This is a genomic window from Candidatus Blochmannia vicinus, assembly GCF_023586525.1.
Taxonomy (GTDB): Bacteria; Pseudomonadota; Gammaproteobacteria; order Enterobacterales; family Enterobacteriaceae; genus Blochmanniella; species Blochmanniella vicinus.
The window spans coordinates 115343-173013 of sequence record NZ_CP097763.1; the positions used below are offsets into that span (position 1 = coordinate 115343).

The 57671-nt window shown below is 28.5% G+C and carries 41 protein-coding genes, 4 tRNA genes and 1 pseudogene (2 of these 46 running past the window's edge); 29 read left to right on the top strand and 17 right to left on the bottom strand.

What is annotated here, in order from left to right:
* Nucleotides 1-463: the 5' portion of a thymidine kinase gene (locus M9408_RS00510; RefSeq protein WP_250257265.1), read on the bottom strand. The gene continues 125 nt to the left of window position 1, outside the view; the window shows 463 of its 588 coding nt (coding positions 1-463); the start codon lies at nucleotides 461-463; the stop codon falls past the left edge of the window.
* A gap of 622 nt (nucleotides 464-1085) precedes the next feature.
* Between M9408_RS00510 and hns the strand changes: the two genes are divergently transcribed.
* The 8 genes from hns to minE all read left to right on the top strand — a co-directional run bounded on the left by hns (nucleotide 1086) and on the right by minE (nucleotide 10796).
* A complete protein-coding gene (hns, locus tag M9408_RS00515) occupies nucleotides 1086-1496 on the top strand; it encodes a histone-like nucleoid-structuring protein H-NS (RefSeq protein ID WP_250257266.1) in 411 nt (136 codons plus the stop codon).
* A gap of 1828 nt (nucleotides 1497-3324) precedes the next feature.
* Nucleotides 3325-4131, top strand: a complete 807-nt coding sequence (gene xthA, locus M9408_RS00520; protein WP_250257267.1) for an exodeoxyribonuclease III — start codon at nucleotides 3325-3327, stop codon at nucleotides 4129-4131.
* Between the two features lie 180 nt (nucleotides 4132-4311).
* A complete protein-coding gene (sppA, locus tag M9408_RS00525) occupies nucleotides 4312-6168 on the top strand; it encodes a signal peptide peptidase SppA (protein ID WP_250257498.1) in 1857 nt (618 codons plus the stop codon).
* Nucleotides 6169-6510: 342 nt separating this feature from the next.
* A complete protein-coding gene (gene gap, locus M9408_RS00530) occupies nucleotides 6511-7512 on the top strand; it encodes a type I glyceraldehyde-3-phosphate dehydrogenase (protein ID WP_250257268.1) in 1002 nt (333 codons plus the stop codon).
* 494 nt (nucleotides 7513-8006) lie between these two features.
* On the top strand, nucleotides 8007-8534 hold the full coding sequence (gene dsbB, locus M9408_RS00535) for a disulfide bond formation protein DsbB (RefSeq protein WP_250257269.1): 528 nt from the start codon (nucleotides 8007-8009) through the stop codon (nucleotides 8532-8534).
* A 472-nt stretch (nucleotides 8535-9006) separates the two neighbouring features.
* Nucleotides 9007-9687, top strand: a complete 681-nt coding sequence (minC, locus tag M9408_RS00540) for a septum site-determining protein MinC (RefSeq protein ID WP_423775068.1) — start codon at nucleotides 9007-9009, stop codon at nucleotides 9685-9687.
* Nucleotides 9688-9714: 27 nt separating this feature from the next.
* Entirely contained in the window at nucleotides 9715-10527 is an 813-nt protein-coding gene (gene minD, locus M9408_RS00545; protein WP_250257270.1) for a septum site-determining protein MinD, read from the top strand.
* 5 nt (nucleotides 10528-10532) lie between these two features.
* Nucleotides 10533-10796 carry a cell division topological specificity factor MinE gene (minE, locus tag M9408_RS00550; protein ID WP_250257271.1) on the top strand — a complete coding sequence of 88 codons (264 nt, stop codon included), beginning with the start codon at nucleotides 10533-10535 and terminating at the stop codon, nucleotides 10794-10796.
* Nucleotides 10797-11145: 349 nt separating this feature from the next.
* On the opposite strand, the gene tsaB is transcribed toward minE, so the two are convergent.
* Nucleotides 11146-11847, bottom strand: a complete 702-nt coding sequence (gene tsaB, locus M9408_RS00555) for a tRNA (adenosine(37)-N6)-threonylcarbamoyltransferase complex dimerization subunit type 1 TsaB (protein ID WP_250257272.1) — start codon at nucleotides 11845-11847, stop codon at nucleotides 11146-11148.
* Between the two features lie 416 nt (nucleotides 11848-12263).
* Between tsaB and pabB the strand changes: the two genes are divergently transcribed.
* Nucleotides 12264-13655, top strand: coding sequence for an aminodeoxychorismate synthase component I (gene pabB, locus M9408_RS00560; protein WP_250257273.1), 1392 nt, complete (start codon nucleotides 12264-12266; stop codon nucleotides 13653-13655).
* Between the two features lie 54 nt (nucleotides 13656-13709).
* Here the strand turns inward: pabB and M9408_RS00565 are convergent, their stop codons facing one another.
* Complete coding sequence (locus tag M9408_RS00565; RefSeq protein ID WP_250257274.1) at nucleotides 13710-15269, bottom strand: TerC family protein; 1560 nt, start codon at nucleotides 15267-15269, stop codon at nucleotides 13710-13712.
* Between the two features lie 575 nt (nucleotides 15270-15844).
* Here M9408_RS00565 and manX point away from each other — a divergent pair.
* The 3 genes from manX to M9408_RS00580 all read left to right on the top strand — a co-directional run bounded on the left by manX (nucleotide 15845) and on the right by M9408_RS00580 (nucleotide 18605).
* Complete coding sequence (gene manX, locus M9408_RS00570; RefSeq protein WP_250257275.1) at nucleotides 15845-16819, top strand: PTS mannose transporter subunit IIAB; 975 nt, start codon at nucleotides 15845-15847, stop codon at nucleotides 16817-16819.
* Between the two features lie 89 nt (nucleotides 16820-16908).
* Nucleotides 16909-17721 (top strand): PTS mannose/fructose/sorbose transporter subunit IIC, encoded by an 813-nt coding sequence (locus tag M9408_RS00575; RefSeq protein ID WP_250257276.1) that lies wholly within the window; start codon nucleotides 16909-16911, stop codon nucleotides 17719-17721.
* Nucleotides 17722-17738: 17 nt separating this feature from the next.
* Nucleotides 17739-18605 carry a PTS mannose transporter subunit IID gene (locus M9408_RS00580; RefSeq protein WP_250257277.1) on the top strand — a complete coding sequence of 289 codons (867 nt, stop codon included), beginning with the start codon at nucleotides 17739-17741 and terminating at the stop codon, nucleotides 18603-18605.
* 332 nt (nucleotides 18606-18937) lie between these two features.
* Here the strand turns inward: M9408_RS00580 and cspE are convergent, their stop codons facing one another.
* The 3 genes from cspE to zwf all read right to left on the bottom strand — a co-directional run bounded on the left by cspE (nucleotide 18938) and on the right by zwf (nucleotide 22221).
* Nucleotides 18938-19147 carry a transcription antiterminator/RNA stability regulator CspE gene (gene cspE / locus M9408_RS00585; RefSeq protein ID WP_250235754.1) on the bottom strand — a complete coding sequence of 70 codons (210 nt, stop codon included), beginning with the start codon at nucleotides 19145-19147 and terminating at the stop codon, nucleotides 18938-18940.
* 413 nt (nucleotides 19148-19560) lie between these two features.
* Nucleotides 19561-20502, bottom strand: a complete 942-nt coding sequence (gene htpX, locus M9408_RS00590) for a protease HtpX (RefSeq protein ID WP_250257278.1) — start codon at nucleotides 20500-20502, stop codon at nucleotides 19561-19563.
* Nucleotides 20503-20736: 234 nt separating this feature from the next.
* On the bottom strand, nucleotides 20737-22221 hold the full coding sequence (gene zwf / locus M9408_RS00595) for a glucose-6-phosphate dehydrogenase (protein ID WP_250257279.1): 1485 nt from the start codon (nucleotides 22219-22221) through the stop codon (nucleotides 20737-20739).
* 604 nt (nucleotides 22222-22825) lie between these two features.
* Between zwf and pyk the strand changes: the two genes are divergently transcribed.
* A complete protein-coding gene (pyk, locus tag M9408_RS00600) occupies nucleotides 22826-24271 on the top strand; it encodes a pyruvate kinase (RefSeq protein WP_250257280.1) in 1446 nt (481 codons plus the stop codon).
* A 124-nt stretch (nucleotides 24272-24395) separates the two neighbouring features.
* Here pyk and mepM read toward each other — a convergent pair whose 3' ends face one another.
* Nucleotides 24396-25691: a murein DD-endopeptidase MepM gene (gene mepM, locus M9408_RS00605; RefSeq protein ID WP_250257281.1), complete on the bottom strand. Its 1296-nt coding sequence runs from the start codon at nucleotides 25689-25691 to the stop codon at nucleotides 24396-24398.
* Between the two features lie 351 nt (nucleotides 25692-26042).
* Nucleotides 26043-27764 (bottom strand): aspartate--tRNA ligase, encoded by a 1722-nt coding sequence (gene aspS, locus M9408_RS00610; RefSeq protein ID WP_250257282.1) that lies wholly within the window; start codon nucleotides 27762-27764, stop codon nucleotides 26043-26045.
* A gap of 571 nt (nucleotides 27765-28335) precedes the next feature.
* Here aspS and argS point away from each other — a divergent pair.
* On the top strand, nucleotides 28336-30081 hold the full coding sequence (gene argS / locus M9408_RS00615) for an arginine--tRNA ligase (RefSeq protein WP_250257283.1): 1746 nt from the start codon (nucleotides 28336-28338) through the stop codon (nucleotides 30079-30081).
* Between the two features lie 22 nt (nucleotides 30082-30103).
* Here argS and murJ read toward each other — a convergent pair whose 3' ends face one another.
* Nucleotides 30104-31660, bottom strand: a complete 1557-nt coding sequence (gene murJ / locus M9408_RS00620) for a murein biosynthesis integral membrane protein MurJ (protein WP_250257284.1) — start codon at nucleotides 31658-31660, stop codon at nucleotides 30104-30106.
* A gap of 620 nt (nucleotides 31661-32280) precedes the next feature.
* On the opposite strand from murJ, the gene mdtH reads away from it, so the two are divergent.
* Together mdtH and M9408_RS00630 are read left to right on the top strand one after the other, a co-directional pair.
* On the top strand, nucleotides 32281-33504 hold the full coding sequence (gene mdtH / locus M9408_RS00625) for a multidrug efflux MFS transporter MdtH (protein ID WP_250257285.1): 1224 nt from the start codon (nucleotides 32281-32283) through the stop codon (nucleotides 33502-33504).
* Between the two features lie 186 nt (nucleotides 33505-33690).
* Nucleotides 33691-33783: transfer RNA gene (locus tag M9408_RS00630), tRNA-Ser, on the top strand.
* Nucleotides 33784-34368: 585 nt separating this feature from the next.
* On the opposite strand, the gene M9408_RS00635 is transcribed toward M9408_RS00630, so the two are convergent.
* A tRNA-Ser gene (locus tag M9408_RS00635) sits at nucleotides 34369-34458 on the bottom strand.
* Nucleotides 34459-34705: 247 nt separating this feature from the next.
* On the opposite strand from M9408_RS00635, the gene M9408_RS00640 reads away from it, so the two are divergent.
* Nucleotides 34706-34778, top strand: a tRNA-Asn gene (locus M9408_RS00640).
* Nucleotides 34779-34798: 20 nt separating this feature from the next.
* Here M9408_RS00640 and gutQ read toward each other — a convergent pair.
* The gene (gutQ, locus tag M9408_RS00645) at nucleotides 34799-35776 is read right to left on the bottom strand and encodes an arabinose-5-phosphate isomerase GutQ (protein ID WP_250257286.1); all 978 of its coding nucleotides are present in this window, start codon (nucleotides 35774-35776) and stop codon (nucleotides 34799-34801) included.
* Nucleotides 35777-36189: 413 nt separating this feature from the next.
* Nucleotides 36190-36513 carry a PTS system regulator TmaR gene (tmaR, locus tag M9408_RS00650; RefSeq protein WP_250235774.1) on the bottom strand — a complete coding sequence of 108 codons (324 nt, stop codon included), beginning with the start codon at nucleotides 36511-36513 and terminating at the stop codon, nucleotides 36190-36192.
* Between the two features lie 453 nt (nucleotides 36514-36966).
* Between tmaR and sbcB the strand changes: the two genes are divergently transcribed.
* From sbcB to hisIE, 9 genes and pseudogenes are all read left to right on the top strand, one after another.
* A complete protein-coding gene (gene sbcB / locus M9408_RS00655; protein WP_250257500.1) occupies nucleotides 36967-38415 on the top strand; it encodes an exodeoxyribonuclease I in 1449 nt (482 codons plus the stop codon).
* Nucleotides 38416-38915: 500 nt separating this feature from the next.
* Nucleotides 38916-39815, top strand: coding sequence for an ATP phosphoribosyltransferase (hisG, locus tag M9408_RS00660; RefSeq protein WP_250235776.1), 900 nt, complete (start codon nucleotides 38916-38918; stop codon nucleotides 39813-39815).
* 4 nt (nucleotides 39816-39819) lie between these two features.
* On the top strand, nucleotides 39820-41142 hold the full coding sequence (gene hisD / locus M9408_RS00665) for a histidinol dehydrogenase (protein WP_250257287.1): 1323 nt from the start codon (nucleotides 39820-39822) through the stop codon (nucleotides 41140-41142).
* Nucleotides 41129-42202, top strand: a complete 1074-nt coding sequence (gene hisC / locus M9408_RS00670; protein WP_250257288.1) for a histidinol-phosphate transaminase — start codon at nucleotides 41129-41131, stop codon at nucleotides 42200-42202. Before hisD ends, hisC begins: the two co-directional genes overlap by 14 nt.
* 18 nt (nucleotides 42203-42220) lie before the next feature.
* A complete protein-coding gene (gene hisB / locus M9408_RS00675; RefSeq protein WP_250257289.1) occupies nucleotides 42221-43291 on the top strand; it encodes a bifunctional histidinol-phosphatase/imidazoleglycerol-phosphate dehydratase HisB in 1071 nt (356 codons plus the stop codon).
* Nucleotides 43288-43877, top strand: a pseudogene (gene hisH / locus M9408_RS00680) (imidazole glycerol phosphate synthase subunit HisH). The gene hisB and the pseudogene hisH overlap by 4 nt, the downstream one beginning before the upstream one ends.
* A 3-nt stretch (nucleotides 43878-43880) precedes the next feature.
* Nucleotides 43881-44621, top strand: a complete 741-nt coding sequence (gene hisA, locus M9408_RS00685) for a 1-(5-phosphoribosyl)-5-[(5-phosphoribosylamino)methylideneamino]imidazole-4-carboxamide isomerase (RefSeq protein WP_250257290.1) — start codon at nucleotides 43881-43883, stop codon at nucleotides 44619-44621.
* Nucleotides 44603-45379: an imidazole glycerol phosphate synthase subunit HisF gene (hisF, locus tag M9408_RS00690; RefSeq protein ID WP_250248736.1), complete on the top strand. Its 777-nt coding sequence runs from the start codon at nucleotides 44603-44605 to the stop codon at nucleotides 45377-45379. The genes hisA and hisF overlap by 19 nt, the downstream gene beginning before the upstream one ends.
* Nucleotides 45373-46026, top strand: a complete 654-nt coding sequence (hisIE, locus tag M9408_RS00695) for a bifunctional phosphoribosyl-AMP cyclohydrolase/phosphoribosyl-ATP diphosphatase HisIE (protein ID WP_250257291.1) — start codon at nucleotides 45373-45375, stop codon at nucleotides 46024-46026. The genes hisF and hisIE overlap by 7 nt, the downstream gene beginning before the upstream one ends.
* Before the next feature lie 270 nt (nucleotides 46027-46296).
* Here the strand turns inward: hisIE and gnd are convergent, their stop codons facing one another.
* Nucleotides 46297-47673, bottom strand: coding sequence for a decarboxylating NADP(+)-dependent phosphogluconate dehydrogenase (gene gnd, locus M9408_RS00700; protein WP_250257501.1), 1377 nt, complete (start codon nucleotides 47671-47673; stop codon nucleotides 46297-46299).
* A 588-nt stretch (nucleotides 47674-48261) separates the two neighbouring features.
* Here gnd and metG point away from each other — a divergent pair.
* The gene (gene metG / locus M9408_RS00705; RefSeq protein ID WP_423775076.1) at nucleotides 48262-49917 is read left to right on the top strand and encodes a methionine--tRNA ligase; all 1656 of its coding nucleotides are present in this window, start codon (nucleotides 48262-48264) and stop codon (nucleotides 49915-49917) included.
* A gap of 807 nt (nucleotides 49918-50724) precedes the next feature.
* On the opposite strand, the gene folE is transcribed toward metG, so the two are convergent.
* On the bottom strand, nucleotides 50725-51390 hold the full coding sequence (gene folE / locus M9408_RS00710) for a GTP cyclohydrolase I FolE (protein ID WP_250257292.1): 666 nt from the start codon (nucleotides 51388-51390) through the stop codon (nucleotides 50725-50727).
* 582 nt (nucleotides 51391-51972) lie between these two features.
* On the opposite strand from folE, the gene rplY reads away from it, so the two are divergent.
* Nucleotides 51973-52266 (top strand): 50S ribosomal protein L25, encoded by a 294-nt coding sequence (gene rplY / locus M9408_RS00715; protein ID WP_250257293.1) that lies wholly within the window; start codon nucleotides 51973-51975, stop codon nucleotides 52264-52266.
* A 336-nt stretch (nucleotides 52267-52602) separates the two neighbouring features.
* Nucleotides 52603-52676, top strand: a tRNA-Pro gene (locus tag M9408_RS00720).
* On the opposite strand, the gene M9408_RS00725 is transcribed toward M9408_RS00720, so the two are convergent.
* The 3 genes from M9408_RS00725 to gyrA form a co-directional block, all read right to left on the bottom strand.
* A complete protein-coding gene (locus tag M9408_RS00725; protein WP_250257294.1) occupies nucleotides 52658-53767 on the bottom strand; it encodes a D-alanine--D-alanine ligase family protein in 1110 nt (369 codons plus the stop codon). The two genes, M9408_RS00720 and M9408_RS00725, sit on opposite strands and share 19 nt — an antisense overlap.
* 121 nt (nucleotides 53768-53888) lie before the next feature.
* Nucleotides 53889-55007: a porin gene (locus M9408_RS00730; RefSeq protein ID WP_250257295.1), complete on the bottom strand. Its 1119-nt coding sequence runs from the start codon at nucleotides 55005-55007 to the stop codon at nucleotides 53889-53891.
* A 521-nt stretch (nucleotides 55008-55528) separates the two neighbouring features.
* Nucleotides 55529-57671: the 3' portion of a DNA gyrase subunit A gene (gene gyrA / locus M9408_RS00735; RefSeq protein ID WP_250248730.1), read on the bottom strand. It continues 413 nt past the right edge of the window; only the last 2143 of its 2556 coding nucleotides appear in the window; the start codon falls outside the window, past its right edge; its stop codon occupies nucleotides 55529-55531.

Consider the following 57671-nt stretch of genomic DNA (forward strand, 5'->3'; position numbering starts at 1 on the left):
CTCTATTAGCTTTACGTCCACAATAACAAATAGTTTTTAATTCAATTAATTTATCCGCCCATGCTAATAACCATAAGCTTCCTGGAAATAAATCAGCTTTGAAATCAGTACGTAGGCCATAACACAATACGGGGATATTTAACGTATCTACTATTTTCCCTAAATCAGTCACTTGATCACGATTAAGAAAATGACACTCATCTACTAATACACAATGTACTATATCATCCTGATGCATAGCTGCTATTTGATCAAAAAAATTGGTTTTAACATTAAATATTCTGGCAGATGCAGCTAATCCAACACGAGATTTAATTTCTTCATGTCTACAATTTTTATAATTCATTTCAGCAGTATATAATACAGTATGCATTCCTCGTTCTTGATAATTATAAGAAGACTGTAATAATGCAGTAGTTTTTCCGGCATTCATTGCAGAATAATAAAAATATAATTGTGCCATAAATTACAAATCCTATCTCAGTCATAGCATTTAAACACTATTCACATAACATAATTTTATTATGTTAAAAATTAAATTTATTCAACCAATTTAATCTATGAAACTTATGAAAAATAAAAATATTTTGTATATATACATCAATTTTAATGTAATAAATTTTAGATTTTATCTAAATACAAACACTTTCACGATACTATATACATACCTTAATATCATTCTATATTTTATGCACAAAACAATAATTTAAGTAAATAAATACTCTATACTTAAAAAGATTCTATGTTTCTAATAAAATAACTAACAAATTAATAAACAACTATTATTTATATTTAAAATTTGTACAAATCAAAACAATAATCCATTTAAATTAAATAATTAAATAATATTATAATTTTTTATAAAAAAATCAGTTTATTTAATTAAATTAATAAAATAATTTTCAGTAGAATATAATATGTCTCAATACTTTACTTATATTTATAACTCTATATATAATTACCTATTAATACAAAATATAATAAAAATTATTTATAAATTAAAACACCCTAGGTATTGCAGAAAATAAATTAGCGCTCTATTCTTATCAATAGATTTGTTATTTATAACATTTGAGATTAAATCAATGAACGACGCATTAAAAATTCTTAATAATATACGCACGTTACGAGCGCAAGCTAGAGAATATACTCTTGAAACATTAGAAGAAATGCTAGAAAAATTTGAAATAGTTGTTAACGAGCGCCGAGAAGAAACCAATCAAGCCCAAGCTGAAATAGAAAAACATGCTCAAAAATTACAACAATACCGCGATATGCTTATAGCTGATGGGATAGATCCTAATGAACTATTGCAAAATTTAAGTACTACTACCAAAGTATTTCATAAAAATAAACGTGCAACTCGCCCAGCAAAATACCAGTACATCAATAAATATGGCGAAATTAAAACCTGGACTGGACAAGGTCGAACACCCTCAACGATTAAGAAAGCTATCGATGAAAACCAGAAAAAACTAGAAGATTTTCTACTATAATTGACAGTATACTCTGGTTACATTTTTATTTTTATATAAAACCAAAGGGCTTTTACTCATGCTACTAAGCTCTTTGTTTATATATATTTTGAAATATTAGTAAACGCATTCTCAAAAAATCATTATTATTTTCAGTTTAATGCTTGAAATATCAGCCTAATAAACTTTTAAAACTGTCAATAATATTATTCTAATAATAATCGATATTTATTATTTAACAATTCACCTTTATATTGAACTGTTAAATATATTAACTGAAAGAATATAAATACACCTATATTTCATTTTATCGACAAATTTAGTTATCTATTTATACTTACAATATTATTTATAACTTTATAGTCTGCACTATTAAATAAATTAATATTGTAAAAATATAGATCTTAAATGAATTAACAATTCACCACATTAACGTCGGTTATGGCGTAATATTAATAATAATTTTCAAATAATACAAATACCACTACGAACATAACTACTAAAGTGAGCTATAATTATTGTTTCCTTTTATTACTTTGTGTCGGACATTAAATAATAGTAATATATGAAATGCATTAAAATCATGTTCATTAAACAACTATTTTTATTAATCACATCCCCAAAATCATAATATGTATATTACACGATTCATTCTATCCCTCACGGTAGTTTAAATAACTAAAAATATAAAACTATGATACAATTTTATAACGTACTTAAAATTAATATAGTATTATAGTTAATATACAAATAATCAATATTCAAATATATTACCATTCAAATTATTATATAAATATTATTTAAAAAATCACATATAAAAATTATTGTATTTTGAACATATTTCAAAAATTTTAAGTCTAAAATTATTACAATCATTCAAATTAATGATGTTATTTAACAAATATCTAAAATCTTTACAATAACAATTATTACTAATATGCTCTATTTTTATGGATAAAAGAATATAATAAATTCGATGTCATCATTAACTAACATCATACTAAACATATTTAAATTTTTTAAAAAAAAGTACGATACTATATTTTATAGAATCAAAAAATTTTAGTTGTTCTATAAACGATAACCAATCTTTTGCAAATCTCATTTTATATAAATCTCTGTAACACGCAACACTTACCAATATGTCTAGCGTAGATACACTAATCCTTTGATTAAGCACACACAATTTATATATAAACATAAATATCTTAGTTTGCTCTATTTAAATAATACATTTACACAATTACCTATGCTTATCGTTAATAAGACAATAAAACTTATAAATAAATCAATCTTAAATCAACACTAATTTCAGTTTTGATAACTAACTATTATCTAAAAAATTAACCATACAAATGCATAATAAGAATTATAAATTAATAACACTTAATATATAAACACTAAAAATAAGTCATCATATCTGTAGTTATCACTTTCATCAAACAATTATCTGGGCATAAATATATAAATAAAAATTAAAAATACAACCATTTATCGAAGTAAGATGAAGCAATCTTATCGCAATATGTAAATACCATTCTAAACTAAATATGCTTACCAAAATACAACAATTCTTTTCAATTGGTTTTCTCATTATTGCTTTATACAAAAACATTTATATATAATGTCCATATTTTAAAATACAAACTATTACTTTATAAGTAAAGTATTATAAACTGAAATAGATTCAAGATGAATTAATATAATGAATGATTACTTGTTATGTGCTCTATTATAAACTCATAAAATTTATTTACTGATTACGTAATTAAGTATCCACGATAACTAATAAGTAAACAATATTCTTTATTTATAATTACATATATAAATAATTTATGGATCACATGATATGAAATTTGTTTCTTTTAATGTCAACGGACTACGTGCTCGTATGCATCAGTTAACTGCAATTATCTCTCAGTTGCAACCTGACGTAATCGGTTTACAAGAAACTAAAGTACATGATGATTTTTTCCCCATAAAAGAAATTTTAAAATACGGTTATCACGTATATTATTACGGACAAAAAAAATATTATGGTGTTGCGCTGCTTCTTCGTCAGATTCCACTAACTGTGATCCGGGGTTTTGCTAATGATGATCATTTATCTCAAAAACGAATAATCATAGCTGATATTATGACGTCAATAGGTGTATTAACTATTATCAATAGTTATTTTCCTCAAGGAGAAAATAAAAATCATACTGAAAAATTTGTGTATAAAAAAAATTTTTACAAAAATTTTCAAAACTATATAGAACATACGTATCACAATAATTCATTGTTACTGATTATGGGTGATATGAATATTAGCCCCACAGACTTTGATATTGGTATTGGTGAAAAAAATAAAAAAAAATGGATTTCATCAGGACGATGTTCTTTCTTACCAGAAGAAAGAACATGGATAAATAATTTAATGAACTGGGGGTTAAGAGATGTTTATAGAAATATGCACCCTCATGAAAACAAACGTTATTCCTGGTTTAGTTATAAATCTAATGGATTTAGTCGAAATAGTGGTTTACGTATCGATTTAATATTGGTAACTTGTTCTTTAGAAAATCTTTGTAAAAATAGTGATATCAGTTATAGTATTCGCAGTATGAATAAACCTTCTGATCATGCCCCAGTATGGGCAGATTTCAATATTTAACTTATGCTTATATATAATAAGATAAGAGTTACATTTAATCTTAATTATTTGTCATAAAAATAATATACTATTAATTTTTAAAAATTATGAGTATATGTATAACACCTGATATACTTCAAAAAATAATTGATAAATTATTCATTGGATCATCATATAATGTCTTTAATGATTAAAGGGTTCATGCGGAACGCATGGCAAACAATCAGTAAAATAATTAAATATAGTGTACATACACTATATTTAATACGAACAATAATAATAAATATATTTTTTATAATCCTAATGATTGTCGTTGTAGGAACATATTTAAACTTAAGAAATAATTCTACTACATCGACATCGAAGAATACTGCTTTGATGTTAGACATTTCTGGTACCGTTGTAGATAAACCTGTAACATCAGGTAACAAATTTCACAAATTCAGTAAAAATTTACTAAATACAAATCAATCAAATACTAAAGAAAACTCACTGTTTGATATTATTAACATATTACGTCAAGCCAAAAATGATCCTAACATAACCGGATTAATATTATCCTTAAAAAATTTCTCTGGAAGTAGTCAAACATCATTAGAATATATTGGAAAAGCTTTGAATGAATTTAAAAATTCTGGTAAATCAATTTATGCCATTTCTGATTATTACAACCAATCACAATATTTTTTAGCTAGCTACGCGAACAAAATTTATCTTACACCCCATGGTCTTATAGATTTACGAGGTATCTCTACTAACAGATTATTTTATAAATCACTGTTAGACAATTTAAAAATTAATACTCATGTGTTTAGAGTAGGTGCGTATAAATCTGCTGTTGAACCATTTATTCAAGACAGAATGTCTGATCATGTACGACATGAAGAAAAAAAGTTAATCAATCATTTATGGAATCAATATTTAAAAATAATATCTATTAATCGTAAAATAACAACTCAAGAAATGTTTCCAGAAACTAATAAAATGTTAGATGAATTACATCAAATACAAGGTGATACTGCGGCTTATGCGCTTAAAAATAAATGGATAGATGAAATTGCTTCTCACTACGTTATAGAAGATACAATGCAAAAAATATTTGGATCTAATAAACAAGGAACTTCACTAAATGCAATTAGCATGTATGATTATAATCTTATAGCACCAATAAAACAAAATAACCAAATAGCAATAATTTGTGTTAATGGGCCAATTGTAGATGGACCCGATATACCAGGTTCAATTGGCGGAGACACTATAGCTCATAAAATTAGAAGCGCCCGATTTAATCCTAAAGTAAAAGCAGTAATACTTCGTGTCAATAGTCCTGGAGGAAGCGTAAATGCTTCTGAATTAATTAGATCAGAATTAATAGCTATCAGAGATTCTGGTAAACCAGTGGTTGTTTCTATGGGAGAGATAGCAGCATCTGGTGGATATTGGATATCAACTCCAGCTAATGTTATTATTGCAAGCAATAGTACTATTACGGGTTCTATAGGAATATTTGGTATTATTAATACATTTGAAAAATCTCTTGATGCTATCGGTATCCATAATGATGGAGTAAATACATCCCCTATCTCAAATATTTCAATAACTACATCGCTATCTGCTGAATATATAAATATGATGCAACTTTATGTCAATAATAGCTATCGTTATTTTATTAATACCGTAGCTGAATCCCGAAAAACCATAGAAGATATTCATAAAATAGCTCAAGGACGCGTATGGCTTGGTTATGACGCGATAAAAAATGGACTAATTGATAATATAGGAGATTTAGATGATGCAATAAATAAAGCCGTTAAATTAGCTCATTTAACGGAATATCAACTTAATTGGTATGAAGATAAAATAAATTGGATGAATATTTTATTGCAACACACCAATAAAGTGATTTATGCTATAACTATGAATTTTTTAAATCACCATCTTTTATTAACTAATTTTAACAATAAATTAAAAATTAATAATATTGATGTACTAAATTTTATATGGAATGATCCCAAAAATTGTTACGCTCTTTATTTAGACCATTTAACACAATTATAATAAGATAATAAAAGATTTATTTATGAATGTATAAAAGTATTTAAATATCGCATTAATGAATGTACTTGATATTAATTTTCATAAAAAGGTAAAATTTTTATAATGTATATATCCCTATATTTACTACTATCACATAGTAATAAATCGTAACATAACTAATTAAACGCGTATATTCTATTTAGTGTTATAATATGTGCAATTAATTAATATTTGTCCATGAAATATCAAAACATACTTTATATTATAAATTATTAATTTACATATCACATATAACATATATATTATAATTAAACTTTATTAATAACGCATAACTATAATCACTTATACAGGAGTATATAATATATGGCTATTAAAATAGGTATTAATGGATTTGGGAGAATTGGTCGTGTTATCTTCAGAGCTGCACAAGAACGAAAAGACATAGTAATCGTTGCTATTAATGATTTATTAGACATTCAACATATCGCATACATGTTGAAGTATGATTCAACTCATGGACGATTTAAAGGCACGATCAGTGTACACGACGATCATTTAATTATTAACAATAAAGTTGTGCACTATACTTCAAAAAAAGATCCAAAAAATTTACATTGGAAAGATTTTGATGTCGATGTTGTCACCGAGTCTACAGGGATTTTCTTAACTCAAGAAAAGGCTCGCGGACACATATCTTCTGGAGCTCGTAAAGTAATATTAACTGCTCCAGCAAAAGATGATACCCCGATGTTTGTTATGGGAGTAAATAATCACCTTTATAACGGAGAAAAAATAGTATCTAATGCATCTTGTACTACAAATTGTTTAGCTCCATTAGCCAAAGTTATTCATGACAACTTTGGAATTATTGAAGGTATCATGACTACTGTTCATGCTGCTACTGCGACTCAAAAAACTGTTGACTCTCCAATATATAATGATTGGAGAAATGGACGTGGTGCTTATCAAAATATCATTCCGTCATCTACTGGAGCAGCACAAGCATTAGGAAAAGTTATAAAAGAATTAGATGGTAAATTAACCGGAATGTCATTCCGGGTTCCCATTCCAAATGTATCTGTTGTCGACTTTACTGTTCGCCTGGAAAAATCAACCTCTTACAAAAATATTTGTGATGTTATTAAGCATGCCTCTCATGGCGATTTAAAAGGAATTATGGGATACACTGATGAAAAAGTAGTATCTAGCGATTTTAATGGAGAAAAATTAATTTCTATATTCGATGCGCAATCCAGCATTTCTCTAAATAAAAACTTTGCTAAATTAATATCTTGGTACGATAATGAAACAGGTTATTCTGATAAAGTGATTGATTTAAGCATATATATTACAAAATATAAATAATAGTTATAAATCAAATAAATATATTAACATATTAAAAAATAATTAATGCTTGAAGATCATATAAAATAACTCTATATCACTTAAATAGGGAAGTTGTTTAAATAAATTAATAAAAACAACATCCCTATCAACATATACATCAAACTTAGATTTTTTTTTATTAATTTAGCCTTATCTACAATATAACTTAATATTTTTATATCCTTATAAAATATACTATCATTAATATTAATTAAAAAGTATCAGATTTAAAATCTGAATGTTACTACGTACAGGCAATTTAAAAATTTAATTCTAAAATTAAATTTTAATACTTGTACCATCACGTATGATTTGATAACCTTAGAAGATCTTAATATATGCAGTTTATATACACATACAAGTATAACAATAGGTTAATACACAATAAATCAATTATTATAATAAATATTTTATTTTGTTTTGAGCAATTATATGTTGAACCAAAAATTATTTTAATTTTTAGGTAATTATTTATGTTGTATTTTCTAAATTTTTGTTCTAAAAGTAGAAAATTCTGGGGTTTTCTACTTTTTACCATCATTAATTTAGAATTAGTGGCTCTATATTTACAGCACATTATTCTGATAAAACCCTGCGTACTATGTATCTATCAAAGATGTGCCCTATTCGGCATAGGGATTGCAGGGTTAACTGCAATCCCTATGCCTTCATTTACTCCTCTAAGACTATTTGCTATATCAGTTTGGGCATACAGCGCGTACAAGGGATTATTATTCGCTAAAAAATACATTGATATTCAATTACATCCTTCCCCATTTTTTACATGTGATTTATTTGTAAAATTTCCTAATTGGTTCCCTATAAATAAGTGGTGGCCCGCTATATTCAATGCTAACGGTAATTGTGCTGAACATAAATGGTATTTTTTGTCTCTAGAAATATCTCAATGGATGCTTATAATTTTTTCTAGCTATTTACTAATAGCATTACTCATGGGCATATCTCAAATCATTGATTTTCTAAAACATAACACTAAATAACAATCCAAATAAAAAATCAAACCAAATCACTATATTTTTAACAAATGATTTTCATTTGTTAAAAATATACACAATTAATTATGATTAATTCTTGTTAGTACAAATCCTATTTAGATTTATATATGCTATAATTGATACACAAAAACCGATTGACTTGAACATATATTTTGTATCACAGAATAGTATTTATAAAAATAACAGCATAACAGTCTCCGTGTTATCTAAATAAATGACATATTTTTTGAAAGTCTTCATAAAAACATAAATTATCAATGTAATAGCGTTGTATTATTATTTTTTGTTGTAACATTAAAAAAATTATAATATAGTATTCAACTAAGAAACTGTGTAACTTATTAATTTTTATTTGTCATTTAACATAATAAAAATTAATAATAAATAAACATATACTTAATATAATAATTATTTATTGCATATGATTCCATTATATATTTAAATTGTGAAAATTAGCGTGTCTATTAGTATAAAAGGGAGTAATTTCCCATTATTAGTGGTGCATGTTTATAGTACATGCTTAGAAGACATTCGTCGATCATTGCTAGAAAAAATAGAAAAATCCCCTGTTTTTTTATTAAAAAATACCCCAGTTGTTATAAACGTTGGAAATCTCAATTATTGTGATAATTGGGATGCTCTACGTCAAACAATATCAGATTCTGGACTATTTATAGTTGGAGCATGTTGTTGTCACGATAACAAATTAAAAGAGATAATCATTCGTAGTGGACTTCCTGTTTTATCACAACACATAACTATATTACATAAAGATTTTTCGGAACATTTTCAGAAAAATACTTTAACAACATCTAAAACAAAATTAATTAAAACGCCAATACGTTCTGGGCAAAAAATCTATGCTCGTAATAGAGATTTAATTATTATTGCAAATGTTAGTGCTGGTGCTGAAATTATTGCCGATGGCAATATCCATATTTATGGAACAATGCGAGGACGTATATTAGCTGGTGCATCTGGAAATAAAGAATCTCAAATTTTTTGTACTAATTTATCTTCTGAACTAGTATCTATTGGAGGGCGTTATTGGCTAAGTGATCAAATCCCAAAAGAATTTTCAGGTAAAGCAGTAAGACTTAGTTTAAAAAATGACGCTCTTATCATTCAAGATTTATAATGTATACTGAAAATAAGGAATGTGTTGATGGCACGTATCATCGTTATTACTTCAGGAAAAGGAGGAGTTGGTAAAACAACATCAAGCGCGGCACTTGCTATTGGACTAGCGCGTAAAGGAAAAAAAACAGTTGTTATTGATTTCGATATTGGTTTACGTAATCTTGATTTAGTTATGGGATGTGAACGTAGAGTAGTGTACGATTTTATTAATGTCATTCAAGACGAAGCCACATTGCATCAAGCATTAATTAAAGATAAGCGCACTGATTATTTATATATTCTACCTGCTTCACAAACACGCGATAAAAATTCCTTAACTCTCATTGGAGTAGAAAAAATATTAAATGATCTTAATAAAATGAATTTCGAATTTATAATATGTGATTCTCCTGCAGGTATTGACAGCGGAGCATTAGCAGCTCTGTATTTTGCAGACGAAGCTGTCGTCATCACCAATCCAGAAATCTCTTCAGTGCATGATTCAGATCGTGTTTTAGGTATTTTGTCTTCTAAATCTAAACATTCTATAAATAATATAGAAACCATTAAAGAATACTTATTACTAACTCGATATAATCCGATTCGCGTAAAACATGGAGATATGCTTAGTTTAGAAGACGTAATGGAAATATTAAGAATCCCTTTATTAGGTGTTATACCAGAAGATAAATCAGTACTAAAAGCATCTAATCAAGGTGAACCAATTATTTTAGATATCAGATCTCATGCAGGTCAAGCTTACTCAGATACCGTAGATCGTTTGTTGGGAAAACAATGTCCTTTTAGATTTACTGAAAACAAAAAATTCAACTTTTTAAAACGATTTTTTAAGAGATAATACTTATGGTATTAGTCAATTTCCTTTTTTTAAGAAAAAAAACACCAGCTAATATTGCCAAAAAAAGACTACAAGACGTTATCTCTGAAAATAAGATCAAAAATATAAATAACCACTCCCCATATTATCTATATAAATTAAAAAGAGATTTAACCCAAATAATATGTAAGTATATACATGATCCATACATACTTTCAGTACAACTAGAAAAAAAAGACAACACGTCTATTTTAAAATGTAAAGTAATTTTTTCTAACGAAGAAACCTAATAAATTAGGCCATATGGATTATTTAAATTAAAAATCCTAATAAATAATACTTAAAAAAATCATCCCTTTATAAAAATATTCTTATACCCCTTATTATTATTCACTAACATTCCAATAAATCACATTGGTCTCACAATGTAACTTACAGTTAAATATATGAATAGCATTCATCTTATACTTTATCATTATAAGATCAATTCTTCGATAAATTATGTTATAATATTTTCACAACCCACAATAAACCATATGCAACATTTCATACACGAAAACTATTAACAAAAATTTATATACTATAACTATATATGGGATTACCTATGCAATACCATTTAAACTAAATCTATATGGGGTTTTATGTAGAAACTATTTTATTACGCAAATAAACAGGCTGTGCCTGCTTTGGAGTTAGAAACATTTTATTTCGAAAACTCTGCGCACCTAATGGCAGCATATCCTGCGCTTCAGGTGACATGACAATCTTCTTTAAAAAAATAGTATCATTTATTTTTATGTTTTTTAACACTACATAATTATTCCAACCTGTGCCTGCAAGCACCCAACTACCTTTCAGTATTGTACTACACGTTAGATCTGTCGCAATTGTCTCTGCTGTCAGAATAGACTCCTCATTATAACATCTCCAACAATTGTTATCACTCATCCGATAATAACGAGCACAATACAATTCACCCATACGTGCGTCGATAGTAGAAATAACTTGTTTAATAGAAAAAATACGCCAAGCTCCTTGCGCTAGTACTACCAAAGAAGATACCTCCACTAATGGCAAGTCAGCTCCTAATGCCAGCCCTTGCGCAACACATATTCCAATTCGTATCCCCACAAAACTACCCGGCCCTCTATTAAATATAATACAATCAAGCGATCGTAAGGCAACACCTGCTTCTGCTAATAATTTATTAATCATAGGTAATATTTCTTCTGAATGACGTCTCGATGCTACGATTTTATGATCATATATGTGATGATCAATCATTAAAGCAACGGAACATAATTCAGTAGTAGTATCAAAAGCTAAAATTTTAATAGGCATGGCAAATAAATACAACAAAGTTATATATGTTGAAATGTCATAATAAGACTATACTATACGTATAATATTTACAACGAACATATACAATACTCATTAACCTCAAGTTAAAACAACTAAAAATTTAAAATTAAATCAAAATAACACTAATTATTATAAATAAATGAGTATTATCACACTTTAATTACTTCATAATGATAACATATATCGTATCATAATTAATAATTATCGTTTTACATTGAATCCAGAATAAAACACAATACGAAAATAATTATATCTAACACATATAAAAGAATGTATTATTATATGTTCTTTAATATTTTTAAAACACCACACAAACAATATTTATACTTTATTTTCATTCATATAACTAACATAATTGGCTCATATTTTCAAAACAAAAAGGAACGTTTATTTTAATGGGAATACATCTTATAGAATTACCTTATCACCCTAACGCTATACTAAATCTTTTTGAATCTTTATCTAATACAGCATGGTCTATGCTGTTATATTCTGGACATAATAATCAACACCCAGATGGTCGTTTTGATATATTAGTTACTGACCCAGTGTTAACATTAGTGACTAAAAATAATATCACTACAATTTCTCACAAAAAAAACAATCAAACTAGTAATGCAGATCCATTTATCTTATTAAAAGAATATACTCATATTACTAATATGGAATCATGTAATAGTTATAAACTTAAATTACCATTTCAAGGTGGATTTTTAGGCATATTTGGATATGACCTTGCAAGATGTATCGAATCATTACCAAAAATAGCTAAAAAAGATCTTCTATTTCCGGATATGGCAATAGGTTTATATCGTTGGGCGATAATCTCTGATCATAAACTTTATAAAAATTACCTTGTTACTCATGATGAACCAAACCAAATATTACCCTGGATATATCAACGGTATACATATAGCAATCACGTTGATTCCACCTCATTTCGTATTATAAAACCATGGAAAAGTAATATTAGCCAATCTGAATATTCTAAAAAATTTAATATTATAAAAAAACATATAACTATAGGTAACTGTTATCAAGTATGTCTCGCTCAACGTTTTTATACCTCATATACAGGCAACGCCTGGATAGCATTCCGTTATTTATTAAATTATAATCAAGCACCTTTTTCAGGATTTATTAGGTTACCAAATAAATTAAGTATACTTAGCTTATCCCCAGAACGTTTTTTACAATTACATAATACAAAAATTAAAACTCAACCTATTAAAGGAACATTACCCAGACTAAAAAATACACAAGATGATTATCGCCAAATCATTAAATTATCTAAATCTATAAAAAATCGATCAGAAAATTTAATGATCGTTGATTTATTAAGAAATGATATTGGAAAAGTAGCTATTCCAGGCAGCATCCGCGTTCCTAAATTATTTGATATCCAATCGTTTACAGGAATACATCATATGATCAGCACAATTACAGGAACACTTTCTAATAATTTTTCTGCTTGCGATTTATTACGCGCATGCTTTCCGGGAGGATCCATAACTGGAGCCCCAAAGGTTCAAGCAATGAAATTAATTGAACAACTCGAGCCACATCGTCGAAGTATTTGGTCTGGAAGCATGGGGTACTTAAGTTGTTGCGGAAACATGGATACCAATATTGCTATTAGAACACTATTAGCTGATAGGCGGCATCTCTTCTGTTCGGTAGGAAGTGGCATTGTTTCCGACAGTGACGAAAATATAGAATATCAAGAAATGCAAGACAAAATACACACTCTATTACCACCATTATTAAAAAAATTTTATTTAATATAATTACCACAAATACATCAACAATAGTATTATCATTAGATACATCTAATGATAATACTATTGTTGATGTATTTCATTAGAAACAGTAAGGTGTTCTATCTCCACTAATTCAATACGATACTCTATCATTTTTCGAATTATAAAACGCCACCTATTAATTTTTAATACATCACCCTCTTTTGGTATACGGTCACAATGAGATAATAATAATCCAGCTAAAGAAGCTACATGATCACATTCATGCACTAAATCATGAGCTTGTAATGCTTGTTGCAATGCATGTAGGTCCATACTACCTTTTGCTAACCAGCCTGTACCATTATTAATTCTTTCGATTTCTGGTGTTTCATCTTCGTCAGGAAATTCACCAGCTATAGCTTCTAGCACATCCAAAGGGGTTATTAGTCCTTGAATAATACCAAATTCATTAGATACAACAACCATACTCCCTTTTGCACGACGTAATTCTTTTAATAAATTTAAGACATCTAAAGTTTCTGGAACCACAATAGGCAAATTTTCTGCAGCATGCGTTTCTACTTGTTCTCCATGAGCTATCGCTGCCATCAAATCTTTAGCGCGAACAATTCCTATCAATTGATCCAATTCACCGTTACATACGGGAAACATATTATGAGGAGTATTCATTAAAATAGAATATAATTCCTGTACTGGTTTTTGAGAATCTAACCATGAAATTTCATTTCTAGGAGTCATTATACTTCGTAAAGTACGTGAAGCTAACGATAGCACTCCAGTAATCATATGTCGCTCCTCTTCAGCAAAATGTGTTTCTGATGAAGGAATAGAATAATTTTTTTCTGTAGTAGAATTCCGTTGCGCCGTATTACCCATTAACCTTATAATCACTTCTGCGGTACGTTCACGCATTGATTTAGTTGATTGACCTTTCATAGAATTGCAATGAGCAATTTGATTAAATAATTCAATTAATACTGAAAATCCAATAGCAACATACAAATAACCTTTTGGTATATAAAATCCAATTCCCTCTGCAATTAAGCTTAAACCGATAATTAACAAAAAACTCAAACATAAAACTACTACAGTCTGATGATTATTAATAAAATTAGTTAATAAGCGAGATAATAACAACATTAACGTTACTGCTATTACAACTGCCATTATCATGATGATTAAATTTTCTACTGTCCCAACAGCTGTTATTACTGCATCAAGAGAAAAAATAGCATCAAAAACTACAATTTGTATTACTACTATCCAAAAACTAGCGTACCCACGACTAGGGTTATTATGTATTTTATGTTCTAATTGTTGATGTAATTCAGTAGTTGCCTTAAATAAAAGAAAAATGCCGCCAAATAATAAAATTAAATCCCTGATAGAAAATGAAAAATCTGCAATTTTACATAATGGTTTTGTAAGAGTTGCAAACCATGAAATTAAAGACAATAATGCTATGCGCATTATTAATGCCAATGTTAAACCAATAATACATGCACGTTCACGTTGTTTTTTTGGCAGCTTATCTGCTAAAATAGTTATGAAAACTAAATTATCGATACCGAGTACAACTTCTAAAATTACTAGAGTTAATAACCCTACCCACATTGATATGTCTGTTAAAAATTCCATGATAATCTCCATTGAATGTTAGGTAAACACATCATTTAATGGCATATTTATATAAACATATTAAAATATCTGATTACATAATGAAGTTTTCAACAATAAATTAAACATGATCAAATATAAGTTTATGCAGGCAAGAAGGGTATTGATGAAAGTTAATATATATCGTCATAAGATTATGTGAACGTTACTTAAATAGAGAAATGCTATTATTATTATGATATGGTGTAAAATATATCTCTTGTATACTACTGTAAAGTATGCATTTTAACATTAAAGATAATCTATCATTATGACAGAAAAGACAGTATAATGTAATCGGTTGTCTCTTGCAGTATCTCAATGCTTACTTACATATGTATTGATTGAAATAAAATCAGAACGCTAAAATAGCATATGCATATAAATTTTTGTTTTAAAATATTGAAAAAACATTAGCCTATATATTGGGCATGACATAAAATAAATCGTAAATAATATAACAAACAACTAAAATATATGCCGTATTGTTTTAAACATTGAAATAATACACAAATAAAAAATAAATTATTAATAATTGTATTAAAGAGGAAAAGGTAGTGACTATTGCTATTATATTAGGAGCTCATGGTTCTGTATCTGAACAGTTACTTAAAACTACTGAAATGATTGTGGGAAAACAAAAAAATGTTGCATGGATTGAATTACTTCCCGAAGAAAATACTGAAATACTAATTAAAAAATACAATACATGTTTATTAAATCTTAATACTAATGAAGGTGTATTATTCTTAGTAGATACTTGGGGAGGAAGTCCTTTCAATGCTGCTCATAACATCATATTAAACAAAGAAAAATATGATATCGTTACAGGTGTAAACATCCCTATGTTAATTGAAATATTCATGGCGCGTGATGAATCCCATACTTTTCAGGAATTAGTACAAATTGCATTAAAGTCTGGTAACGAAAGTATAAAATCTGTAAAATATTGCTCTGGTACTAATCAATTAGATGGCGATCAAAATACTAATAAAAATAAAATTTTGCGTTCATTATTCAATAAAAATAACAAAAACCATATGGTCATTTGTTTAGCACGTATTGATGACAGGCTAATTCATGGGCAAGTAGTAACTCGTTGGGTTAAAGAATATAACATTACACGTATTATAGTAGTAAACGATGCAGTATCTAGAGATACGATCCGAAAAACTTTGCTGACTCAAGTAACACCTCCTGGTATAACCGCTCATGTCCTAGATATCGACAAAACCATACGTGTATATAATAATCCTAAATATGCTGGAGAAAAAGTCATCATGTTATTCACTAACCCCACAGATATTGTGCGCCTTATTGAGGGTGGTGTCCCTATTAATTCAGTAAATGTTGGAGGAATGGCTTTTTATAAAGACAAAAAACAAATAAATAATGCTATATCAGTAAATAACATAGATATTGAAGCTTTTAAAAAACTTGATCAATATGGTATTGAATTAGAAGCACGTAAAGTACCATCAGATCCATCATTAAAAATAATGAAATTAATAAAAAAAATAAATCATTCCTAATTAATTTACATATGTATATTTATTTAATAATTTTCATATGATAACTATATTAATAAAGTGTTTTATTTTTATATTTTCAGGAAAATGAAATGGAAATTAACACACTTCAAATTGTTTTATTATTTATTATATCTTGTATTATTGGAATGGACTCAATACTTGACGAATTTCAATGCCATAGACCATTAATAGCATGTACGCTAATTGGTTTAGTTTTAGGAGACATAAAAACTGGGATCATTATCGGGGGAACATTGGAAATGATAGCGCTAGGGTGGATGAACATAGGAGCCGCTGTGGCACCTGATACTGCGTTAGCTTCAATTATTTCTACCATCTTAGTAATTATAGGACAACAACCTATTGGGGCGGGAATTGCTTTGGCCATTCCATTAGCTGCTGCCGGGCAAGTATTGACCATCATTGTACGTACTGTTACTGTAGCATTTCAACATGCTGCTGATACAGCAGCAGAGCGTTGCAATATAACAATTTTAAGTTGGATTCATCTTACAGCGCTTATGTTGCAGGCTATGCGTGTTGCAATTCCAGCTACTATTGTTGGAATTTCCGTTGGAACTGAAACTGTACATCACATTCTACATTCAATTCCAGAAGTAATAACTAACGGCTTAAATATTGCTGGAGGTATTATTGTTGTAGTTGGTTATGCAATGGTTATTAACATGATGCGTACTGGATATCTAATGCCATTTTTTTTCCTAGGATTTGTTATCACAGCATTCACCGAATTTAATTTAGTCGCATTAGGTATGATTGGTGTAGTTCTAGCTATCCTATATATTCAATTATCTCCAAGATATAATCAAATTGCACGCAAAAATCTCCCTGACCCAACAACAGTTCAAGCTAAAAATAAACTTGATGACGAATTAGATTAAATTAATAGGTAACTATAATGATTAATAATCCTCAAACAATCCATACCGAAACAAAGATAATAAAATTAAGAAAAAGTGACATACGCGCTGCTTTTACTCGTTCTAATTTTTTCCAAGGATCTTGGAACTTTGAACGTATGCAAGCGCTGGGATTTTGTTTTACTATGATTCCAATAATTAAACGTCTATATCCTAAATACAGCGAAAATCAGAAAGAAGCAATTAAACGCCATTTGGAATTCTTTAATACACATCCATATGTTGCCGCTCCTATATTAGGAGTTACCATGGCCATGGAAGAACAAAAAGCTAATGGTGCTACTACCATAAATAATGCTTCTATCAATGGGTTAAAAATAGGATTAATGGGTCCTCTTGCTGGAGTGGGTGATCCAATATTTTGGGGAACTGCTAGACCAGTGTTTGCCGCCTTAGGGGCAGGAATTGCTATGAGTGGAAATCTATTAGGCCCATGTCTATTTTTTGTTCTATTTAATACAACTAGATTAGCTACTCGTTATTATGGAATGATATATGGTTATAGGAAAGGAGTAAGCATCGTTAATGATATGAAAGGAGGAGTTTTAAGAAAACTAACAGAAGGATCCTCAATTTTAGGTTTATTCGTTATGGGGGCATTAGTGAATAAATGGACACATGTAAATGTTCCATGTGTGCTTTCTAAACTTACTGACAATGATGGAAACACAGTGGTTACGACTGTTCAAAATATTTTAGATCAACTCATGCCTGGATTTATTCCTTTATTATTAACATTTGCTTGTATGTGGTTACTAAATAATAAAATAAATGCATTATGGATTATTATAGGATTTTTCGGGATTGGAATTTTTGGATACTGGGCTGGATTGTTAGGTCTTTAACCAAATATAAAAAATAAGACATAAAAACAAGAGAACCCAACTATATTATATAGTTGGGTTCTCTTGTTTTTATGTCAACAAAATAGACACAGCAATAACCACTATACACTTTTCGGATCTCTTCCAAAATTACTAAATTAACACATTAATACTATATAGACTTTTCTCTACATATGGTTTTAAACTTTAAAATCAAGTACTATGTATTTCATATCAACAGTAAATTTGTATACCATGATACTCGCTGTTTATTTTTAAATATTCTTACCGCCCACCTTTATACCCTTTAATATCCTTAAATTATATTATAACATATATTTTACACACATACCTTACACTGTCGTCACATTAACAGCTGATGGACCTTTATGTCCATCTTGAATTTCAAATTCTACATTTTGTCCTTCAGATAAAGTCTTAAATCCGTTTCCTTGAATAGCAGAAAAATGTACAAAAACATCTTTACTACCATCTGACGGTGTAATAAAACCAAAACCTTTAGACTCATTAAACCACTTTACTTGACCTTTAATTTTTGCCATCTTACTTATTTCCTTTAGAGTGTTTACATTTGCCGTAACAGCGATTAAAAGACAAACCAGAGTTATTATTCTCGTGAAACATTCAAATAAGAGGAAATTATATTATTCATACATAACAACACTTCTTTACTGAATTTATCAAAATACCACTTACATACGGAAGCATATCTCGGTTTACCTGATACTTCATCATATAATTGTATAATTATATGATATTAATCAACAATATACATAAATTCCTTCATTTTTTAAGATCATTTTATATGAAGGATAGATATATTTACAAAAAAACTTAACTTATACAAGCCTTATTTGCATAGTAACATTTATTTTTTATTTTGCAAATCATATGATGATTTCATTTATAAAAACCCATAAATCAATCATTTCATTAAATAAACAAAGAATATAATCTACTTAAAAAAATAAGACGACTTATTAAAATAAGTACCATGTTGCAATGCTTCTATCCGTTCATCTATAGATGGATGAGATGCAAATAAATCGCTTATCAAACTATTTTTTTTTACACTATTAATATACAATGTAGCGATAATTCCATTAGATGTTTTAGACTCATGACTACGCTTTAATTCTTGTAAAGCAGAAATCATATTTCTACATCCCACTAATTTAGCAGATCCAGCATCTGCATAAAATTCGCGATGACGAGAGAACCAAAATACAATCACGCTTGCAAACATTCCAAATAAAATTTCTAAACAAGTAGACACAATAACATAAGTTAAAGAGCTATTTACATCTCCATGCTGATTATTATTAGTATCAAATTGTTCATTATCTTGATCCTGCATAAATGAAGTCCAATAACAAATTAATTTAGCAAGACTACGTGATATAAAAATAACGAAAGTGTTAACCACCCCTTGAATAAGAGTCATAGTAATCATATCACCAGAAGCAATATGATTCATTTCGTGAGCAATAACGGCTTCAATTGAAGCTTGCTGCATATTTTTCAAAAGACCACTACTAATTGCTATTAATGCCGCATTTTTTCTTGAACCCGTTGCAAAAGCATTCATATCTATAGAATCATAAATAGCTAGTTGTGGCGCAACAATATCTAATTTATGAGCCTGTTTATTTATTATTTTCAATAACCAACTTTCCATATCATTAGACGCTTTATTAACAATTACACCATTAACTGCAGATAAAGCTGCAAATTTTGACAAAAATAAAGAAATAATAGCACCACCAAAACCAAATATCCCAGCCATTCTGATCAATTCAAGAGTAGTAGAAGACCAAAACCCCAATAAACTCAGTATGCTACCAAATAATATCATTACTGACAAATTGGTAATTACAAATAATATGATACGTACCATAAAAATAATTTCCCTCTTTTACAAAGAACCCAACACATTCAGGCAATACTTTACCATATATAATTACTCAATTTTAAATAATCTTTTACATAACACACATACTTGTATTTAAAAGAATCTATAATACCACTCCATTATATTATAAATATCTTTGTATAAAAAACAAAAATATAAAAAATTTATTAATTAACAATATTAAAAAATTAACAATTACTGTAATGTATTAAGAATTAACTACGTATGTAATTTATATTCATTCCAAAACCGACCATCCTTAGCTATCATAGTCATTGACTCAACAGGCCCCCAAGTACCAGCTTGGTAAAGTTTTGGTACATTATTTTCCAACTCCCAAGATTGTATGATAGAATCAACCCATTTCCAAGCTCCTTCTATTTCATCATGACGCACAAATAATACTTGAATCCCTCGCATTGTTTCTAATAATAAACGCTCATATGCATCAACTATATGTTCTGGGCAAAAAGTTTTATAAAAACTTAAATTTAATTTAGTAGCTTGTAACCGATGCTTATGGCCTAATCCGGGTATTTTATTTAAAATTTGAACATCTATCCCTTCGTTTGGTTGCAATCGAATGGTTAATTTGTTATTAGGCAAGTCTTGATATGAATCAGGAAATAAATTAATCACTGGTTTTTTAAAAAAAATTACAATTTCAGAATATTTAATTGGTAATCTCTTTCCAGTACGCAGATAAAATGGAACACCAGCCCAACGCCAGTTGTCTATATTAACACAAAGAGATACAAATGTCTCAGTATTACTACTCTTATTAGCTCCCTTTTCTTCTAAATAGCCTGGGACTGGCTTTCCATGAATAAACCCAGATGTGTACTGTCCACGAACTGTAACATTATGTACATGATTACCATCAATCTTCCGCAACGATTGAAGCACTTTAACTTTTTCATCTCGAATACAATCAGCGCTCAAATTCGATGGAGGTGACATAGCTATAATAGTCAAAATCTGTAATAAATGACTTTGTATCATATCACGCATTTGACCTATCGCATCAAAGTAACCCCAACGACCTTCAATACCTACTTCTTCTGCTACAGTAATTTGCACATGATCAATAGTATTATTGTCCCAATTTGAAGAAAATAAATAATTTGCAAAACGTAATGCCAACAAATTTAAAACTGTTTCTTTTCCTAAATAATGATCAATACGATAAATTTGTTTCTCCTCAAAATATTCTGATATCTGCGCATTAATAACACGAGCAGAATCTAAATTAGTGCCCAATGGTTTTTCTATAACTATACGATTTGATTTTTTGTTTAATCCAATACTACTTAATCCCTTACATATAATACCAAAAGTGTCAGGAGGCGTAGCCAAATAATTTATTGTTGCCATATCTACATTCTGTAATTTATCTAATAAATGAACAAATCGTTCAGTCTGATGTACATCTAAATTGCAAAAATCAAGTCGTGCTCTAAAAATACACCATAAAGATTCATCAATAGGATCCAGCATAAATTTTTTTAAAGAAGCATATACAACTTCAATATACATAACAAGACTCCATTCTGCACGACCAACTCCTATAATACGTGTATCAGGATGAATAGCGCCTATTTTTTCTAATTGATATAATGATGGAAACAATTTTCTACGCGTTAAATCACCTTTAGTCCCAAAAATAATTAAATTACATGCTTGAGTAATAGATGTTGCTTGCATATTCGTTCTCTAATATGTTAGTTTGTGATTATTATATTTAATTACAATATAAACATAAGTGACTAAGAATAAACGTAAATATATCAATTAAACATCAATCAAAACCTCACAGAAACTTGGTGTCATATATGATATCTAATATTAATTACCTTTATATTTTCACAATATCAACATAATTTTAAAATATGCAATTAAAACTACGTATTTCAAAAACTTAATATTATTTAAATAACATCACAAATAGGTTTAATGCCTACCCATGATAATCAAATTGACATATTACAAGTTTATTCATAATTGAAGAATTTATTTATCTTAAAGATAATAATAGTATCTGGTTGCAACTAAAACATTTATATGTTTATCTAACATAGTTAATTATGGGATTCTAATATTAGATTTAGTTATGCACTTACACTGTTAATATTTCCTATGAATATCAATAGATTATTTTATAAATCTTTAAAATAGGTACTATACTATGTATACAGCTACCATAATAACATATTAAAATTTAATGTAAAATAATGCAAATTATCATACATTAATAATATGATGATTATTAATGTATGATAATTTGCATTAAAATTCATAAGGAATTATTATGCCTCACCAAATGAGAAGAACTAAAATTATCGCTACTCTAGGACCCGCTACAGATAAAGATAATAACCTTGAAAAAATAATTGTTTCAGGAGCAAATATAGTACGACTTAACTTTTCTCACGGAGAAACAAAAGAGCATTTTATCCGCGCAAAAAAAGTACGTGAAATTGCTTCAAAACTAAGTAAGTACGTCGCTATTCTTGGAGATTTACAAGGTCCTAAAATCCGTATCTCAACTTTTGAAGATAATAAAATATATTTAAAATCTGGAGATAACTTTTTAATTGATACTATGCTGACAAACAACATAGGTGATCATAAATGCGTAGGTGTTGATTATGAAGAATTGGCACAAGACGTACGTTCAGGAGATTTACTTCTATTAGACGATGGGAAAATTAAATTAAAAGTAATAACAATTCATAATACCAAAATCTATACTAAAGTAATTATTGGAGGTATATTATCTAATAACAAAGGACTAAATAAATTAGGAGGCGGACTTTCAGCAAAAGTACTAACACATAAAGATAAAGTAGACATTATAACTGCAGCTCAAATTGGAGTTGACTACTTAGCAATATCATTTCCACGCAGCAGTATAGATTTAAATTTTGCGCGAAAATTAGTTGTAGATGCTGGTAGTCATGCAAAAATTGTTTCTAAAATAGAACGCGCAGAAGTGGTAGCGTCTGATGAAACAATAGATGATATTATTCATGCATCGGATGCAGTCATGGTAGCTCGAGGAGATTTAGGAGTAGAAATTGGAGAACCAGAGCTAGTCGGTGTTCAAAAAAAAATAATAAAAAGAGCATGCGCTCTTAATCGAGCAGTTATTACTGCAACCCAAATGATGGAATCTATGGTGCATAATTCTATGCCTACTCGCGCAGAAGTAATGGACGTGGCTAATGCAGTATTGGATGGTACTGATGCAGTTATGTTATCTGCTGAAACTGCTATAGGTCAATATCCATCTGAAACTGTAGCAACTGTTGCAAATATATGCCTAGGCGCGGAAAAAATTTCAAACGTAAATTTTTTAACACACACCAATCAAAAAAAAAAATTTAACAACGTCGAAGAAATTATAGCCATGTCGGCAATGTATACTGCTAATCACTTAGAAGGAGTAAGTGCTGTTATCGCTCTAACTGAATTTGAAAACACTACGTTATTAATGTCTCGTATCAACTCAAAATTACCTATTTTTGCATTGTCCCAACACAAACATACCTTAAATATAGTCACTCTTTACAAAGGAGTCATTCCTATTTATTTTAATCGAACAGGCGATAATGTGATAGATGCCAAATATGCTAGAAATTTATTACGTGATAAAGGATTTCTTATTTCTGGAGAATTAGTAGTAATGATACAAAATGACGCATACAATAAATGTGATATGATGAATATAAGCCATATCTTACAAGTAGAATAATGCTTCTTATTTCAATATCCCTGACAATTAATTTAAAATTGAATACATCACGTATTCAAGATATAATGCTTACTTATCATTAAACTCAGATTCTGGCTATTGATCACAGATCACAAAAATATATCTAATCAAAACATAGTTTTGGAATAATATCTTTTATTTGATTTAAATATATTATGCGTTCATTTCCTGATAACTTATCAATATTTAAAATCTTAGTAGTTAATGGATTCACAGGACGATGATTAATCCATATTTCAAAATGCAAATGCGGACCTGTTGATCGACCTGTATTACCAGATAATGCTATATTGTCGCCTCGTTTAACTTTTTGTCCAGGTATAACCAGTAATTTTTTCAAATGCATATATCGAGTTATACAATGGCAGCCGTGTTTAATTGCTATATAATTGCCAGCAATTTTACTATATGTACTTACAATGACTTCTCCATCTCCTACCGAAAAAACCGGAGTACCAATGGGAACAGCAAAATCAACTCCAGCATGAGGGGATACTTGTCCAGTTACAGGATTTAATCTGTTTAAATTAAAATTAGAAGATATACGAAATGGTTTTAAGGTAGGAAAACGTATAAAACTGCCTTCTAGGCTTACAGCCTCACGGTCATAAAATTTACCATTATTTGCGCGAAATATGTAATAGTTTTTACCAGACGTATACAATCTTGCTCCAAGTAATTTACTTTCAACATTATAGCTTCTATCCATCATTGTCGATATTAATACCGCAAATCTATCCCCTTGACGCAATTTTCGAAAATCTAATTGATATTGTAATGCATTACTTATATCTATAATATAATTTTCTTCTATACCTAAAGAACGAGCACTATCAATAAATGTTCCATTTAATTCACCTGTAAATAAAATTGCAGGATATAAACTATTATTTAATTGATTTAAAATTCTAATAATACCTTCTGTAAAACTAGCATGCATCCGATTATATACGCGAATTTCCTGTGGAAAAATATTCCAAACTAAACATTGTAATTTTTTTTTCGTAATCATCATCCAAGAAAGTATTTGTCCCGCTTCTAACTTCCTAAGTATTGGATATTGTTGTAATAAAAGCGAAACACCAGAAGAGTCAATACCATCACTACTATATTTCTTTAAAATTTCACTCAAAACATCACCTTGACATACTATATGATTATATACATTTATTTCTTTCGATAATTTGTTAAGATATAAGTGTTTCTTTAAAATATCAAAATAGACCATCGCACTATTGAAAAATTTTTTATTTTTTATAATTTCAGATTGATGAGACTCATCTTTCTTAAGATAAAATTCCTTATTATAATTTTTTTTACTTTTATTTAATAATGTACACGGGATAAAAAATTTCCAAATGGTCATAACTATGATAATTAATAGCAATATAGATGACATTATAAAATAACACTTATGCACATAACGATATAATAACTTAATAGAACGAACTATAATACTACACACTAATTAATTGCCTTATATTATGATTTCTAACAAATAGAATAATTCTTAAAAAACTAAAAGAAAATATAAACGAAAATAAAACTCTAATATTAACAAATACTACCTTTAAAAATCACATTGCCTAAAAATCTATCCAAAATAACATAAACACTAAATATTCTATTTATTACTTTTATATTTTAAAACATCTAAAACAGCCTTCTTAAACACTTTTTAAAATATAATTAACAAATGTACCACATAAAGTACTATGATACTAATATCACAAACACCTGATTACTTATATCAATCAGGTGCATTAACCATTAAATCTATCGCTGCTGTAGTTTTGGGAAACGCAATAACCTCTCGAATACTCTTGACTCCAGTTAATAACATAGCTAACCGATCTAAACCAAATGCTAAACCAGCATGAGGAGGCGCTCCATATTTCAAAGCATTCATTAAATGCCCAAATTTTTCTTGCTGTTCATTTCTAGTAATACCTAAAATATTGAACACTGCTTGTTGCACATCAAATGAATGAATACGAACTGATCCGCTGCCAATTTCGCACCCATTAACAACCATATCATAAGCCTCTGAAGTCACTAATAACGGATCTTTTTGTAACGTGTAAATATCACAATTTTTTGGAGAAGTAAAAATGTGATGCATAGATACAAGTTCACCGTAGCTATTTTTTTTAAACATTGGAAAGTCTATTATCCATAAAGGAGCCCAAGAATCCTTTTTAATCAAACAAAGATCATGGCCTAACTTAGATCTTAAAGGGCTTAATATTTGCGTAATAGATTTGTTTTGATCCTCACTAAATCCAAAAAATAAAATATCACCATTTTTAGTATTAGTTTTTTCTAAAATCAAATCCAATACCGAATTATTTAAAAAGTCAAGAACTGATTCATTACTTTCCTTTTTAAGGCTACCATTATTATATCGAACCTTAATCCACATTAATTCCCGCAAACCACATTTTTTAGCATAGTAAACATATTCATCAATCTGTCTTTTCGTCAGTGTACTGCCATTAGTCACTTTCATAACTACTACCTGAATATCAATATTATTTGTGCGAATAAAAGACAACCTATTTTGGCCTGACTTAAACAAATATGATATATCAATCATTTCTATTGGATTTCTTAAATCTGGAGTATCAGATCCAAAACGTTGAATTACTTCAGAATACGTTAACTGAGGAAACGTTCCTAATTCTACATTTAAAATTTCGCGCCAGATAATACGAATAAAAATCTCCATAAGTTCTCTCACTTTTTGTGCAGACATAAAAGAAGCTTCAATATCTATTTGAGTAAACTCTGGTTGACGATCCGAACGTAAATCCTCATCTCTAAAACATTTAGTAATTTGATAATACCTATCAAATCCAGCAACCATTAATAATTGCTTAAATATCTGAGGTGACTGAGGCAAGGCGTAATTTTTACCTATATGCAATCTACTAGGTACAATGTAATTACGTGAGCCTTCTGGAGTAACTTTTGTTAATATTGGTGTTTCAACATTTAAAAATCCTTCCAATTCCATAAAACGATGAACAATTGATATAATACGCGATCGAGTTTTCATTCGATGTAGCATCACTGGGCGTCTTAAATCAAGATAACGATATTTTAATCTATTTTCTTCAATATTATTATGATTAATATCTAATGGTAATGGCTCAGAAGTATTAAGAATAGTGAAAGTTTTTGCAACTATTTCAATAGCACCAGTAGATATATTGCTATTGATTTGATTTTTAGGTCGTGCGCGAACCATTCCTATTAACTGGATACAAAATTCTTGTTTCAATGTAGTTGCAGATATACGCATTTTTTTGTTATCACTAACATCGAAATATACTTGTATATGTCCTTCTCTATCACGTAAATCAATAAATATTAACCCACCAAGATTACGATATTTACTTATCCAACCACATAACGTAACTTCCAATCCCACATGAGACAAATTTAATTGACCACAATATGCAGTGCGCATATAAATCCCTCTACTCATGAATATCTAATTGCATAAAATATATTTCTATAAAATTCATACAAATAAAATCATTATCTGATATTATATTAATCATTTCCTTAAAACTAAAGAATACTCATTCTGAACTATACTTAAATTTATTAAAGTTAATTGTAACTTATGTTGAACATGTTGATGAAATAATATCCTTAATACTTAATAAAATTAAGTACATAATTTTGATTAATACAAATTATATATATTTTATTTAAAATTATATATTTTTATAAAATTATAATATAAAACAATTTAATTAAAACTAGAATAAATTCTCCATCAAAAACAAAACTTAAAATATTTAATTCTTAGCAAATAAAGCACGTTATATTGCCTATATGCACAACTATTATTTTCATTAGTTTTCAAAATAATTTTACATAACTTAATTATCATCCAACATAACGAATATATTTAATAAGTAGAACATAACCTGAAAATCATATTCGCAATTATAAAATAAATTTGTAATTTACATCATTGAAAATTAATATATTATCTAATACTATTAGATAATATATTCTTAAATGTTTATATGAATATTCAAACATTTTTACTAAAAAAAATAAATCAAGCTCTATTATTAATTACGAATAAATCTATTTTCAATCTAATACAAATACAACAATCAACAAGAAAAGAATTTGGGGACTATCAAATTAATGGATTAATCACTATCTCCAAAAAATTAAATATTCCTATTGAAGAACTTGCTAAAAAAATTATAAAATTTATCGATCTCAATGAGATTGCTCAAACAACAAAAATTGAACAACCAGGATTTATTAATATATTCTTAAATCCAAAATGGATATCCCATCAAATTAACAGCATCTTTTCAGTACCCCGTTTGGGCATCACTCCAGTTACACCAAAAACCATTGTTATTGATTACTCTAGTCCAAATATCGCAAAAGAAATGCATGTTGGACATTTACGTTCAACTGTTATAGGAGATAGTGTTGCTCGTGTTTTGTCTTTTTTAGGACATAATGTCATTAAAGCTAATCATATAGGAGATTGGGGTACTCAATTTGGTATGCTTATTGCTTATATAGAAAAAAATATTCAGTCTGAATTTATATTAAACAAATCCATACAATTATCTACATTAGAGCATTTTTATCAAGAAGCTAAAAAAATGTATGATATTGATCCCAATTTCGCTAAATTGTCTCGAAATTATGTTTTAAAATTACAAAAAGGCGATAAATATTGCTGTCGAATATGGAAACGTTTAGTAGATATCTCTGTATCAAATAATCAAAATACATATATACGATTAAACGTTAGCTTAAAAAAAAGCGATATTATGGGAGAAAGTTTTTATAATAATATGCTTCCTAAGATTGTATCAGATTTAAAAAATAAAGGATTAGCGATCACAAGTAATGGAGCTGTCGTAGTACCTCTAAAAAATTATAACAATAGAAATGGCGCTCCTTTTGGAGTAATTATTCAAAAAAAGGATGGAGCTTATTTATATAGTACCACTGATATTGCTTGCATAAAATATCGCTGTAAGATATTACATGCCGACAGAATCATTTATTATATTGATAGTCGTCAAAAACAACATATAATGCAGGCTCAGGAAATTGCTCATAAAGCAGGTTATTTAGATACATCAGTACTACTAGAACATCACATATGCGGTATGCTACTTGGAAAAGATAAAAAACCATTTAAAACACGATCTGGTAATGCGTTAAAATTAAAAACATTATTAGATGAAGCCTTAAAACGTGCTCGTTTATTGATTTTAAGCAAAAACCCTAATTTAAAAAATTCTCAAATAAATAAATTAGCACATATTATTAGTATTGGCGCTATCAAATATTCTGAATTGTCAAAAAACCGTATTATAAATTATATATTCGATTGGAATAACATGTTAAAATTTGAAGGAAATACTGCGCCTTACATACAATATGCATGTACCAGAATTTTTTCTATTTTTGAACAATCTAAACAACTTGATTTTCAACCAAAACAAAATAATATTAAACTAGAAACTGAAGAAGAAAAATTGTTAGCAATTTGTTTACTTCAATTTGAAGAAATAATTACCACAGTAGCAAGTCAAGGTGCTCCTCACATGTTATGTTCTTATTTATATAAACTATCCGTACTGTTTTCTTCTTTTTACGAACACTGTCCAATTATTAAGGCAACCAATATACATATAAAACATAGTAGATTAAAATTGGCACTGATTACTGTTCGTATCTTAAAAAAAGGATTAAATTTACTAGGAATTAAAACAGTAAAACATATGTGATATATTGCTATATATATTGTATTTAATCAAAAGAATCCTCTTCTCTGCTTAAAAAAATAAAATCTTTTAAACGAATACCTACAAACCATAACGTTATACAATAACTACTACCAGCTAATATTAAAACTACTATTATCCTAATTAATCTATAAAAAATATTCCCTTGTGTCCAATCAGATATATACATTAATAATCCTAAACATACTACACACAATATAATAAGCGCGATAACCAATTGACCACAAAAAAACCACCATCCAGATAGTAGTTGAAATAAATACTTTTTTTTAAATTTCCAATATAACAACCCTGCATTCAACCATGCCCCCAAACTAATAGAAACAGAAAAAACAATATGCTTTAATAAATTAATACACATTAAATTTATAAATTGAGTAAAAATAAGTACAACAATGATGATATGGACTGGAGTTTTAATATCATGACGTGCGTAAAAAGCAGATGTTAACACTTTAGATAAAATTAATCCAGGTAACCCTATTGCGTACGCAATTACAGAATATTGTGTCATTAATACATCAAACTCTAAAAATTTTCCATATTTAAACAATGTTATTATTAAGGGTTCAGACAAAACTCCTAAAATAACAGCGCTAGGTAAGCTTAGTATAAAACATAACCTAATACCCCAATTCATCAAACAAGAATAATCTTGATAATTTTTCTTAGAGATAAAACGTGATAAATATGGATATAAAACAGTAGTTAATGTTACTCCAAAAATTCCAATGGGCAACTCCATTAATCTATCAGCATAATATATCCAAGAAATAGAACCATCACTCAAAAAAGAAGCAAGAATAGTATTAATAACTAATGATATCTGACTACTTGAAACTGCAATTATAGCAGGGACCATTGATCTATATATTCTACATACTCTATTGTCATAAAATTGAATTTTTGGAATAACTAGCATATTAATTTTTTCTAAAAATAACGCACAATACACACACTGTAGTACTCCTCCTACAATAACTGACCAAGCCAATCCCATAATAGGAACATGAGAATATACACACTCTGCAAACAACATAAAACTGATCATACTGGCATTTAAAAAAATTGGAGTAAACGCTGGTACTAAAAAAAAATTACAAGTATTTAAAATCGCTCCCATTAATGACGTTAACGATACTAATAAAATATAAGGGAACATCACTCTAAACATTTTAATAGCCATAACAAATTTTTCTGTAGCATTGTCAAAACCCGGAGCAGTAACCGCAATAATCCAAGGCGCTATCAATAATCCAATGATAACTACAATAGCTACCATAAATATTAATGAACCAGATACTATAGAAATAAATACCCGTATTTCTTCTTCGCTATCACGAGATCGATATTCTGATAATATAGGCAGGAAAACTTGATAAAATACTCCTTCCGCAAAAATACGTCTTAATAGATTAGGTAATTTAAAAGCAATGAAAAAAGCATCTGTCATGATGCTAACACCAAAAATTCGAGCTATAATAGTATCTCTAATAAAACCCAAGATACGAGATAACATAATTATAAAACTCATTGAAGTCAGCGACTTTAACAGATTCATTATATTAAAAATTTTAAAAAATTCAGTATAAATATAGTATTATGAAAACATAACTTTTATTACAAATAACAAAATTGCGCTGAGTTACATAAAATTATAACAATCAGTTCTATAAACAATAATTTTATTTTAAAAATATTTTCTATTTTAGAATCACATATTTAAAATACTAATACAATATATATATAAACTACAATTATTATATATCTCTGTTATAATGTAGTATATATACCGATTTTCATAAAAAATAGCACTTATTAAAATAACTAATAATAACAACCATATTTCTTATGCTATATATTTTTATAAATAAAACGACCGCTTAATACATTTTCTTTAAATTGATCAAAAATCTGATAACTATGTGTAACATACATATTTACACATATTAGCAATCTTTAATAAAGATAATCGCTTTTATCGTTAAGTATTGTATTTGAAATAAAATATATAAAAATAAACATACAAAAATATTAATATTATAATATTCAAATGTTTCATAGAAAATATAAGATACATGTTAATTTACACCGTGATTAAAAATAAAAACATACAACTATTAAAAATATTTTTAATGCACTCAGTAAAAAAATGTATACAAAATACACAAACGGAGACCCATGTATACAATATCGCAAGCTAGAAGACTAGGTAAATATTTTTTAATTATAGATAATATGTTTGTAGTTATAGGTTTTTATGTTGTTTTTCCACTTATTTCAATATACTTTGTTGAACAATTAGGATGGGGAGCTTTTTTAGTAGGGTTTGCTTTAGGATTACGACAATTTATTCAACAAGGATTAGGAATTTTTAGCGGAGCTTTTGCTGATAAATTAGGTGCTAAACCTATGATCGTATCCGGATTATTTATGCGTACTTTAGGATTTATTATAATGAGTATTGCAAATACTCCTATATTATTATGTTTATCATGTGTATTATCTGCATTAGGAGGAACATTATTTGATCCGCCACGTACTGCACTAGTAATTAAATTAGTTCGACCATGGGAATTAGGGAGATTTTATTCTGTATTAATGCTAGAAGATAGTATGTGTGCTATAATAGGAATTGTTCTGGGCACATGGTTACTACAATATAACTTTAAATTAGTATGCTTTACCGGAGCAATATTATTTTTCATCGCTGGAGTTTTTAACGCCTGGCGGTTACCTGCATACAAAATTTCTAGTTCCCATGATTCATTATTAGAAGGTATAAAAAAAGTACTCAACAATCAAAGATTTATAATTTATGTCTTCACCCTAACCGGATATTATATCTTATCAGCTCAAGTAATGTTAATGTTGCCCATCCGTATTCATGAAGTATCTGGGCAGCTATCATATATAAAATGGATGTATATCATAGAAGCAATTTTATCTTTATTGTTAATTGTTCCTATAACTTGGTGGAGTGAGAAATACTTCAAATTAGAAACACGCTTGATGGTAGGGTTAATAACTATTATCATTAGTTTATTTCCTATTGGATTAGTTAAAAACCTACATACATTATTAATTTTAATTAGCATGTTTTACATAGGTTCTATTATTGCAGAGCCTGCAAGAGAAACTTTAGGAGCTTTATTGACAGATTATAAAGCACGTAGCAGTTATATAGGCTTTAGTAAACTAAGCTTAGCTTTAGGAGGTACTGTAGGTTACAGCGGTAGTGGATGGTTATATGACATTGGTAAAGAACAAAATTTTACGCAATTACCTTGGATCGTTCTGAGTATAATCGGTTTAATTACTTTACTAGGATTATATTTTCAATTTAAATACTATTCTTTTCAATCTTTACTTAATAATAAAAATAATAAGAAACGTAGACTATGACTAAAATACATAGTTATGAAATAAATACGCTTCATAATATCATTTAATTTATAATACTAAAAAATTTTTAATACTTAATTTAAAACTAAGATATTTAATTAATACTATCAAACAACAGATTGATTAAATTAATCATATTTAACCTAAAAAAGAAAATCTTATATTATTTAAGTTTTCTTGTTGAATGGTGAGGTGTCCGAGTGGTTTAAGGAGCATGCCTGGAAAGCATGTATGCATATAATTTATGTATCAAGGGTTCGAATCCCTTCCTCACCGCCATTACTGTAACGACATAAATCGACAACCCGGTTATTTAATTACAGTTTATAAAATTAAAATTCACATATACCTTAAAACTAACAAAACCCAATTTTCACCGCTTAAATAAGAATAATAACGTTATTATTTTATTTGTAATATTTGCAAAAAACACCTTCTTACATTCTATATAAGATAGCAACCAAATATTTATATAAATATATAAATCAAATTCATAACACTTACTTCATAAAACATAAAATATATGATCATCTTTTAAATTGATCATAAATAAATTATATTATTCGTTTCAATTTAGCTATATAAATTAATATCATATAAATGATATACAACATCACCAACTAAAATCAATACCCCTTATCATTCTATATCTATAGCAAAACAATTAAAAAATAATCTTAAACACACTATAACATAATCATAAATAACAATATTATGCACATTAACATTATCAAAATAAAACTCATACAAACCAATATAAATTTCATCATCAATTATTTAATCAATTGTAACTAAATATAAATCATCATACCTCTACCTAACATTAAAACATCATATAATATTAATATATATCTTCAAAGAATTCGGAGAGAAAGGGATTCGAACCCTTGAAAGATATTATTTCTTTAAAACGGTTTTCGAAACCGCTCCGTTCAACCACTCCGGCATCTCTCCCCATTGAAAATACAAAAATTTTATATTTTCATATAGAAAATAACATATGAACACACCTATTTTAATTTAAAATATAATAAATTTATTATATTTTAAATTAAAATGCCATAAAAATAATCTAACTATTAAATGAAAATAGTACGCACAATTTTCTCATCATATTTAAATACTTTGTTAATTCAACCGACTATTATTAAGTACTTGTATTATCAAACATATTAATATAATATGAATTCAGTTTATTGGTTCCTCTGTAGTTCAGTTGGTAGAACGGCGGACTGTTAATCCGTATGTCACTGGTTCGAATCCAGTCAGGGGAGTCAAAATTAAAGCTAACTAATCACTCTGTTGTAGCTTGGTGTAAATCATGTATATTAATTGAACCTACCAATTTTCCAACTTTATCCACTACTGGAGCTGCAGCTATTTTACGTCGATACAGCGCTTTTAATGCTACGCTTGCGCGCCATTCTTTTGGAATGCTGTATCCAGGTTTAGTCATGGCAATATCAATAGGGTCATCGAGAGATTTGCCTTTAACTATCCAGCGTCTTAAATCTCCGTCAGTAAACACTCCTATAACACGAATATGATTATCGCATACAGCTGTCAATCCAAGCCCAGTCCGACTTAATTCAAACATCGCATCCATTACTGTAACCCCTCCAAAAACTTTGGAAATATGTTCCCCAGTACGCATTAAATGATGTACGCAATTGAGTAATTGAGCTCCTAATCTACCTCCTGGATGAGATCTCGCAAATTGTTCTAAACTAAATCCTCTATATCTCATAAGAGCCATTGTTAATGCATCCCCCATCATTAAAGTATTAACCGCACTAGAAGTAGGAACTAACTGCATAGGACAAGCTTCTCTTTTTATCTTGATATTAAGAACACACGTAGCTCCTTTAGCTAAAGGAGAACTAATATCCCCAGTAAATGCGACCACAGGGATCCCACTTTCTACTAAGAATGGCATTAAAGTAATTATTTCACAGGCACGACCTGAATAAGAAATAAATATCACTACATCTTTCGCTCCAATCATACCTAAATCACCATGCAAAGCTTCTGCAGGATGAACAAAAAAGGCAGGAGTACCCGTGCTTGCTAAAGAAGCGGCAATTTTTTTGCCAATATGGCCTGACTTACCTATACCAGAAACCGCAACCTTTCCTGTACAATTCAATAATATGTGACAAGCAAAAACAATGCTTTCATCTAACCTATCTAACATTCTTTGAGCTTCATTAATTTCGATCTCTAAAGTTTCTTTAGCAAACTCCAATAACAATGCATCATTAACTATTACCATAATTATTAAATATGAATTACATCCTTCTTCTGATAATTTCGAAAAATCTGTTTCTATGGGTACTATACAAAAAATAAATATTCAAAACGTACTTATATTCACTTACCTAAACCCAACTCAGATACATAATAATAATTTTTATTATTAAAACAGAAAACACACAAATATTTTAACTAAATATTGAAATATAACACAATGATAACACATATTAAGATCAATGATTATCACTATAATAATGTTTATTAAATTAATAATAATATACTATCCATAACATATCTTTATATTTTTATCAGGCCACTACCCTTCCGATTACTGCATTATATTTAAAAATTTAAATATCTTACTTTTATACAGTAATTCATTATGAATGAACTGAAATTAATATTTCAACGCAAATTAACTTTCCATTAAATTTAATCAACTGTAGATTCTTTAAAATTATTTAATTTTTTTGATAATTCACGACGTTCCTTCGATAATTCAGCATTTTTTATTATATATTCATCCACTCGATCTTCATAATCATTACGCATATTAGTGATAATAACTTGTATTCCTTCTACAGATGTTTCAGTTTTGATATAATCACTTAAATTACCCAGTAATAATACTCTTTTTTGATTATCTCTAATTTTTTTTTCATTATCCAGAATCTCTCGTTGTAGTTTATTCTTACGACGAAATATGCGTACAAATTCCAATACATCATAAAACGATTTATTAACATCGTTGCTCATAAATCATCTCCTTATTTATATTTATTTTAAAAATATACACATAATAAATTTCTATAACCTAATCAAACCAAAATTAAAATTCAAATTTATAAATACCATTAGTATTATGTAATACTTAATTTTAATTAAACTAAAAAATTATAATATTACTCGATTGCACCAATCAATATTGCTCATACTGATACGATACTTCTATTTTTATAAATAATTTTATATTGAAACTACATTAATTATGATAAATTAAAAAATTAGTTATACATGTACTACGACGATTAAAATTTTTTATGTCGTGTTATAACATACAATATATTATAAATACGTCCAAATACATTATTTTTAATATCAGTAAACAATTTAAATATTATTTATACTGAAAGTGCTGGTGTAAACTATGTTAATAAGTAAAAATACTAAAACCCCTAGTTTTTTTTTTATGATTATGAAACTTTTGGAATAAACCCCTCGCTAGACAGACCAGCACAATTTGCTGGAATTCGTACTAACGATACATTAACTCCCATAGAGAAAGAAAAAGTTTTATTTTGTCGCTTATCAAACGATTATCTTCCTGATCCAAAATCGGTACTTATTACAAAAATTACTCCTCAAGATACTTTACATAATGGTTTAATAGAACCTGAATTTGCCCGTCGTATCAACCAAATATTCTGTACACCTAAAACTTGTATACTTGGATATAATAATATCCATTTTGATGATGAATTCAGTAGAAATATTTTTTATAGAAATTTTTATGATCCTTATATATGGGCTTATCAACAAGGAAACTCACGCTGGGATTTATTACATGTATTACGTGCTTATTATTCGCTATGCCCATATGGCATCATTAAATGGCCATTAAATAATCAAAATAAACCTAGCTTTCGTCTAAAAGATTTAACGCAAGCAAACGCTATACAACACTCTAACGCTCATGACGCTATGTCGGATGTATATGCTACCTTAGAGTTAACAAAATTGACGAAAAGAGCACAACCACAATTATTTCAGTTCTTATTTAATCATCGTACCAAATACCAACTGAAAAAAATTATCGATTTAGAAACCATGCGCCCTCTGATATTTATCACTAAAAAAATTAACAATAAATATCAAAATTTTTTAACCTATATAGCTCCAATTACTTGGCACCCTATAAATTCTAATATTTTAATCGCATGTGATTTAAATGAAAATATAGATACTTTATTACATTTAAATATAAACATAATATATCAAAAATTATATTCCAATCATATAACAATACACGATGTGTTAAAAACCATACCATTACAATTGATCCGATTAAATGCATGCCCCACTTTAATACCAATAAATTTTTTTAATAAAAATAATATCAACGTCAACCATTTCACACAGTTTTCTACTAATTATCAACATTGTTTAAAAAATTTGAATTTTCTCAGAATTTATGAAAATAGTGTTCACTTACGTAAAAAAATACATACACTATATACTATTATTGAATCATACCTACGTCAAAAAGCTCTATATCATAACTCTCATGTAGATTCTCAGCTATATCATGGATTCTTCAATAATTCTGATCGAAAAATAATCTTAAATATCCAAAAAACTCATCCAAAAAATTTAAAAAATTTATGTATCGACAATGTTGATAGTCGCTTAAAACTATTGTTGTACTATTATAGAGCTCGTAACTTTCCTAGCACTTTAAATCAACAGGAACAAAAAGAATGGTTAAATTATATAAAAAATAAATTATTTAATCAAAGTCAATCAAAATCTTATAACGATAACTTAAACATACTTTTATCAATTTATAGCTATGATAGACAAAAAACCAAACTTCTTCATTTATTAAAAAAATATTATCAGTATCTTTATGAAAATTGCTTTAATTTTCATAAAGAATAATAGTTTTAGTATTTTATCTATAGATAAATGAGATACGATCTAATGTAAACTACATTAACTAAAAAATTACTACATAAATATAATATTATGAAATAATACATACCCGTATCATAATTACTCATCATATATAGTCATAATTGTAATTTTAAACCTGTATATAATTATTTTTAGACTAAAACATACATAAAATGTTATAAAACATTTTATAATTTAATTAAAATATTAATTATATACGTATAAAATAAAGTAACTGAATAACATTTAGCCCTATACAAATTTAATTATATTCGTTAAAATATTAGAGTATTAAAAATTCTTAATAAGAAAATTGTGCTTCAAAATGTTAATTTATCATCATAACCCTGATTGATCCTCCAAATAAATTAACAATAGAAATAATTTGAATTCCTTATTCGTTAAAATGTCAAAATTACTTCTATTGTACAAATTTTATTAAAGCACTTAGTTATAAAAAATTATTTACGTAAGGTAAAAATATCATGTTGGATAAATCACGATTACGAATAGCGATGCAAAAATCGGGAAGATTAAGCAAAGAATCCCAACAACTGCTTGAACAATGCGGCATTAAAATTAATTTACAACAACAACGGCTACTAGCATTTGCAGAAAATATGGCCATCGATATAATGAGAGTGCGAGATGACGACATTCCTGGTTTAGTTATGGATAGCATTGTAGATTTAGGAATTATCGGAGAAAATGTATTAGAAGAAGCATTATTATCAAGACGATCACAAGGAGATCATCCTTGTTATGTTATGTTACGTCGATTAGATTTTGGAGATTGTAGACTATCTATGGCTTTACCAATAGATGAACCATGGAACGGACCAAAATGTTTACAAGGAAAAAGAATTGCAACTTCATATCCACATTTGCTAAAACAGTATTTAGATAAATTGGGTATTAATTTTAAATCTTGCTTACTAAACGGGTCGGTAGAAGTAGCGCCGCGCGTTGGATTAGCAGACGCAATTTGTGATCTTGTTTCGACTGGAGCCACATTAGAAGCTAACGGATTACATGAAGTAGAAGTGATTTATCGATCCAGAGCATGTCTTATTCAAAGATCTGGAAAATTATCAAACATAAAACAATCATTAATAAATAAATTAATGGTTCGTATCCAAGGGGTCATACAAGCTAGAGGTTCTAAATATATCATGTTGCATGCTCCTACTGAACAACTAGAAGAAATTATTAATTTACTACCTGGAGCAGAGAGTCCAACTGTATTACCATTAGCAGGAAATCAACATCGTGTAGCAATATATATGGTCAGTAATGAAACATTATTTTGGGAAACAATGGAAAATTTAAAACATCTTGGAGCCAGTTCTATTTTAGTATTACCAATAGAAAAAATGATGGAATAACATTATGAGCGCTCATAAACATCCTATATCTATTTATTGGAACTATTGTTCTAAATCTGAACAAAAAGAATTACTTATCCGCCCAATAAACAATAACTTAAAGAATATCAGTATAAATGTTAAAGACATCCTTAATCAAGTTCATAATGAAGGAGACCGCGCTTTATTTAAATTTAATTTGCATTTCGATAAAGTGAAAACTAAACAATTGAGGATTCCATCTGAAACTATTATTACCTCAGGTAATAATTTATCTAACACCATAAAAAAAGCAATACATATCGCGATAACTAATATTACAAAATTTCATCAAGCACAATATTCTTCAGAAATAAATTTAGAAACTTTCCCCGAAGTGTACTGTCGACAAATTATTCGGCCATTAAACATTGTCGGACTATATGTTCCAGGAGGAACTGCACCATTGCTGTCAACAGTGATGATGTTGGGTATTCCAGCTCGTATTGCTCAATGTAAGCGTATTATATTATGTTCTCCTCCTCCAGTTCCCGATATAATTACATATACTGCGCAGCTTTGTGGCATCAATGAGATTTATCAAATAGGAGGAAGCCAAGCTATAGCTGCTATGGGGTTTGGTACCGAATCTGTTCCAAAAGTAGATAAAATCTTTGGACCAGGTAACGCTTGGGTTACCGAAGCAAAACGGCAAATTAATTTTGCACCAAATGGAACTGCTATCGATATGTTGGCTGGGCCTTCTGAAGTATTGATTATTGCAGACAATACAGCTAATCCTATTTTTATCGCAGCAGATCTTTTATCACAAGCAGAGCATGGACCTGATTCGCATATGATATTAATCACTCCTAGTATACACATTGCAGAACAAACAAAAAAAGAACTATATAAACAATTACAAATACTGCCACGTAAAAATATAATTCAAGATTCCTTAACTAATGGCCGTATCATTATTACTAATGATTTGATGGAATGTTTTTCTATAAGTAATGATTACGCTCCAGAACACCTAATCATTCATATTTCCCATGCCCAAGATTATTTAAATCACGTTATTAATGCCGGATCAATATTTCTTGGAAATTGGTCTCCAGCAGTTGCTGGAGACTATGCAAGCGGACCTAATCATGTGTTACCTACATACGGACGTTCAATCGCTACATCTGGTTTAGGAGTTGTAGATTTTCAAAAAAGAATATCAGTACAACAATTAACTCAAAATGGATTATTAAAATTATCATCAACAATTAAAACATTAGCACAAATTGAACAATTAAAAGCTCATGAATATGCTGTAATATATCGCATTAATCATATCAAGGAACAAAATGAACATTCGTGACTTAGCTAGGAATAATGTATTAGCTCTAAAACCTTATCAATCTGCCAGAAGATTAACACATTCAGGTAACATATGGCTTAACGCCAATGAATTTCCGATCGCTCCCGACTATAAATTGCGTTATAAAAAAATTCACAGATATCCTATGTGCCAACCACAAGAAATCATCAACAAATATGCTTACTATGCCGGAGTACGATCTGATCAGATTTTAGTATCAAGAGGAGCTGATGAAAGTATTGAGTTATTAATGAAAGTATTTTGTAATCCCGGAAAAGACGTTATTGTATTTTGCCCTCCAACATATGGCATGTACAAAACCACTGCAGAAATTTTAGGAATTAATTATCGGATCATACCAAAAAATAAAAACTGGCAACTTGATTTAGTATCTATTAAATCACAATTAAATAATGTTAAATTAATTTATATTTGTAACCCAAATAATCCTACTGGTAATATTATTCATTTAAATAGTTTAAAAAAACTATTAAATATTATCCAAAATCGAGCCCTATTAATAACTGACGAAGCATATATTGACTTTTGTCCTGATGCAAGCTTAGTACGCTGGTTATCCATGTATCCACATCTAGTTATTTTAAGAACTTTATCAAAAGCTTTCGCACTGGCGGGAATACGTTGCGGTTTTACTTTAGCTAATCCAGAAATTATTAAATTATTAGAAAAAGTTATAGCGCCATATCCATTGCCTATTCCAGTAATTGATATCGCAGAGCAAGCTTTAGCTCCAATAAATATACGATATACTAAAAATAGAATAGCTATAATTAATACAAACCGAGACATATTAATTACAGGTTTAAAAAAATGCTCTTGTGTGCAAAAAGTGTTTACCAGTAGTGCGAATTATGTATTAGTGAGATTTAATCCAAAATATCAAGTTTTTAATGCACTGTTAAATCAAGGTATAGTCTTAAGAGATCAAAACGATCAGCTAGGATTAATTAATTGCTTACGAATCACTGTTGGTACATTTAATGAATGTAACCGCGTAGTTTCTATTTTAAAAAAACTACGCGTTTCATCATCTACGTAAATAAATATAGGAGCATTCATGTGTCATAAAATTTTATTTATAGATCGAGATGGAACTCTAATTAACGAGCCAAAAGATAATTTTCAAGTTGATTCTTTAGACAAATTCTCATTAGAACCACATGTTATTTCTGCCCTTATAGCTCTTAAAAATATAGGTTTTGAATTTGTTATAGTTACTAATCAAAATGGACTAGGAAGCGTTTCGTTTCCCAAAGCAAAATTTGACGAAATACATTATCTAATGATTAAAATATTTCAATCTCAAGGTATTAAGTTTAATCAAATATTAATTTGTCCTCATTTTCCTGAAGAAAAATGTAGTTGTCGCAAACCAAAAACTGCTTTAGTAAATTATTGGTTAATTGATAACAGATTAAATAAATTTAATAGTTATGTCATTGGAGATAGAGATACTGATATGATTTTAGCAACCAATATGGGTATTCAAGGAATACGGTATCATCATATTAATTTTGGTTGGAAAAAAATTAAAAACTATTTAATACAACATTACAGATCAGCACATATCCATCGTACCACTGAAGAAACTAATATAGATATAAAGATATGGTTAGATCAAAATGACAAAAGTTATATTGATACTGGAATTAATTTTTTTAATCATATGTTACAACAAATAGCTATCCATGCCGGATTACGTATGAATATTATAGCAAAAGGCGATTTATACATAGATGACCATCATACTGTTGAAGATACGGCTTTAACATTGGGAGAAGCTTTAAACGTAGCATTACACAATAAATGTGGTATTAAAAGATTTGGATTCACTTTACCTATGGATGAAAGCATTGCGCAATGTATATTAGATCTTTCTGGACGAACATACTTTCACTATCAAGCTAAATATAATTTTCAAAAAATAGGAGATCTCAGCACTGAAATGATAGAACATTTTTTCCGTTCATTATCTTCAAAAATGAGCTGTGCTTTACATTTAAAAGCAACCGGTAATAACGACCACCATAAAGCAGAAAGTTTATTTAAATCTTTTGGTCGAGCATTGCGCCAAGCTATTTATATAGATAATAATAATATACCAAGCTCTAAAGGAACATTATTATGAATATAGTTATTATAAATACCAATTGTGCTAATTTATTTTCTGTAAAAACCATGTTACATAAATTAGGGCACAATCCAATAATAAGTGATAGAGTCGATATTATATCTAAAGCAGATAAACTGTTTTTACCAGGAGTTGGTACCGCCGCAGCTGCAATGAAGCAATTAAAAAAAAAAATCTAGTTACGTTAATACAAAATTGTACTAAACCAATATTGGGTATTTGCTTAGGAATGCAGTTATTTGGTACTCATAGCGATGAAAATAATGGCATCAAAACCTTAAAAATTGTTAATGTACCCGTTAAACGTATGAAATACTATGGTTTGCCGCTGCCACATATGGGATGGAATACTATTACTGTTCCTAAAAAAAATTCTTTATTTAATGGTATAAAGAAAAACAATTATTTCTATTTTGCGCATAGTTATTTGATAGAAATATGTCATATAACCATTGCTTCAACAAATTACGGCCAACTATTTAGTTCAGTTATAGAATATAATAACTTTTTTGGTGTACAGTTCCATCCAGAAAAATCAGGAATACCTGGACAACAATTAGTAAAAAATTTTTTGGAGATTTAATTTGTGATTATTCCCGCACTAGATATTATTAACGGCAAAATAGTTAGACTGTATCAGGGATCTTATCATATGGAAACTAGTTACGGAAATCCTGTATCATTATTAAAAAAATATATACGCCAAGGAGCAAAAATGATTCATTTAGTTGATTTAACTGGCGCGCAGAATCCAGAAAATAAACAAAGTTTATTAATTAGTCAGTTAATAAAAGAATCTACTCCCTTATTAAAGATACAAATAGGAGGCGGTATACGTAACGCTACAGATATAGAATTTCTTTTAGAATCAGGGGCAACACGTGTAGTATTCGGTTCTGTAGCAATTACAAAGCCAAAAATAGTAAAAAAATGGTTTAAATATTTTGATCCCAATCATTTAGTTTTAGCAATAGATATACGCATTTCCTCTACAAAAGATCGAAACATAGCCATTCACGGTTGGCAAAAAGAAACTAATTTTAAATTAGAGCAAATAATAGAGGAATATTATCCTGTAGGATTAAAACATGTTCTTTGTACAGATATTTCTAAAGATGGAACTCTATTAGGTAGTAACATATCTTTATATCAATCCATATGTCGTTCTTGGCCAAAAATATTATTCCAATCATCTGGGGGTGTTTATAAACTAACAGAAATCTCCAAGTTACGTTGTGCCGGGGTCAAATCAATAATTATTGGTCGTGCTTTTTTAGAAAATAAATTTACTGTTTCTGAGGCAATATCATGTTGGCAAAACGAATAATTCCTTGTCTTGATGTAGCTAATAATAAAGTAATAAAAGGGGTACAATTTAAGCACCATAAAATTGTAGGGGATATTTTAGATTTAGCAAATCGTTATGAAAGAGAAGGAGCTGATGAACTGGTGTTCTATGATATTACAGCATCACCTAACAATCAAGTAGTAGATAAAAAATGGATTTCTCGAATTGCCGAAATAATAAACATTCCATTCTGTGTCGCAGGAGGAATCAGTACAGTAAAACAAGCTAAACAAATTCTTGCATCTGGAGCTGATAAGATTTCAATTAATTCTCCTGCTTTAATAAACCCAACGTTAATCCAAAGATTAGCTGATCATTTGGGTACACAATGTGTTGTAGTTAGTATAGACACTTGGCATAATCCTAAAAAAAAAATATACCAAGTACAATGCTATACTGGAGATAGTCATCGTATAAAAACTACAACATGGAAAACATTAGATTGGGTTAAAAAAGTACAAGAATATGGGGCCGGAGAAATAGTATTAAACATGATGAATCAAGACGGCATGAAAAATGGTTATGATCTAGATCAATTAAAAGACATTAGAAAACATTGCAAAGTTCCGCTTATAGCCTCTGGTGGAGCCGGCACTTATCAGCATTTTTTAGAAGCCTTTCGTGACGCTGATGTAGATGGCACATTAGCAGCTTCAGTTTTTCATAAAAAAATTATTGATATTCATAAATTAAAACAATTCTTATCTAGAGAAGGAATACAAATTAGATTATGCTAATTAAAAACAAACATCAAAAATTAAATTGGGCTAAAAATCACGGTTTAATACCTGCTATTGTACAACATGCTAGATCAGGAGAAGTGTTAATGTTAGGACATGTGAGTAAAGAATCGATGATAAAGACAGAACAAACTAAACATGTCACTTTTTTTTCGCGTAGCAAAAATAGATTATGGACTAAAGGAGAAACATCTGGAAATACATTAAAATTAATTAATTGGTATTCAGATTGTGATCATGATACGTTATTAATATTTGTTGTACCTCACGGACCTACTTGTCACAATAATACTAGTAGTTGCTTTCATCCTGGAATAGCAGATTTAAGTTTTCTCTACCAACTAGAAAAAATTATATCTGAAAAAAAAAACATACCATTCCATCCTAATGATTCATCTTATACATCTCGTTTATATGCTAGTGGCATTAAACGTATTGCTCAAAAAGTTGGGGAGGAGGGCTTAGAAACCGCACTTGCAGCACTTTCTACTGATTGTGACACGACAGAACTTATTAATGAAGCATCAGATTTGATATATCACCTATTAGTCTTGTTGCAATGCAAATCATCAACTTTTAACGCAATTATTCAAGAACTAAAAATACGACATCATAAGAATAAACAGATAGAACATAACATATAGAAACAGTACAATAAGACTACTAAGCATTAACAAGATTGGCCTTGCTATTTATTTTTATATATAAATAACCTAATAAATTTATTTACAAATGCTGTTCAATTTATTAGGTTTATATTAACATATAACTAAATCTTATTAAACTGCATAAAATACACCATCTCTACTTGCAGATAGAAAATGTAAATTTTTATAAAAATTATATCTGTACATTCTACATATTGCACCGCGTATTATCAAAATTAATTTAAATCACACAATAATATTTTATATTCATTCTAGCCAATCAGTATGAAACAGGCCTTGTTTATCAACGCATGTATAAGTATGCGCTCCGAAACAATCTCTTTGCGCTTGAATAAGATTCGCGGGTAATAAATCACTGCGATAACTATCGTAATATGCTATAGCAGCAGATAAAGCAGGCATTGGAACACCATATCGAATACCACAAACCACAACATCCCTCAACATTCTTTGGTAATTATTTGCGACAGAAACACAATATGGAGACAACATTAAATTAGTTATTTCTGGATTTTGAGAATAAATATCAATAATTTTTTGCAAAAATTTTGCTCTAATAATACACCCTGCACGAAAAATTTTAGCGATTTCTTTATAATTTAAATTCCAATGATACTTATCAGATGCAATTTTCAATTGATAGAAACCTTGCGCATACAAAATAATCTTACCAAGATACAATGCTTTTTGTGCTTTTTCTAAATATGAATATTTGCTTTCTAAGAAAACCTTCTTATTTGGTCCGATAAATATTTTTGATGCTTTAATACGTTGATTTTTCAACACAGATATATAGCGAGCAAATACTGATTCAGTTATCATACTCAATGGTATTGCTAAATCAATAGCATCCTGACCAACCCATGCTCCAGTACCTTTATTTTCCGCCACATCCAGCACAGAATCAATAATATATTTATTATTCACATCTTTTTTAACAAATATACGACTTGTTATTTCAATAAGATAACTGTTTAATTCACCTTGATTCCATTCATTAAAAATTTTTCCTAATTCTTCATGAGTTAAATGAAATATATTTTTCAAAAAAAAATATATTTCGGCAATGATCTGCATATCTCCATATTCTATACCATTATGCACCATCTTAACATAATGACCAGAACCACTCGGCCCTATATATGAAACGCAAGTTTCGTTACCAACACGAGCCGCAATTTTTTTAAAAACTGATTCAACCATTTCATATGCATCTATTTGTCCTCCAGGCATAAGAGATGGGCCTTTTAGCGCCCCTTCCTCCCCTCCAGAAATTCCAGTTCCAATAAAATATATCCCTCTTTTTGATAATTCAAAATTTCTACGCATGGTGTCTTTATAAAATGAATTACCACCATCAATTAAAATATCTCCTGGAGATATATACATTAATAATACTTTTATAACATCATCAATATATATTCCTGACGTAATCATTAAAAATATAAAACGAGGTTTCTTTAAAGAAAGCACAAATGTTTTTACTGAATAAAACGGGATAATATTTCTTTTTGGATTATTAAAAATAACTGCGTCAGTTTTATCTTTAGAACGATTATAAATAGAAACGCAATAACCTCTACTTTCAATGTTTAGTGCTAAATTTCGCCCCATAACACCCATCCCGATAATACCAACTTTTTGTTCTGTAAACACATTCGCTCCTTTATGATATAAATATGTTCTATATTGTAACAATAATAGTTTTATATTACTAATTTATAACTAGTTTATAGTATAAGATATTATACATAAATATATTAAAATATAAAAATAGAAAATTTTTAAACAAAAATTGATCGTAAATATAAATTCTCAAACAATATAAAAATTATTAGTTTTAAAGACTTGTTATTAAACATAATCTGATACAACTATATATTTTAAATTGAATACTTATACATGCAATGCGTCTTTCATATATAAACATAATAAAATTCTATTCATTATCTACGCTACATTTAAATCTAAAATATATCATAAATTTATAAAAATATATTTTTGTTAAGCAGAACATTGTTCTCTTTAAAACATCACATAAACTATTAATATAAGTTATCAAAAAAGAAATCTGATATAATTTTTTCTATTTAATATAAAATTAATTTATTGCATTATTATATTCCGTAACGTTAACTATAAAATATAAAAAATAATTTTTAATAATATTAGATATATGTTATTGTACCGTGCATTCAGACAATTTAATTTATTTTTATGACTACAAAAAAAATGCTAGTTACCTGTGCCCTACCCTACGCTAATGGTTCTCTTCATATTGGGCACATGTTAGAACATATACAAGCAGATATATGGGTTCGTTATCAACGCATGAAGGGTAATCATGTGTATTTTATTTGTGCAGACGATGCACATGGAACTGCCATTATGTTGAAATCACAAAAACTTAACATAGCACCAGAAAAAATGATTGCCCAAATGCAAAAAGAACACAAAAAAGATTGCTACGAATTTGGCATAAGTTATGATAACTATTACTCTACTCATAGTGAAGAAACTCGTGAATTACTAAATAATATCTATTTTCGATTAAAAAAAAATGGATTTATTACATCTAAATATATTTATCAATTATATGACTCTGAAAAAAACATATTTTTACCAGATCGCTTTATAAAAGGTGTATGTCCAAAATGTAAAGCATTAGAACAATACGGAGATAATTGCGAAATATGTGGCGCTATTTATACATCATTAGATCTTATAAACCCAAAATCAGTTATTTCAGGAAAATCTCCAATAATACGAAAATCTAAACATTTATTTTTCGATTTACCGGCTTTTACTGATACATTACATATATGGATACGATCTGGAAGTATACAAAAAGAAGTAGCCAATAAAATAGAAGAATGGTTTAAGTTAGGTTTAAAACAATGGGATATTTCTAGAGATGCACCATATTTTGGATTTAAAATTCCTAATACTTCAGAAAAATATTTTTATGTCTGGATGGATGCAACTATAGGATACATGGGGACTTTTAAAAACTTGTGCAAAAAAAATAAAAATATATCTTTCAAGGATTTCTGGAACCTAAACTCCAAAGCAGAATTATATCATTTTATAGGTAAAGACATTATTTATTTTCATAGCCTATTTTGGCCAGCCATTTTATCTGGTAGTCAATTCCGTAAACCAACTAATATATTTGTTCATGGACATGTTACTATGAATGGATCTAAAATATCAAAATCTAGAGGAACATGTATCGATGTCAGTACCTATTTATCATATTTAAATCCAGATTATTTAAGATATTATTATGCTACAAAGCTTTCATCTCATATTAACGATATAGATTTGAATCTATCAGATTTTACTACCAAAGTAAATGCAGATCTTATTAATAAGGTATTAAATCTAGCGTCCAGAAATTCCGGATTTATCCACCAATATTATGGTGGACAATTAGCAAATACATTAGAAAATCCAGTTCTATATGATATGTTTATTAAATATAAGCCCTCTATAGGAGAATTATTCCAAAAAAGAGAATTTAATTACGCAATGCGTAAAATAATGAAATTAGCAGATGAGGCTAATTTTTATATAGACAAATCCGCTCCATGGATCATTGCAAAAAATAAAAATCGTAAAAAAGAGGCTTTATCTATTTATTCTATGGGTATTCAGTTGTTTCGCATTATAATGATCTACTTAAAACCTGTCTTACCTACATTAGCCAAATACAGTGAAAATTTTCTCAATACCCACCTTACATGGGACAGTCTTTCTGCGCCATTATTAAATCATAGAATTAATAAATTTAAAATAATTTTTTTACGCATTAGTCCCGATCAAATTTCATCTATAGAAAATAAATCAAATAACTTAAACTCCTAATTATAAATATCTAAATAAATTCACTATAGTAAAATTATTTACAACGCAGAAATATTAAAACATATAATCAAATTATTCATATATTTACAATGCCAAAACTACATAGAAACTTAAACCTTCTTCCTAATTAACAATTCATACCCTGGTTTTAACCATATACTATGGATACAATATGATTATTATCTTTTTGAACAATCAAATATAAATGAATATACAATACACAAATATAAAAATTCAGGTTAGTAAAAATGTTTTCCTTATTAAAATACTATCACGCCATACCAATACAAAATATTAAAACGATCTATAAATATACATCATTCCTATAATATATAGTTAATATAATCCCAAATATTAAATATAATTAGAATAATAATTAATCAACAACGATTAATAAAAACGAGAATACACAATTTATTTATTAAAATTATCTCTCACATCCACACACTATCGCATCCAGTTTAATTTATACTATCTATGTAAAAAATTTTAAATACATAAAACTAATATAAATAAAAATTTTTTCATCTCTTATAATTATCCTATTTAATTTTTAATAATTACATGCACAATGTTAAAATATATATTAAGTTATAAAATAACTTAATATATAAATTTAGAAAATATATATTTTAATATATATTACTTACATGTAGTAAAAAAGATTGTATTTTTAAAAACTCAAATATCTATACAAACAGATACTGTAATATTAATTAGTGTTATAGTATCATAACCAATTATTATACCCAAAAATTTTTAACTCTTCTAAGATGTAAATACTATATATTTTATAAAAAATAAAATTTAATGATTACAGTATATAATTGCATGCAGAAATTCTTTTCGAGTATTTGAATTCGACTCAAATACACCCCCTAAAGTAGCTGTAGTTGTAGTGCTACTGATATCATGTATACCTCTAGATTTGACACAATAATGTACTGCGTCAATAAATATTGCTACATCATTAGTATTAAGTAATGTTTTTAATGCTAAAGAAATTTGTTTCGTCAGTCTCTCTTGTAATTGTGGTCTTTTAGCAAAAAATTGCACTATTCTGTTTATCTTTGATAAACCAATCACTTTTTTTTTTGGAATATAAGAAACAGTAACTTTGCCATTAAAAACAATAAAATGATGTTCACAAGTACTAGTGATATTAATCCCCCGCACTGTGATCATTTCATGGATTTGCATTGTATTTTGAATAATTGTAATTTTGGGAAAATTTGAATAATCTAAACCTGAAAAAATTTCTTCTATATACATTTTAGCTATTCGTTTAGGAGTATTTGACAAACTATCATTCTTTAAATCAAGATTAAGAAGATGTATAATAGCTTTCACATGATCTTCAATACGACTTTTACGAATTTGACTATTAATATTCGATGCAATTAGTGGGTTTTCCAACCCCTGCACTGATAAAGCATCACGTACTAGCAGCGCTTCTTGTGTCAAGATTGACATACAACTTCTCTAAAATAGATTTTTTACGAATTTTTTATAGTATAGTTCTTATGATAACATGAAAATAACTCACACAACTAAATACATATTAGTAAATACTAAAAATATTAAATTTAATTACCATAAAACTCATAATCAAATATATTAATTTTAAATTTCTTAATATTTACTTATATAAATATATTTCTTTAATAATTTCACCTATATGATAAACATCCTCTATTATATTAAAACAATAAAAATAATCTAATATAAAATTTAAATAAGATTTAATTATTAAAAATATGAACCCACATCGCACTTACTCAAGTATAATATATATCTATATTATCATCTGATTTCCGTAAATAAAATAAACAATTTTTAGTATATTTGTGATACAACATACATTAACATGTATAATACAAATAAATTATGCTACCAAGATGTTAAAATTTTGGTAATATATAAATATTAATTTTGTAATTTGTTTATGTTTGTAAATAATTCTTATAAATAATTTACATATAACATATAAAAAATTTTTATCAAACATAATATTATACTTAAAGTGTAACATTATATTTTACAGGTATGAAATCAATGTTGACAATTAAAGCTAACTTGCGTATTCATAAAAAAAAAAGCGCAACAAGACGCTTACGTAAACAAAATAAATGTCCAGCTATTATCTATAGCAAAGACAACGAACAAAGTTTATCCATTATGTTAAATCAAAACGATATTTTGCATCCTGATATTGTAGCGCAACTATATAAAAATAACCTAATTCTCTTATTTCTTGAAAATAAAAAATCTATAACAGTTAAAATACAAGAGATACAATATCATCCTTTTAAGCCTAAACCAATTCATATTGATTTCATTCGTATTTAATACTAACTAAAAAATAATACATTTATATACAACACTTAACTATCAAAATAATAATATTTAAATTTAATCATAGACTTATTTATTTATTGTAATAAAGAAATAATATAAAATGATATTAAATTAAATTTATAATTAAAAACTATATATTATACAAATTTACATTTATATTAAAAAATGAGATAAAACCACCAATGAAAATCAATATGCTATATGAAATGTAAGGTTTTAACTTTTATAAGTGAAAAATTTTAAAATTTATACATAATATATAGATTATATATTATATTTTAGAAATTAATTTTCCGATTTTTACAATTCTTTATAAAAACCAAAACACGGCATGTGGCGTAGTTTGGTAGCGCGCCGCCATGGGGTGGCGGAAGTCAGAGGTTCAAATCCTCTCATGCCGAAAATAATTTAATAAACTGCTATCTGCATGATAAAAAGAATTGTTTTTATCATGCAGATCTAAGGCTAGTTCTATCAATTTAGTAACTAATTTTTGAAAATTTAACCCGCTTATCTCCCATAATTTAGGATACATGCTGTTATAAGTAAATCCAGGCAATGTATTCACTTCATTCACAAAAATCTGATTATCTGAAGTTAAAAAAAAATCTACACGAGCCATTCCAGAGCAATTTAATACCTGAAACACACGTAAAGTAATACTACGAATTTCATCACTTATTAAATCGTTAACTAAAGCAGGTATTGAGATCTGAACATCGTGCGCTATATATTTATTATAATAAGTATAAAAATTATTATTTGATAATATAATTTCACCACACACACTAACCTCTGGATTATCATTACCCAATACTCCACATTCTAATTCTCTTCCAATAATAGCTGGTTCTATTAATATTTTGTGACTAAAATAAAAAGCTTTTACTAAAGCTTGATTAAAATATTTACGATTAGTAACTTTTGAAACTCCTATTGACGACCCTTGATTTACTGGCTTTACAAAAAAAGGTAATCTAAAAGTAGAAACAAGATCATCAAAATCTATTTTATGTCGATCGTTCACTAAAAAAGTTTTAAATGGCACAACTGATAAGCCCGAATCACGCAATAAACGCTTAGACACGTCTTTATCCATACCTATAGATGAACTTAAAATATGAGAACCAACAAATGGTATATTCATCATACATAACAAACCCTGCAAAGCACCATCTTCGCCTGATGTGCCATGAATTATAGGGAAAATAACATCAAATCTTAATAAATCATTTATGTTTCTAGTATTCGATGAAAAGCAATGAGGATAGCTTTGTAACAATATTGAGATATATGTATCGTCTTTATAACAAAATAAAGTATCAAAATTTATATTTTTTAGATACCAACATCCCTTTTTATCTATCCATAAAATCATTACTTCAAACCGACATGTATCAATAGATTGCGCAATACACATAGCTGATTTTAATGAAATCTCATGCTCTAAAGAACGCCCTCCGCAAATGATACCAACACATAATTTTGACATATATTATGTTTCCTCAACAAACATATGGTTGTTTCACCTATGTATTGCACTAAAAACAAAGGCGGATTATTATCATCATATAATCCGCCTTTGTTTTTAGTGCAATACATAGGTGAAACAACTAAAATACATAGGCTACTCCTAATGCAATAATATCATCTGGATTAATATTAGATGCATCAGTGAAACTATTTTTATTTAATAAATCAATTCTATAATCTATAGTGGTACAAATATTTTTATTAAACACATAACTAGTTCCAACTGTAATGCATTTTTTTAAAAAATTACTATAACCACTTTCTAAATCATTAGCTTTTGAATGTAAATAAGATACAGAAGGACGTAGTCCAAAATCAAATTGATACTGAGCTACTAATTCCACATTCTTTGCCTTATTAACAAACCCATAAATATTTTCTGGAGTAATGTTATCACAAAAACTTCCAAATGGGGTCATATTATAAGTCTCGCCATAAGTAGCCGCGACATACATACCTTTTCCAGCATATTTTACCCCAAAAGAGAATGCCTCTGCATTATCATTATTACCACCATTGTTATCTAAAACGATTTGTTCAGCAATGCGCTTACTATTAACATACGCCGCAGATGCAGCTAATCCATTATCCAATGCATAAGACGCAGACACTCCATATCCTTCTCCATTAGCTGTTTTTAAAGTACGACCTGTTTCTTTATTAACATCATTTTTACCTTGATATTGTAAAGCAAAATCCAACCCATTTACGAAACCAAAAAGATTTTTATTACGATATGTAACTACATTCGAACTGCGATTAGACAAAAAATTATCTATAAATAATATATCTCCACCAAATCCTGGTATTACATCCGTCCACGATCCTACGTCGTATAGCACTCCATAATTCCGTCCATAATCAATACTTCCAAAATCTCCAAATTTTATTCCAGCATAACCAAGCAACACCTTGCCGCTATTATTTACATTAATTCCTTCAATATTTTTTAAAGAAATTTCATGTTCCCACATACCAAAACCTACAATTTTATCATTAACATATGTTTTTCCAGAAAACCCATATCTTAAAAATGAATTATCCCCATTTTTTGTATGTTCTCTAGAAAAATAATGACCTCCAATAATACTACCAAATATATTTAATATATTTCCATCGTTATTATAAATTTCAGCAGCCCCAGCAGTGCTTGCCATAACCATAGTCGCAACCAGGCTAGTAAAACACCGTAATTTCATATTTATACCTCATCATGTAATAAGTAATACTACCAACAATTCAATGCTAAATCTGACATTAATTTTTTAATAATAATCAACGTACATTAAATACCCATTAATTGATATCGCATACTAAAATTACCTAACAAATAACTATTTTCCTATTTATTATAAATAATCTATCTAACAATTTCTATCACTAAATATCATATTACGTCTAATCATTATATTCAACATGAATAACAAATGATTTTATCATAATTTAAATTATATATACTTTCCCTATCTCAATTTAAATTATTACCGCTCTCAATTAACTATTTTATCCATCATCATAGATTAATTACCTAAAAGCTTTAATTTTCGTAAATCATCACTATATATCACATATTAACAGTATATCTCAAACAACGTACAATTAAACAATACACGATATAGCATTAATTTTAAAGAAATAAAATATTTTAAAATTATTTAATACACTTTACTATCAAAAAGTTAATAACTAATATCAAAACCAAATTATATATAATACTAAATCAACAAACAAATCCATTTTCACTCTCTACAGATTCCACAACACGCTGTAATCCAACTACACGCTCATCATGAGCGATACGAATTAACATCACTCCTTGAGTATTGCGTCTAATAATATTGACTTCAGAAACACGAGTACGAACCAATCTACCTGAATCAGTGATCATCACTATTTGATCAACTTGATTTACTTGTACAGCACCAACTACATTACCATTTCGCTCCGTAACTTTAATAGAAATAACACCTTGAGTAGCACGTGACTTGATTGGATATTCTGATTGATTAGTACGTTTTCCAAAACCATTTTGAGTAACAGTAAGAATAGAACTCTTATCTTTCGGTATAATTAAAGATACTACGCGATCACCTTGTAATAAATGAATACCTTTTACCCCAATTGCCGATCGTCCCACGCTACGTACTTGTGTTTCTTTAAACCGAACAACTTTTCCATAAGCAGTAAATAACATTACTTCATTACTGCCATCAGTTATGTCAGCACCAATCAATTCATCACCATCATTAAGATTTAGCGCAATAATACCAACATTACGTGGTCGACTAAATTCAGTGAGTGATGTTTTTTTTACAACTCCACTACTAGTCGCCATAAAAACTTGATATCCTGTTGTGTAATTCTGAATAGGTAAAATAGCAGTAATTCGTTCATTTACATCCAACGGTAACAGATTAATAATCGGTTTACCTCGTGATCCACGACTAGCTTCTGGCAGTCGATAAACTTTCATCCAATATATACGGCCATAATTAGAAAATAACAAAATCGTATCATGAGTATTAGCTATTAATAATCGAGTAATAAAATCCTCTTCTTTAATTCGCGTTGCCAACTTTCCCTTCCCACCTCGTTTTTGTGCTTCATAATCTGTTAATGGTTGATATTTCACATAACCTTGATACGACAACGTCACTACTACATCCTTTTGATTAATCAAATTTTCAACATTGATATTTTCGATATTACTACTAATTTCAGTACGACGAGGATCATTATATTCCTCTTTTATAGTTAGTAATTCTTGTCGGATTACAGCCATAAGACATTTTGGATCCTTTAAAATAGAAATCAAATTTTTTATCTTTTCTAACAAACTACTGTACTCGTTTAATAATTTTTCATGTTCTAAAGTAGTAAGTTTATGTAATTTTAAATCTAAAATAGCTTGAGCCTGATCCTTAGTAAGATAATACTGATTGTTACGAATAACATTATTTGCTTCTGATCGATCGAATTCAGTAAAATTAATGAAATTCGTTTGCCTCATATCAAGAATATTACCCAGCTTCCAAGATAACGACATTAAAACAGAACTAGCTTCTGTAGAACTATCAGATTTACGAACAAGATCAACAATCGAATCAATATTAAATAATGCAATAGCCAATCCCTCTATAATATGAATACGATTACGAGCTTTTTTTAACTCAAACATAACACGACGTACTACTACTGAACGACGATGGCATACAAAAGCAGATAAAACATCTTTTAATGACATAGTCTTTGGTCGACCTTGATGTAAAGCTACCATATTAATGCCAAATGTAGTTTGTAATGGAGTCAAAGAATACAAATTATTCAAAATAATCTCACTAATCGCATCACGTTTAATTTCGATAACTATTCGCATACCATCTTGATCGGACTCATCACGCAAATTATATATTCCTTCAATGCGTTTTATTTTTGCTAGTTCAGCAATTTTTTCCAATAACCGAGCCTTATTAACTTGATAAGGAATTTCATATATTACAATAGATTCACGGCCACTTTTCACATCAGTTTCAATTTCTGCTCGAGCACGAATACAAATTTTACCCCGTCCGGTACTATATGCTTCCTGTAGACCACTGCAATCATTAATAATAGCAGCAGTAGGAAAATCTGGGCCTGGAATATATTGCATTAATCCTTCAGTAGTGATATCTTCATCGTCTATGAATGCTAAACATCCATTAATGACTTCAGAAAGATTGTGTGGAGGAATATTTGTGGCCATCCCTACCGCAATCCCAGCGGACCCGTTAACTAAAAGATTCGGAATTCTAGCGGGTAGTACTCCGGGAATCTTTTCAGTGCCATCATAATTAAAGTCATAATCAACAGTTTCCTTTTCT

What these genes read in the sequence shown, in the direction of transcription:
- hns (WP_250257266.1), top strand. Translation starts at nt 1,086, where the DNA reads ATGAACGACGCATTAAAAATTCTTAATAATATACGCACGTTACGAGCG.
- xthA (WP_250257267.1), top strand. Translation starts at nt 3,325, where the DNA reads ATGAAATTTGTTTCTTTTAATGTCAACGGACTACGTGCTCGTATGCAT.
- sppA (WP_250257498.1), top strand. Translation starts at nt 4,312, where the DNA reads ATGCGGAACGCATGGCAAACAATCAGTAAAATAATTAAATATAGTGTA.
- gap (WP_250257268.1), top strand. Translation starts at nt 6,511, where the DNA reads ATGGCTATTAAAATAGGTATTAATGGATTTGGGAGAATTGGTCGTGTT.
- dsbB (WP_250257269.1), top strand. Translation starts at nt 8,007, where the DNA reads ATGTTGTATTTTCTAAATTTTTGTTCTAAAAGTAGAAAATTCTGGGGT.
- minD (WP_250257270.1), top strand. Translation starts at nt 9,715, where the DNA reads ATGGCACGTATCATCGTTATTACTTCAGGAAAAGGAGGAGTTGGTAAA.
- minE (WP_250257271.1), top strand. Translation starts at nt 10,533, where the DNA reads ATGGTATTAGTCAATTTCCTTTTTTTAAGAAAAAAAACACCAGCTAAT.
- tsaB (WP_250257272.1), bottom strand. Translation starts at nt 11,847, where the DNA reads ATGCCTATTAAAATTTTAGCTTTTGATACTACTACTGAATTATGTTCC.
- pabB (WP_250257273.1), top strand. Translation starts at nt 12,264, where the DNA reads ATGGGAATACATCTTATAGAATTACCTTATCACCCTAACGCTATACTA.
- M9408_RS00565 (WP_250257274.1), bottom strand. Translation starts at nt 15,269, where the DNA reads ATGGAATTTTTAACAGACATATCAATGTGGGTAGGGTTATTAACTCTA.
- M9408_RS00575 (WP_250257276.1), top strand. Translation starts at nt 16,909, where the DNA reads ATGGAAATTAACACACTTCAAATTGTTTTATTATTTATTATATCTTGT.
- M9408_RS00580 (WP_250257277.1), top strand. Translation starts at nt 17,739, where the DNA reads ATGATTAATAATCCTCAAACAATCCATACCGAAACAAAGATAATAAAA.
- cspE (WP_250235754.1), bottom strand. Translation starts at nt 19,147, where the DNA reads ATGGCAAAAATTAAAGGTCAAGTAAAGTGGTTTAATGAGTCTAAAGGT.
- htpX (WP_250257278.1), bottom strand. Translation starts at nt 20,502, where the DNA reads ATGGTACGTATCATATTATTTGTAATTACCAATTTGTCAGTAATGATA.
- zwf (WP_250257279.1), bottom strand. Translation starts at nt 22,221, where the DNA reads ATGCAAGCAACATCTATTACTCAAGCATGTAATTTAATTATTTTTGGG.
- pyk (WP_250257280.1), top strand. Translation starts at nt 22,826, where the DNA reads ATGCCTCACCAAATGAGAAGAACTAAAATTATCGCTACTCTAGGACCC.
- mepM (WP_250257281.1), bottom strand. Translation starts at nt 25,691, where the DNA reads ATGTCATCTATATTGCTATTAATTATCATAGTTATGACCATTTGGAAA.
- aspS (WP_250257282.1), bottom strand. Translation starts at nt 27,764, where the DNA reads ATGCGCACTGCATATTGTGGTCAATTAAATTTGTCTCATGTGGGATTG.
- argS (WP_250257283.1), top strand. Translation starts at nt 28,336, where the DNA reads ATGAATATTCAAACATTTTTACTAAAAAAAATAAATCAAGCTCTATTA.
- murJ (WP_250257284.1), bottom strand. Translation starts at nt 31,660, where the DNA reads ATGAATCTGTTAAAGTCGCTGACTTCAATGAGTTTTATAATTATGTTA.
- mdtH (WP_250257285.1), top strand. Translation starts at nt 32,281, where the DNA reads ATGTATACAATATCGCAAGCTAGAAGACTAGGTAAATATTTTTTAATT.
- gutQ (WP_250257286.1), bottom strand. Translation starts at nt 35,776, where the DNA reads ATGGTAATAGTTAATGATGCATTGTTATTGGAGTTTGCTAAAGAAACT.
- tmaR (WP_250235774.1), bottom strand. Translation starts at nt 36,513, where the DNA reads ATGAGCAACGATGTTAATAAATCGTTTTATGATGTATTGGAATTTGTA.
- hisG (WP_250235776.1), top strand. Translation starts at nt 38,916, where the DNA reads ATGTTGGATAAATCACGATTACGAATAGCGATGCAAAAATCGGGAAGA.
- hisD (WP_250257287.1), top strand. Translation starts at nt 39,820, where the DNA reads ATGAGCGCTCATAAACATCCTATATCTATTTATTGGAACTATTGTTCT.
- hisC (WP_250257288.1), top strand. Translation starts at nt 41,129, where the DNA reads ATGAACATTCGTGACTTAGCTAGGAATAATGTATTAGCTCTAAAACCT.
- hisB (WP_250257289.1), top strand. Translation starts at nt 42,221, where the DNA reads ATGTGTCATAAAATTTTATTTATAGATCGAGATGGAACTCTAATTAAC.
- hisF (WP_250248736.1), top strand. Translation starts at nt 44,603, where the DNA reads ATGTTGGCAAAACGAATAATTCCTTGTCTTGATGTAGCTAATAATAAA.
- hisIE (WP_250257291.1), top strand. Translation starts at nt 45,373, where the DNA reads ATGCTAATTAAAAACAAACATCAAAAATTAAATTGGGCTAAAAATCAC.
- gnd (WP_250257501.1), bottom strand. Translation starts at nt 47,673, where the DNA reads ATGGGTGTTATGGGGCGAAATTTAGCACTAAACATTGAAAGTAGAGGT.
- folE (WP_250257292.1), bottom strand. Translation starts at nt 51,390, where the DNA reads ATGTCAATCTTGACACAAGAAGCGCTGCTAGTACGTGATGCTTTATCA.
- rplY (WP_250257293.1), top strand. Translation starts at nt 51,973, where the DNA reads ATGTTGACAATTAAAGCTAACTTGCGTATTCATAAAAAAAAAAGCGCA.
- M9408_RS00725 (WP_250257294.1), bottom strand. Translation starts at nt 53,767, where the DNA reads ATGTCAAAATTATGTGTTGGTATCATTTGCGGAGGGCGTTCTTTAGAG.
- M9408_RS00730 (WP_250257295.1), bottom strand. Translation starts at nt 55,007, where the DNA reads ATGAAATTACGGTGTTTTACTAGCCTGGTTGCGACTATGGTTATGGCA.